The sequence below is a fragment of the Sporosarcina sp. GW1-11 genome, from assembly GCF_033088395.1.
GTDB lineage: Bacteria > Bacillota > Bacilli > Bacillales_A > Planococcaceae > Sporosarcina.
In genome coordinates this window covers 1-57,671 of record NZ_JAPMIW010000018.1, presented here as the reverse complement: position 1 = coordinate 57,671, position 57,671 = coordinate 1, and the positions used below count along the sequence as shown (strand labels likewise).

Genomic DNA, 57,671 nt, shown 5'->3' with positions numbered 1-57,671 from the left:
TTTCATCTTTTTCAAAATCAATAAGGTTGATGATCGGTAAGCCCTTTGCAGTTCGGCTATATTCAGGAACTTCATAGCCCTTCTTACGGAATACGCGGCCACGGCTAGTAAATAGCAAGATCGTGTCATGTGTAGATGTATTCAATAAGTGTTCAACAAAGTCATCTTCGTTCGTACCCATCCCCTGAATACCACGACCGCCACGTTTTTGACTACGGTAAGTGTTTGCAGGTAGGCGCTTAATATAGCCTTGATGAGTTAACGTCACGATGGAATTCTCTACTGGAATCAAGTCTTCATCTTCTAGTGTTTCGGCACCGCCAAGCATAATCTCTGTTCGGCGTTCATCTGCAAAACGTTCTTTGATCTCAGTTAACTCTTCCGTGATGATTTCAATCACTTTCAGTTCATCTGCTAAAATAGCACGTAACTCTGAAATGAGTGCTAAGAGCTCTTGGTATTCAGATTCGATCTTATCGCGTTCCAGACCCGTTAGACGTTGCAAACGCATATCCAAAATGGCCTGTGACTGACGATCAGACAACTCGAATGTTTCCATCAAGTTTGTTTTCGCTTCAGCCGTTGTTTTAGACGCACGAATTAATGCAATGATCCGATCAATATGATCGAGTGCTATACGCAGTCCTTCTAAGATATGTGCACGATCTTCGGCTTTGTTGAGCTCAAACTGCGTACGACGGCGAATCACTACTTTTTGATGCTCCAAGTAATGGAATAGAATTTCTTTCAGCGACAAGACTTTTGGTTGCTTGTCCACTAGTGCTAGCATATTAATCCCGAAACTAGTCTGCAAGGCAGTTTGCTTATACAGATTATTCAACAATACATTGGCATTTGCATCCCGTCGAACTTCAATGACAATTCGCATCCCTGTACGGTCTGATTCATCCGCCAAGTGCGTAATGCCATCAATCTTCTTATCGCGTACGAGTTCCGCAATTTTTTCTATTAACTTTGCCTTATTTACTTGGAATGGTATTTCCGTCACAATAATCGTTTCACGACCATTTGAAGCAGTCTCTATTTCCGCTTTACCACGGATAATAAGAGAACCACGGCCAGTCTCATAAGCACGTCTGATTCCGCTACGTCCAAGAATCATGCCACCCGTTGGAAAGTCTGGCCCCGGAATAATTTCCATCAACTCTTCCGTTGTAATTGCACTGTTCTCTGCCAATGCAAGTACTGCATCTATTGTTTCTCCCAGATGGTGAGGAGGAATATTTGTTGCCATTCCTACTGCAATACCTGATGTACCATTAACTAGTAGGTTAGGATAACGACCTGGCAAAACGGCAGGCTCTTTTTCCTGTTCATCATAGTTTGCTTGGAAGTCTATTGTGTTCTTATTAATATCGCGTAATAATTCCATCGCAATACGCGACATACGTGATTCTGTGTAACGCATCGCTGCAGCACCGTCGCCATCAACAGAACCAAAGTTCCCATGACCGTCAACGAGCATATAACGATAGCTGAAGTCCTGAGCCATGCGAACCATTGTGTCATAAACAGCACTGTCACCGTGTGGATGGTACTTACCAATAACGTCCCCTACGATACGTGCTGACTTTTTATGTGGTTTATCCGCTGTAATACCCAAATCATGCATTGCATATAAAATACGTCGATGTACTGGCTTCAAACCATCTCGAACATCTGGTAGCGCACGAGAAACGATAACGCTCATCGCATAGTTCAGAAAGGATGTTTTCATCTCTGTATTAATATTTATTTCTTGCACTCCGCCTCTTGGCAAATCTGCCATGTTGTCAAGCTCCTTTCACCACTTACATCTATAAATTCAACTTCTGTCAATCAACAAACGATTGACGACTGATTAGGTATCGATATTTTTTACAAAAACAGCGTTTTCTTCAATGAATCTTCTGCGCGGTTCTACTTCATCGCCCATCAATTCTTCAAACGTGTTGTCTGCTTCCATAGCATCTTCGAGACGAACTTGTAGGAATGTACGCTTGTCTGGATCCATCGTTGTTTCCCACAGTTGCTCCGGATTCATCTCACCTAGACCTTTATAGCGTGTAATATCTGGCTTTGGAGAAGCAGGCATACTTCTCAAGATCTCTTGTAATGTTTCTTCGTCATAACAATATTCTTCCCTTTTCCCTGCGCGCACACGATAAAGCGGTGGCTGTGCAATATATACATACCCAGCTTCAATTAGCGGGCGCATGAAACGGAAGAAGAATGTTAATAATAACGTACGGATATGTGCACCATCTACGTCAGCGTCTGTCATGATGACGAGCTTATGGTAACGTGCTTTCTCCAAATTAAATTCTGAGCCGATTCCTGTACCAAGTGCCGTAATAATCATGCGTATCTCTGCATTTCCGAGAATTCGGTCTAAACGTGCTTTTTCTACGTTTAGGATTTTACCACGTAAAGGCAAAATTGCTTGGAAGTGACGATCCCGGCCATTTTTTGCTGAACCGCCAGCCGAGTCACCCTCAACGATATACAATTCACTAATCGCTGGATCTCTAGAAGAACAGTCAGATAGCTTTCCAGGTAAGCTAGATACTTCTAGTGCAGATTTACGTCGCGTCAATTCACGAGCATTCTTTGCAGCCATACGCGCTCTTGCTGCCATTGTACTTTTATCTACAACTTTACGAGCCACCACAGGGTTTTCAATTAAAAACCGTTGCAATGCTTCGGAAAATAGTGAATTTGTAATTGTGCTTACTTCGGAGTTTCCAAGTTTTGTTTTCGTTTGGCCTTCAAACTGGGGGTCTGGATGTTTGATTGAGACAATTGCTGTAAGTCCTTCTCGCACATCATCCCCTAATAGATTGACATCTGCTTCTTTCAATAAGCCATTTTTTCGTGCGTAGTCGTTGATAACGCGTGTCAATGCCATTTTAAAGCCTGACTCGTGCGTACCACCTTCATACGTATGAATATTATTAGCAAATGACAGCAGATTTTCTGCATAACCGCTATTGTATTGCATAGCAATTTCTATTGAAACTCCGTCACGTTCCCCTTCGATGAAGATCGGATCTTCAAAAATCGGTTCTTTATTCGCATTCAAATGCTGTACGTATGATTTAATACCGCCTTCGTAATGGAACAGTTCAGTTTTTGTTTCTTCACCGCGTTCATCTGTAATGGTTATACGTAACCCACGATTCAAGTAAGCTAGTTCACGCAAACGCGTAGCAAGTGTACTGTACTCATAGACAGTTGTTTCAGTGAAGATTTCAGGGTCCGCTTTAAAACGAATAGTCGTTCCAGTCTCATCGGAATCTCCAATCACTTCTAACTCTTTTGAAACAGGTCCTCTGGAAAATTCAATGGCAAATAATTTATTATCCCGTCTAACATAGACCTCTGTCTTTTCAGACAACGCGTTAACAACGGATGAACCAACACCGTGCAAACCACCAGAAACTTTATAACCGCCACCGCCGAATTTCCCGCCGGCGTGGAGAACAGTCATAATGACTTCTACGGCTGGTCTTCCTGTTGATTCTTGAATGCCAACTGGGATCCCACGACCATTGTCTTCTACGCGAATCCAATCGTCTTTTTCAATTGTTACTTCTATGTGATCGCAATAGCCAGCAAGTGCTTCGTCAATACTATTGTCCACTATCTCCCATACGAGGTGATGAAGACCTTTCGCACTTGTCGTTCCAATATACATACCGGGACGTTTACGGACAGCTTCAAGGCCTTCTAATACTTGTATCTGATTCGCATCATAAGCTGGCTGCATATCTTTCTCTTCCATTGCCAAGGTGTTCACCTTTCCTTTCCAAACCTAGCAAACCGTTACTTTCTATCTTTCACGCTTTACAGAACCAGCATGCACTTCAAAAATGGCTGCTTGCTGGATCGTATCATGATCAATTCCAGTAATGTTTGTCGTTGTGACAAATGTTTGAACCTGTCCTTGCATCGAACTCAGTAAGTGTGATTGACGATAATCATCTAATTCAGATAACACATCGTCCAATAATAAAATAGGTGTTTCTCCTACTTCCTGCTTTACTAACTCAATTTCTGCAAGTTTTAAAGAGAGAGCCGTTGTTCGTTGCTGACCTTGTGACCCAAATGTTTGAATATCATATCCATTCACAAAAAACTGCAAATCATCACGATGTGGACCTACTAATGTCAGCCCTCGTTCTAATTCGCGTCTTCTAACATTTTTCAACTGATTCGCAAAAATAGTTTCCATTTCATCAACAGTCTGCCCAGAATGTAGATCTTTTAAAGTTCCATATGAAACTTCAAGTGTCTCTAGGCCACGTGATATACCTTGATGAATAGGATTTGCCCATTTTTGAAGCAACTCCATAAAATAGAAACGCTTGCGAATTATTTGTACCGCCACTTGAATATACTGTTCTGTATAAATGTCGAACATTACATCCTGAAGGTCCAACTTACCACGATTTGCTTTTAGCAAAGCATTGCGTTGTTTCAACACCTTTTGAAAATTAACTAAGTCGTGCAAATACACTCTTGAGATTTGTCCTATTTCCATATCTAAAAAACGTCTGCGTAATTGTGGGCTACCTTTGACAATATGTAAATCTTCAGGTGCGAACATTACAACATTCATTTGTCCCACATACATACTCAAACGATTTTGTTCCAAGTGATTAACTTTTGCTTTCTTACCCTTTTTAGTAATCGTTAACTCTAATGGCATATGTCCAAATTTACGTTCTACGTGCCCTTCTATTTTACCACACTCTCGTTCCCAACGTATGAGTTCACGATCATTTGATGTGCGATGTGATTTTGCCATGGCCAATACATAGATCGCCTCCATGATATTGGTTTTTCCTTGGGCATTTTCACCGATCAATACATTCATAGTTGGTGAGAACTGCAATTCTAGGGAGTCGTAGTTTCGGTAGTCCGTTAACTTTAGCCGATCAATATACATCCGACTGTCCAGATTCATCCGCAGACAGTTTAAATTTTCCTGCATCCGGGATATTCACAACATCACCGTCATATAATTTTTTACCACGACGTTGTTCTGGTTCACCATTTACATAGACTATATTTTCACCTAAATACCATTTTGCCATACCGCCCGAACTAATAATGTTAGTCATCTTTAATAGCTGACCTAGTGTTATATATTCAGCATTAAATTTTACGTTTTCCATGAATTCTCAATCCCTCACCATTTAGTCTGTCCCTTTAGTTTACCTAACTTTTCACGATAAGTAAAAAGGATAGCCAACATATGACTATCCTTTCTCTAGTTATTTACTTTATTCACGAATTAAAACGTACGAACTGGCAAAATTAATTGCAAAATCGCTTCGCTATCAATTGACTTCAAAATGAATGGTCGCATGCTACCTGTGAAATGAATCTTCAGGTCTTGGCCATCGATTGCTTTTAGAGCATCCATCATATACTTAGCACTGAATGAAATTTTTAATGGATCCCCTTCAATGTGCACAGCTTCCACCAATTCTTCAACGTTACCCACATCTGGGGAATTTGAAGAGATTTGCACATGTGGACTACCATCAGTAGAAAAATGGACAATATTATTGCGGTCTTCACGTGCAAGTAATGACGCTCGGTCAATTGCTTGGAGTAAATTCCGTCCATTAATCGTAATGGATGTTTTATATTCACTTGGAATAAGACGAGATGTATCGGGGTAGTTCCCTTCAAGCAATCTTGAATAAAACAATACATTGTGCAATTTAAATAATACTTGTTGGTTTGCAATGAAAATTTCTACTGCAGTAGAATGATCGGGTAAAATTTTGCTTAACTCTTGGAGACTTTTACCTGGAATCACCGCATTGAATGGCGTACTTGCTTGAACTTCTGGAGTAATTATTCGACGAGCTAAGCGATGGCTGTCCGTAGCTATACAATATAGCTCATTTTCTTTCATCATCCACTGAACACCAGTCAATACAGGTCGTGTTTCTTGTTGAGATACAGCAAAAACGGTTTCCCGAATAATAGATTTCATCAAGTCTGCTGGTAGTTCAAAACGATCAGCATCTTGAATGTCCGGCAAAATAGGATATTCGTCTGCACTTTGGGCAATAATATGAAATTCAGACTGTCCAGAGCGAATATGTGTCTTCATACCATCACGTAATTCAATCATTACTTCATTCGTTGGAAGTTTACGAATGATTTCATTGAACACTTTCGCTTGAAGTACTAGTGTACCTGGCTGAATCATTTTAATAATTTGTGTGCCGTCTTCTTCTAACGGAATAAATGTTGAGATTGTAATATCTGAATCACTTCCGGTCATCGTCAATCCCTTTTGTGTAGCTTCTAACTTAATCCCTGTCAAAATCGGTGTAGTCACTTTTGAACTGATTGCTTTGACGACATCGCTTAATCCATCCAACAATCTATCTCGCATAATTTCAAACTGCATCTCGATACCTCGCTTATATAATAATAATTAAGTAATTAAATATAGTAGTAATAGTAGTAGGGCCTGTGGATATGTGGAAAACTGCTAAAAACGTATAAGTTTCTAAGTTTCCCACATGTGCATAAGACGTGGAGTACCTCGCACAACTTGTCCACAGTTATCCACAATTTCTTACGCGCGTCCTAGTGATTTCTTAATTTCTTGTATATCTTGCTGCAAAGATTTGTCTACGTCCAGTTGTTTTGAAATCTTCTCATGGGCATGAATCACAGTAGAATGATCTCGTCCACCAAACTCTGAACCAATTTTCGGTAGTGATGAATCAGTCAATTCTCTCGACAAATACATCGCAATTTGGCGTGGGAATGCAATTGCACGTGTTCGTTTCTTCGCAACAAAGTCTTCCAACCTTATATTGTAGTGTTCCCCAACGGATTTCTGAATATCCAATATGGAAATAATTCGTGGACGGGAGTTCGGAATAATATCTTTCAAAGCTTCCGCTGCTAGATCTGTCGTAATATCTGCATTTACGAGCGAAGAGTATGCAACTACGCGGATCAAAGCCCCTTCAAGCTCGCGAATATTCGAATCAATTTGATTGGCGATATATAACATTACATCATTAGAAATATCAACAAGCCCATCTGCCTTAGCTTTTTTACGTAGGATTGCAATTCGGGTTTCTAAGTCTGGAGGTGCAATATCCGTGATTAATCCCCATTCAAAACGTGAACGTAGCCGATCTTCCAGTGTAGGAATTTCCTTTGGTGGACGGTCGCTTGAAATGATGATTTGCTTGGATTCTTCGTGCAATGTATTAAATGTATGGAAAAACTCTTCTTGCGTTTGTTCTTTTCCTGCTAAAAATTGAATATCATCAATTAATAGTACATCTACATTACGGTATCGATCCCTAAAGTCACCGGCTTTATTATCACGTATTGAATTAATGAATTCATTAGTGAATTTTTCAGATGACAAATAAACGACCTTTAATGATGGGTTTTGCTCCAATACATAATGGCCAATTGCGTGCATTAAGTGTGTTTTTCCTAGTCCTACACCACCATAGATGAAGAGTGGATTATACGCTTTAGCCGGTGCCTCTGCAACAGCAAGTGAAGCAGCATGCGCAAAACGGTTACCTGATCCAATAACAAATGTATCAAACGTATATTTTGGATTCAGCATCCCAGCAGAGTTTGTCGTAGGAACCTTCTCTACTGCTTTTGGTTGTGTTTTCGGCAATTTAATATCGTGTTCAGCCATATCTTGTGGAACAACAAACTCGATAATCCGGTCTTCTCCCGTTAACTCCGATAAAATACCAGTAATTAAATGCACGTAATGTGTTTCCAACCAATCTTTAGCAAATGAATTAGGAACTGAAATTGTTGCACTTTCCGATTCATACGTCAGCAATTTGGTGGATTTTAGCCAGGTTTCAAAACTTGGTTTCGAAACACGCGCTTCAATATTGCTTAATACCTTCTCCCATAAACTCGATAAATTGTCCAATCGTGTGCCTCCTTTACGTTAGAATATAAAAGCCGGAAAACTGTTTATACACAGTATCCAGGCTTGTGGATAAAAGTTATCGAAACATGTTGAAAAAACTATCCACATTGTATTCACATATGTGGATAAGATTTGTTTTGAAATTTGTATGCACAATAAAAGCTTTTTAATTGTAACAGGGAAAATGAATAATGACAAGGAGTCTAATGATTTACCCACAATACCCGTACCTGTGCATAAAGTGGTTATCCACAGGCATGGATATGTGAAAAACTTGTCGACAATTGCCGGAATAAAAAATCCACAATTTCAATCTACCAACATTTCATCCAGAAGGGCGGCAGATGAATCTGTGGATAAGTTTTCGTGTAAGGTGCGGAGATCTTTGGTGTGATAAAACTTGTTCTATAGAAAATCATTGACATTCTTTTACTGGGTAGCTATACTATTCAAGACTGTCACAGTAGTAAAAGAGACAATCAAGCAGGAGGTGTCTTACGAAATGAAACGTACATTCCAACCAAATAAACGTAAACGCAGTAAAGTCCACGGCTTCCGTCAAAGAATGAGTTCGAAAAACGGCCGTAGAATTTTAGCAGCTCGTCGTCGTAAAGGAAGAAAAGTTCTTTCAGCATAAGGCCACTGACTTATCAGTGGTCTTTTTTTTGCTATCGAATAGCTTCTTCACGACAAACCCTACTCGAAAAGCGACTTCCTAATTAGAGGATCAGCAGTAGTGGAAGAAAATTAAAGCAGGTGGAATGATGAAAAAAAGCCAGCGAATTAAGAAAAACCTAGAATTTCAAACAGTTTTTAAAAAAGGAAAGTCTTTTGCGAATCGACAGTTTATCGTCTATACCTATGAGAAAACAGACCAAGAAGAGTTCCGCATCGGGCTATCCGTCAGTAAAAAGGTAGGGAATGCCGTCACGCGTAACCGGATAAAGCGCTATATCCGCCAATCCTTCTTAGAGATGAAAGATGAGATTAAACCTAATTTCGACTATGTTATTATCGCAAGAAATCAAGCTGCCACGCTTGATTTCCATACGGCCAAAAAGAATCTCCAGCACGTTTTAAAGATTGCAAAAGCATTTAAGTAATATCCGTAGAGTAGAATGATAAAAAATACTTTCTACAATTGAAGTAGAACGTTTGGAGTCGTCATGATAAACTGAAAAAAAGTTAAGAAACAATTTTTTGATTGTTTGGGGGAAAAAATGTGAAAAAGAAATTAGTGTTCCTTTCATTGCTCGTCGTGGTTGCTGTCTTTATGGCAGGTTGTTCGGAATTTAACAAGCCAATCACAGCGGAGAGCACGGGAATCTGGAACGAATACATCGTATGGCCACTCGTAACATTAATTATGAAATTTGAGTCGTGGTTAGGTACATACGGATTGGCAATTATCGTCGTAACAGCAATTATCCGTACAGCATTACTGCCACTAATCGTCCAGCAAACAAAAAGTTCAAAACGTATGCAGGAAATTCAGCCACGTCTGAAAGCATTGAAAGAAAAGTACAAATCTAAAGACGCGGTTACACAGAAGAAGTATCAAGAAGAAATGCAACAAATCATGATCAGTGAAAAGATCAATCCAGTTGCAGGATGTTTGCCTGTTCTCATCCAAATGCCAATATTTATTGGTTTCTACCATGCAATCAGTCGAATGAATGCAACTCCGACAATTGAATTAGGCAGTATTCTAGGCGTGGCTCTTGGTACACCAAGTATCATCTTTGCTATTATCGCAGGACTATTCCAATTGTTAGTTCTTCGTACAGGACCAGCGATGGATAATCCGCAGATGAAGACGATGATGTACATCATGCCATTCATGATCATGGTATTCGGTGCATTCTTACCTGCAGCACTTGCTTTGTACTGGATTGTAGGAAATATCATTTCATTACTCCAAAACATTGTGATCTACAAGCCGTTTGACAAACCAAAAGACGTCGAAGTAGGGAAAACAGGAGGGAAAAAGAAATGAAACAAATTACACAAAGGGCTGCAACCGTTGAGCTAGCAATCGAATCGGCTATACAGAACCTAGGTGTAACAAGAGATGAAGTAGAAGTAGAGATTATTGAAAACGGCAGAAAAGGATTTCTTGGTTTCGGTGCAAAAGAAGCAGTAGTGAATGTGACCGTTATTGAACTACCTATCCACTCACAGCCTACTGAAGTAGCAGAACCAATTGTTGTTGCAGAGGAAAAAGTACTGCCTGTTGTCACCGAACCCAAAGTATCAAACATCAAAACTTCAGAGTTGGCAACGAAATCGGCTACTGGTTTGCGGTCAAATGATTTGGAAGATACAAAAGACGATACAGTTATAAAAGTTTCAAAGAACAAAGCGTCTAATGACGTTGAAGCAATCGAAGAAACGAAAACCTATATAATCGATATGGCGAAAGAGATGGGCATTACGGATGTTGTCGTTACCTACGAAACAAAAGGGAAGTATATCAACTTCCAATTAGAAAGCGAAAAGGCTGCCTTTTTAATAGGAAAACGAGGACAAACGTTAAATGCCATTCAGCAATTAGCACAGCTCGTGGCTAATAAGGTCACCAAGCAGTTCAAAATTGTACGTATTGATGTAGCAGATTATCGTGAACGTCGTGAGCAATCACTAGAACAGCTAGCAGATCGCATGGCAGACCGTGCAATCCGAACAAAACGTCAAGTTGCATTAGAACCAATGCCATCGTATGAAAGAAAAGTCATTCATAATGCTTTATCTCGTAGATTGGATGTCGAAACCTTCTCAGAAGGAAAAGACCCGTATCGTCATATTGTCATTAAAAGTTTTGAATAAGGCAACCCCGCAGAAGCTTGATACTGCGGGGTTTTTTGTCGGTTTATAGTACATCATGAAGTATCATATACCGGATTCAATCTTTCTTGAAAATATCCACATATTTTCAATTCACACGCTAGGAGAATGCAGTGATTTATGATAGTATTGATTGTTAGAAAGTTGTATCCGCAAAAGATATTCACATGTGGATAAAGAAGTCGGGAAGGTGAAGAAATTTGCATTTTGATACGATAGCCGCGATTTCAACTCCAATGGATCGCCATCGTTCGAATCAGCGGCGAGTGTGCATGGGAGATTGTAGATCGTATATTCCAATCGCCAGCAGCTAAGTCGTTGTGTGAACAACCCTCCCATACAATTCATTACGGACATTTGCATGATCCTGCCACTGCTGAAGTAGTGGAAGAGGTCATGGTTTCCATTATGAAGGGACCAAAGACATTTACGCGGGAAGATATAGTGGAGATCAACTGCCACGGAGGAATTACTTCGGTCAATCGAGTGTTAGAACTTGTATTGACAGAGGGCGCACGATTAGCGGAACCAGGTGAGTTTACAAAACGGGCATTTCTCAATGGTCGAATTGACTTATCACAAGCCGAAGCTGTCATGGATTTAATCAGAGCAAAAACCGATAAAGCGATGAGTGTCGCACTTAACCAAATGGAAGGTAAGCTATCCCATTTAATTGGTGATTTACGTAAAGCTCTTCTTGAAACTCTCGCACAGGTGGAAGTAAATATTGATTATCCAGAATATGACGATGTAGAAGAAGTAACTATTCCCTTAATGGTTGAAAAAGGAGAATGGGTACGTGATGAAATTGATCAGTTATTACGTACTTCTTCACAAGGTAAAATTTTACGTGAAGGGCTGTCCACTGTTATTGTCGGACGTCCGAACGTTGGAAAGTCGTCATTATTGAATAGTTTAGTGCAGGAAAATAAGGCCATTGTGACTGATATTGCAGGTACTACCCGTGATATTATTGAAGAGTATGTCAATGTTAGGGGAGTTCCTTTACGTCTTGTCGATACGGCTGGAATTCGCGAAACAGAAGATATTGTTGAGCGGATTGGTGTAGAACGTTCAAGACAAGTATTGAAGGAAGCAGACTTAATTTTATTAATGGTCAATAGTTCTGAACCACTGACTGAAGAGGATGAACGTTTATTTGAAGCTGTTGCTGGAATGGACATGCTAGTCATCGTTAATAAGACAGATTTGCCGGCAAAGATTAATCTAGAGCGTGTTTATGAACTGGCGGGGAAAGATCGAGTCATTACAACCTCTATTTTGCAGGAGCAAGGTATTACAGAATTAGAAGAAGCAATTGCTTCACTGTTCTTCGAAGGGTCACTTGAGTCAGGGGATCTATCGTATGTTTCAAACGCTCGACATATTGCTTTATTGAAACAGGCTCGCCATACGATTGAAGACGCTGTGCAAGCAGCAAAAGCAGGTGTACCAATTGATATGATTCAAATAGATGTTACACGTACATGGGAAATCCTCGGAGAAATCATTGGGGATACCGTTCAAGATAGTTTACTTAATGAGTTGTTTTCAAAGTTCTGCCTCGGGAAATAATAAATTTATGATAGGAAGGATGAACGAACATGCCACAATTTGAAGCAGGCACGTTCGATTGTATAGTCATCGGAGCTGGACATGCGGGTGCAGAAGCAGCATATGCCGCTGCGAAGATGGGCACATCGACTTTAGTACTAACGATGAATCTAGATATGATCGCTTTTATGCCATGTAACCCATCCCTAGGAGGTCCTGCAAAAGGGATTGTCGTTCGAGAAATTGACGCACTAGGCGGATTAATGGCCAAGGTAATTGATAAGACACATATTCAAATGCGTATGCTAAATACAGGGAAAGGGCCTGCCGTACGTGCGTTGCGTGCGCAGGCTGATAAAGTCCTGTATCAGCAAGAAATGAAAAGAATTCTTGAAGAACAACCTAATCTGACACTTCGCCAAGCGGTCGTGGAGCGTTTGATTGTAGAAGATGGTGAAGTAAAAGGGGTCGTCACACAAATTGGTGCGATCTTCCGTGCGAAGACTGTCATTATTACGACAGGAACATTTTTACGTGGAGAAGTTATTATTGGAGACTTAAAGTATTCAAGTGGTCCAAATAACCAAATGCCATCCATCAAGCTTGCAGATCATTTGAAAGAATTAGGTTTACAGACTGTTCGATTCAAAACAGGGACACCTCCACGGATCAACAGCAATACAATTGACTATAGTAAAACTGAGATTCAACCAGGTGATGATGTACCACGTTCATTTAGCTATGAAACGACGGAGTTCATCATGGATCAACTACCATGCTGGTTAACATATACAACACCTGAAACACATGAAATCATCAATGAAAACCTTCATCTGTCCCCGATGTATTCGGGTATGATCAAAGGGAAGGGACCAAGCTATTGCCCGTCTATTGAAGATAAAATCGTTCGTTTTGCAGATAAGTCACGCCATCAGATCTTCTTGGAACCAGAAGGCCGTAATACGCGTGAGGTTTACGTACAAGGTTTATCGACAAGTCTTCCTGAACATGTACAACACCGCCTAATTGCGAGTGTACCAGGACTTGAGAAGGCCGAAATGATGCGTGCTGGCTATGCGATTGAATACGATTCCGTGATTGCTACACAACTTTGGCCAACATTGGAAACAAAAAAGATTAAGAACTTGTATACTGCTGGTCAAATTAATGGAACATCTGGTTATGAAGAAGCCGCAGCTCAAGGATTGATGGCAGGTATTAACGCAGCATGTAACGTTCTTGGGAAAGATGAAGTGGTATTAGGTCGAAGTGAAGCGTATATCGGTGTTCTTGTGGATGATTTAGTTACGAAAGGAACAAGCGAACCATATCGTCTATTAACTTCAAGAGCAGAATATCGTTTATTGTTGCGTCATGATAATGCGGATATGCGTTTAACAGAAATCGGTTATCAAAATGGCATGATCAGTGAAGAACGTCATGAGAGTTTTGTAGCGAAGAAGGCGCAAATCGATGCTGAAATCGAACATTTGCGTAAAGTATCTGTTAAGCCTACTGAAGAAATTCAGGCAATCATTGCAGAAGCAGGCGGAACCGCGCTACGTGAGCCGATGAAAGCTGCAGACTTATTGAAACGCCCTGAGATGAAATACAGTGAACTACGCACCGTTGTACCGCCTCTAGAAGAGATTACGGACGAAGTGGCGGAACAAGTAGAAATATTCATCAAGTATGAGGGCTACATTGAAAAGGCTATGCAACAAGTAGAACGAATGAAGAAGATGGAAAATAAGCGGATTCCGGAAAACATCGATTATGATGCGATTTCGGGCATTGCAAAAGAGGCAAAAGCAAATTTAAAAGCCGTACAACCATTGTCTATTGCGCAAGCATCCCGCATTTCCGGTGTGAATCCTTCAGATATTGCAATCTTACTTGTCTATATTGAGCAAGGAAAGATCGCAAAGGTATCTGGTTAAGAATATGACTGGCGCTCAAAGGCGTCAGTCTTTTTGAAAAGGAATGAGAATATGACGGAAGAACAGTTTTATGATTCGTTACGACAAAAAGGCATCGAGTTGTCTGATGTGCAAAAGCAACAGTTTAAACGCTATTTTGAAGTGCTCGTAGAGTGGAATGAAAAGATGAATTTAACAGCAATTACGGATGCACCTTCAGTATATTTAAAGCATTTCTATGATTCCATCACTAGTTCATTCTACGTGGATTTAACAGCAGTTGAATCTATTTGTGATGTAGGAGCAGGTGCAGGCTTCCCGAGCGTACCATTGAAGATTTGCTATCCACATCTTCAAGTAACGATCGTAGATTCATTGAATAAAAGAATCAATTTCTTGAATCATTTAGCGGGCGAATTGGAGTTAGAAAATGTAGCTTTTGTTCACGCAAGGGCTGAAGATTTCGGACGCAATCCAAAGTATCGCGAACAATTCGATTTAGTGACTGCTCGTGCAGTGGCACGCTTGTCGGTATTATCCGAATTATGCTTGCCAATTGCTAAAGTAGGAGGCCTTTTTGTTTCAATGAAAGGTGCAGCTGCTTCAGAAGAACTGCAAGAGGGAGCAAAAGCCGTTAAATTACTTGGGGCTAAATTGCAAGAAGAACATGAATTTTTATTGCCGGAAGAAAATAGTGAACGGCATATATTCATCTTTAAAAAGAGTAAACAAACACCTAAGAAATATCCTCGAAAACCAGGAGTGCCGAATAAGACGCCTATTACAGGTTAAGTACGTAAAGATGTTTCACGTGGAACAGAGAGAAAAGTTGTTAAAGGGACTAGTTTCGAAAAGGTGGTGCAGGGGTTGAAAAATACTTTATCGCGCTTTTTTGGTGGGGGAGAAAAGATGGAATTGGTTGAGGAAGTGGTAGTTCAGCAACTTGAAAAAGTAGATCAAGTTGCGATTGATTCAATTGTGCCGAATCAGTTTCAGCCACGGACAATATTTAGTGAAGAAAAGATTGAAGAACTCGCTAGAACAATCCATACGCATGGTGTAATTCAACCAATTGTGATTCGTCAGATGGATGATGGACAATATGAAATCATTGCAGGGGAACGTAGATATCGTGCTATGCGCAAGCTTGGTTGGACAGAAGTACCAGCAATTGTACGTAATCTAAGTGATAAAGAAACAGCTTCCGTTGCTTTAATTGAAAACTTACAACGCGAAGAACTTACTGCGATTGAAGAAGCATATGCCTACGAAAATCTATTGAAACTTCATGAACTGACACAAGAAGCCTTAGCGCAAAGATTAGGCAAAGGTCAGTCGACAATTGCGAATAAGATGCGATTATTAAAGTTGCCTAAAGAAGTACAAGACGCAATCCTGAAACAAGAGATTTCCGAACGACACGCACGTGCTCTGTTACCGTTGAAAGAGACAGCGCTACAGATTGAAGTAATGGAAGAAGCAAAATTAAATCAATACAACGTCAAGGAAATTGAAAGTCGAATTAAAGAAATTTTGCATCCAATTGAAAAAGCACAACCAGAAAAAAAACGAGCATCCCGTCAAAAGGCTGTTAGTAGAGATGTGAGAATTGCAGTAAATACTTTAAGAGAGTCACTAACTTTGATGACTAAGAGTGGGATCGAAGTGGAATCGCAAGAAATAGACTCTGAAGATTGCTATACAATTACGGTTAAAATACTTAAAAAGTGACATAAAAAAACTCTTGCTGTCCGACTAGCAAGAGTTTTCTTATATATCAATAGAGTTCGTCCTGTGAAGATGATAAAATAGTAGAGACTTAAAGAACGATAAGTGGAATATTGGGTGTCTAAAGAAGTTATACTTAAGCCAAGGCACATAATAGGTAACCAATAATTGAAATTTGAAAGAAAGCGGGTGCGAGAGTGGGTAAGATTATCGCCATAGCAAATCAAAAAGGAGGAGTCGGTAAAACAACGACTTCTGTAAACTTAAGCGCATGCCTTGCCCATATAGGCAAAAAAGTGCTCTTTATCGACTCTGATCCACAAGGGAATGCAACAAGTGGAGTCGGTGTCAACAAAGGAGATGTACACGACTGTATTTACAATATGCTCATCGATGACGTACCAGTACAAGATGTCATCTTACATACGGACATTGAGAACTTAGACATCATTCCTGCTACAATTTCATTGGCAGGAGCTGAGATTGAACTAGTCTCTACAATTTCTCGTGAAGTACGTATGAAACATGCGATTCAAGACATTAAAGGGCAATACGACTATGTCATTATCGACTGTCCGCCATCGCTCGGATTACTGACGTTAAATGCATTGACGGCTTCTGACTCAATTATTATTCCCGTGCAATGTGAATACTACGCATTGGAAGGACTCAGTCAGTTGCTTAGCACCATTCGTCTCGTTCAAAAACACTTAAATGAGTCGTTATACATTGATGGTGTCTTATTGACGATGTTTGATGCGCGTACCAATTTAGGTATTCAAGTCATTGAAGAGGTAAAGAAGTATTTCCAAGACAAAGTGTATAAAACAATTATTCCACGGAATGTCAGATTAAGTGAAGCACCTAGTCATGGAAAGCCGATTATTTTGTATGATTCCAGATCAAAAGGTGCGGAAGTCTATTTAGAGTTGGCAAAGGAAGTGGCGGAGAATGAGTAAAGGTCTAGGTAAAGGGCTAAACGCTTTGTTTCCTCGGGAGTCCTTGGAAAAGGTAGAGTTACTGCGATTAAAAAGCATTCAAGCAAACCCGTTTCAACCACGTACAATATTTGATGATGCATCACTAATCGAGTTAAGCGAATCGATTAAAGAACATGGCGTACTACAACCAATTATCGTAAGAAGCGTAGGCACCGGGTATGAAATTGTTGTAGGTGAAAGACGATACCGTGCTTCAGAGTTGGCAGGTAAAAAAGAGATTCCGGCAGTCGTTCGAGAGTTAACAGATGAACAATCTATGGAAATGGCCATTCTAGAAAATCTACAACGCGAAGATTTAACACCGATAGAAGTAGCAGAGGCTTACCAGCGATTGATGGACAGTTTGCAATTAACACAAGAACAATTAGCATTTCGATTAGGTAAAAGCAGACCTCATATTGCTAACCACATTCGATTGTTGGCATTACCCGAGCAAGTGCTAAAAGATATTTCCCAAGGAATTTTATCGATGGGACATGGACGCACATTATTAGGATTGAGAAATAAGGAACAAATTGTAGCTATTGCTGAAAAAACTAAGAATGAACACTTAAATGTTCGCCAATTAGAAAAGCTTGTACAGCAATTAAATGAAGATGTTCCACGTGAAACGAAGAAAACAAAGAAGAAAGATTTGTTTCTCGCAGAACAAGAATCAACATTACGAGAACAATTCGGAACGAAAGTCACGATTAAGAAGATGAAGAATAAAGGTAAAATCGAAATTGAATTTTTATCTGATGAGGACTTCGAGCGTATCCTAGAGATTTTAAGTAATGAACGATAATACACATACCTATTTTGCTTCTGAAGCAGAATAGGTTTTATTCTTGAAAAGAACATGGACGTGAATGGATGATATTATTTGGTTCGCTGTTTAATGTATTAACAATTGTGATTGGCACATTAATAGGACGGTTTTTGCACGGTATACCAGAGCGAATGAAAGAAACGATTATGTATGGTATTGGTCTTGCAGTTGTAGCCATTGGTTTACAGATGACGTTCCAAACTACACAGATTGTTATTGTGATTATTAGTATTGTGATCGGTGCAATCATTGGTGAATGGATTGACTTAGATCAAAAGGTGAATCTTTTGGGTCAATGGATAGAAAGTAAGTTGCCTTCAAAAAAGGAGAGCCCGGGTATTGCTCAAGGGTTCGTGACTGCTACATTAATATTTTGTGTAGGTTCAATGGCAATCATTGGCGCAATCGATAGCGGACTCCGAAATGACCATAATGTTCTGGTGATGAAAGGAATATTGGATGGTTTTACATCGATTATTTTAAGTTCCACACTAGGAATTGGCGTTGCCTTTTCTGCGATACCTCTACTTATTTACCAAGGGAGTATTACATTCCTTGCTACGTTCATTAGTCGTTTTGTTCCGGATCAGTTGTTGCAGTTCTTTATTTCCGAAATGACAGCAACGGGTGGATTAATGATTGCAGCGATTGGTTTGAATTTAATCGGTTTGACCAAGATCCGGATAGCGAACTTTATTCCAGGGATTGGCGTAGTGGCTATTATTGTAACGATCGTTTACGCATTCTGATTTTTGACGATGGTGCGCAAGTTGTAAAGCACGTCCAATCATTCGACTCATTTCAAACGGTAAATGTAGTCGAGTACTTTGTAACACAGCTTGTTCCATAAATCCTGCAATATTAACGACACCTTTAATGGACACATCACCAACAGGGGGGAGTTCTTTTCCGACGGCTTTCCCTGGCAAGATCGGGCCATTTTGGAATAATAGATGACCGACTGCGTCCCTTTTACTAAGACAGGCATCTATAGCTACAGTAAAAGCGTCAGGATAAAGCGTTTCTGTCTGTTCAATCCGCTGCTCTAGATTAAGCGCATGTAGAGGGTTTTCTAGTGTGCCGATCACCTGGTAGGGAAAGAGACTGAGTTCAGAAAGATAAGAACCGGTAAGTGGGCCTAGAGCATCTCCCGTCGAACGATCTGTGCCGATACAATAGAAAATGATTGGCTGTTGTTTAAAAGGGATATGTTCGATGAAATATGAACTTAATTTCCAGACGACAGCGGATTCTTTATAGGAAATGCGGTATTGATAAGAAGAAGGTTCGGCTATATACATATGGAGACACCATTCCTTTATATTTTCTATACGCTAGATTACTGAAGTAAACCTACGTACGTATTGCTGTGCAGTATAGCCTGGTGTGTAAAGGTTTATACGGAAGGAGGATTTCTTTCAATGACAGTGGCTACAAAAGCAGATGTGAAAGAAAACCTAGGAACTGTGGAAGAGACAATTAAAGAGGCAGTAAAGCAAACGACTGAGCAAGCAAATAATACGATACTTGACTCTACGTTTTGGTTTGGTACGGGACTTTTTGCATTGCGAATCTTTTTAATCATTGTCGTCGCGAGTATTTTGGTGAAAGTAGGTCATATACTCATTCGACGTTCTTTCGCTATTAAATTGAAAAGCCCAATGCGCAAGACGGAAAGACGAGAAAAGACGATCGTTAAGTTGCTTGAAAATGCATTGACGTATGTTGTGTATTTTTCTGCTATATTAGCTATTTTGTCAGAGTTTAAAATTGATGTGAAGGGACTTTTAGCTGGTGCAGGGGTTCTTGGTTTGGCGGTTGGCTTTGGCGCACAGAGCCTAGTAAAAGACGTCATCTCAGGTTTTTTTATCATTTTTGAAGATCAATTTGGGGTGGGGGATTATGTCCGGATCAATACGGCTGAAGGAACGGTAACAGAAATTGGATTGCGAACAACGAAAGTCGCTTTATTCGGTGGCGAACTGTATATCGTACCGAATGGACAAATTGGCGAGGTAATCAATTTCTCCGTGAATAATTCTAAACTTATATTGGATCTTGACTTATCTTATGAAACGGATATTGATCATGCAGCAGAATTAATTAATGGATTTTTGAATAACTTACCAAAGGATCGCTATGCAGAAGTGATTGGTATTCCGGAAGTGATTGGTGTTCAAAGACTTGACGCCTCTAGTGTTGTGCTACGTATTATAGCGGAGACAGAACCAGTTGCAAACTTTGGAGCAGGACGAAAATTACGTCAGGACTTGAAGAAGTTTATGGATGAGAATGGGATTGAGCTACCATATCCGAAAATGGTGTTGTATCAAGAAAAGACGAAAGGAGATTCATAAGATGGCGGAGAAAGAGTTTGATTTGCATGATGTCGTGGAGATGAAAAAACCACATCCTTGTGGTACGAATGCATGGAAAATTATACGTATGGGTGCTGATATTCGGATCAAGTGTGAAGGTTGTGGACATAGCGTTATGATTCCGCGCAATGAGTTTGCTAAGAAGATGAAAAAAGTTTTGCTAAAGAACGAGTCTTGAGAACAAATAGACATTCATAGGTATTGTCCTTATAATGAAATGGTTGACTAGCGAATAATGAAATTTTTGAATAGATGAGAAGGGTGTGGGAAGAATGGCGTTAACAGCAGGAATTGTAGGTCTTCCGAACGTAGGAAAATCAACGTTATTTAATGCAATTACAAAAGCAGGAGCAGAGGCGGCAAACTATCCGTTCTGTACTATTGATCCAAACGTAGGGATTGTTGAAGTACCAGATGAACGATTAGAAAAACTGACAGAACTTGTCACGCCAAAGAAGACTGTACCAACAGCATTCGAATTTACGGATATTGCAGGAATTGTAGAAGGTGCGAGTAAAGGTGAAGGACTCGGAAATAAATTCCTTTCACATATTCGTGAAGTAGATGCGATTTGCCAAGTTGTTCGTTGTTTCGAAGATGAGAACATTACGCACGTAGCAGGGAAAGTAGATCCACTATATGACATCGATATTATCAACTTAGAATTGATTTTGGCTGACATGGAAAGTGTGGAAAAGCGTTTAGCACGTGTCTCTAAAATGGCTAAACAAAAAGAAAAGGCAGCAATGATTGAAGAACCTGTGTTATTGAAGTTGCGAGACGGCTTCGAAAAAGAAATGGCGGCTCGTGCAATTGATTTGACAGATGATGAATTCCAAGTAATTAAGGGTATGAATTTATTGACGATCAAGCCGATGCTATATGTGGCAAACGTTTCAGAAGATGAAATAGTAGATGCAGACAATAACCCATATGTTCAGCAAGTACGTGACTTCGCTGCGAAAGATAATGCAGAAGTTATCGTTGTTTGTGCGAAGATTGAAGAAGAAATGGCAGAGCTTGAAGACGATGAGAAAGCAATGTTCCTTGAAGAACTAGGCATCAAGGAATCGGGACTAGATCAATTGATCAAAGCAACGTACAAATTGCTTGGATACGCTACGTACTTCACGGCAGGCGTACAAGAAGTTCGTGCATGGACGTTCCGTCTAGGGATGAAAGCTCCGCAATGTGCAGGCGTAATCCATACAGATTTCGAACGTGGATTCATTCGTGCGGAAACAGTAGCGTATGATGATTTAGTTGAGCACGGTTCAATGACGGCAGCAAAAGAAGCTGGTAAAGTTCGTTTAGAAGGTAAAGAGTACATCGTTAAAGACGGAGACGTTATGCTGTTCCGTTTCAACGTATAATATAAAAAGCTGTTTCTCCTATTAAAGGGGAAACAGCTTTTTCATTGTAGATAAAGGCATGGCTAATAGAAAGGTCCACCATTACGCTACGTTTCAGGCGAGCGCATTCGGGAGGATCAGCGTCCGCCTTATGACCCTGGATTGAGCATAGCGAGGGGAGCAGCATAAGCTACGCCCTCCGGAAAGCGTCCCTTTCTGTAACAGAAATCCCAGACAAAACGTTAAGTACTCACTTTTGGATCCGACATTTTTTACTCAGCCGAATAAATATACAACTTCGGCAATTCAGGATCATCCTTGACCATTGCATCGTCGGGAAATTTCTTTAGTTCTTTGTACATTGCAAAGTCACCAGCGGCACCGCCGATCAACGTCGCTGCTAACACTAGCAGGACACCGTCGCCAATATAAAGTGCAATAATAGCGGGTAAGATGCCAGTCATCCAAAACGGCCACAATAGCGCTTTGCGGATGCTTTTATTGTCCATTAGCTGATCAGCAGTGGCATAAGCGATACCCATTTTCAAATTGACGCCGTAGTCCATATTCTTCCACGGTACGTTGCAGAAAATACGGAAGCCAAGCAAATGGAAAAACTCATGTATAACAATCAATAGTATGTAACCGATACAAAAATACAAGAAATACCACCATGAAAAGCTTAGGAACAATCCACTCTCTAAAAAGAAACGAATCAACAAAAGTATAAAGAGCGGTAGGAAGGTTAGCCAAATGCTTTGCTTCGCTACTTTTTGTAAATCTAACTCTACAATGACAGGATCTTGTTGTTCCATATGAAATCACTCCTTAAATTATTCAGTATAGTATATTAAGGGTTGATATTAAAGCAGAGTTATGGTAATATCAACTGATGTGAGTAATATCTAAATTACTTACTCCTTGCCCGCTTGAAAAAGCAGGGCCAAGTCCATAAGGAGGTGACTATTGATGAGAAAGTACGAGATTATGTACATTATGCGCCCAACTCTTGAAGATGACGCGAAAAAAGCGTTGATTGAACGTTTTGATAACGTCTTAACTTCAAACGGAGCGGAAATCATCGAGTCGAAAGAGTGGGGCAAGCGTCGTCTTGCATACGAAATCGACGATCTACGTGAAGGTTACTACCAATTAGTAACTGCAAACGCTGGTAACGAAGCAATCGATGAATTTACACGCCTAGCGAACATCAACGAAGATATTCTTCGTCATATGACAGTTCGTGTGGATGCGTAAGCTGATATAAATAATTTATTCCAATGATGAGGGAGGTTTGATTCTGAATGATAAACCGTGTCGTTTTAGTTGGTCGATTAACGAAAGATCCTGAGCTAAAGTATACACAAACTGGTGTTGCTGTGACTCGTTTCACATTGGCAGTGAACCGTGCGTTCACTAACCAGCAAGGAGAGCGAGAAGCAGATTTTATTAGCTGTGTAGCTTGGCGTAAACAGGCTGAAAATATCGCGAATTACTTACGAAAAGGAAGTCTTGCCGGAGTAGATGGCCGTATACAGACGGGCAGCTTTGAAGGACAAGATGGTAAGCGTGTTTACACGACAGAAGTTGTTGCGGACAGTACCCAATTCCTAGAACCGCGTGGAGCTAATACAGAACGGCCGCAGGCACCGTCTTATGGCGGTGGAGTACCTTCGTATAATGCACCTATGCAAGACCAAGGACAAGGATACAACAACCAGCAATCCTACCAACCGAATCAGCAAAATATAACGCGTGTTGACAATGATCCATTCCAATCAGGCGGCGGTCCAATCGAAGTAACTGATGATGACTTGCCATTCTGATAGAACGTTTCACTTAATACGCAAATAGGAAGGAGGACAACAATTATGGCACCACGTCGTGGAGGTCGCAGACGCCGTAAAGTTTGCTATTTCACTTCTAACAACATTACACATATCGACTATAAAGATGTTGACTTGTTGAAGAAGTTTATCTCTGAGCGAGGAAAAATGTTGCCTCGTCGAGTTACTGGTACAAGCGCTAAATACCAACGTAAATTGACGATTGCAATCAAACGTGCACGCATCATGGCACTTCTTCCGTTCGTTTCAGAAGAGCGGTAATATACAAACCGCCACTGACTGAGTTATTCAGTCAGTGGCGGTTTTTTATTTACCTATTTATTGACGTTAGGGTAATAGTAAAGTAAAGATATATCACGGGCATTTGGAGCTGCTATTCATTGTAAAGCCTCCCATATAACTGGAAGATGACACAACGCGTCCTTTTGATTTCAGGTCGAATCATGATACAATTAGAAGGGTGAATGTAGAATAATTATAATCAGTGTTCATACAAATTTGTTTACTTACGCAACTAATGGTAAGCAGAAACAAAAAGTTATGAATGAATTGAGGCGTGAAAGATATGCAAGATCAAACAAGGAGAATTACGTATGGTGCGATGATGGTAGCACTCTTCGCCATACTACTAGCATTTACATTGTATGTGCCATTACTCGGGATGTTGACATTATTGCTAATCCCACTGCCTGTGACATTATACCGTTTACGTTACGATCGACTATCTACGTCGCTCGTAGCTGCGTGTACATGGCTCATTACCTTGTTGATTGGTGGATTGTTATCTATACCTTCTGCAATTGTTTTGAGTATGGTCGGATTCGTTATTGGAGACGCTGTTCGAACGGGCAAGTCAAAACTTTATGTATTCATGGCAACTGGTGTAACACTTCTTCTATCTTTAAGTGCGCTGTATCTTGGATCTGTTTGGTTTTTCAAAATCAATCCAATCGATCAGCTACTGCAACAATTTGAAACTATACAAAAAGAAGCACTTAGCATTTTAAGTGGAATGGGTAATTCAACAAAAGAAGTAGAGCGGATGGTTGCAGAAGCATTTTCGTATTACCAAACCATTATCCCATCGCTATTTATTTTGTCAGTTTTTATAACGGCTTACTTTTTTATTATGCCCATTATGGCAGTGGCCGCACGATTACGTTTTGAGGTCCCTAAATTCGCATCCTTCTTAACTATGCGCTTGCCATTTGCAACCGTTGTTGTTTATCTGGCACTATTAATGATTTCTATACTGTCGCAACCAGAACAAGGAACGACATTTTATCTAATGGAAGCAAATGCTATACTCATCTTCCGATTCTTATTCTTTTTACAAGGTCTGGCATTGATTTACTACGCATTGCAAAAGATGAAGCTACCTGTCATTGTCAACGTACCTGCTACGCTACTCGCAATGTTCCTTAGTCCATTCACCGTAATGCTCGGTGTATTAGATATCGCAATTAATATTCGCGCATGGATAGATCAAGACAGAGAGGGGAGGAGTTAAGACATTGAATTTATTTTATAAAAAACGAGCGATACGAATTCCGCTAGCTGTCTTGTCTTTCCTAGGAGCAATAGGTGCAGTGTTACTAATGCTATTTCAATTTTGGGCTGGACTCATTTTTGCAGTTCTCTATGCTATGGCTTTGGCAATAGCATGGAAGATAGAGAATGAAGGCTATCTGGAAACTGAAAAATATATCGAAACCTTATCCTATCGAATGAAAAAGGTCGGTGAGGAAGCATTACTAGAATTACCTATAGGAATTATCTTGCTTAATGATAAGCAATTAATCGAGTGGGTGAATCCGTTCGTCTCTACTATTTATCCAGATAAGTCATGGGTAGGATCCGCGCTCTATGAAGTGAATGAAGACTTCCGACAAGTTATGAAAGAGGATACAGAGCAGGATATCATCAAACTGAATAACCGCTCGTATAAAGTGTATTATAAGCCGGAAGAAAAATTACTCTATTTATTTGATGTAACAGAGCGCATAAAGATCCAATCCCTTTACTACGCGGATCGGACGACGATAGGGATTTTGCTTGTCGATAACTACGATGAGTTATCTCAGACAATGGATGACCAAACGAGGAGTCAGATGAACTCGCTTGTCACATCATTGGTCAATGAATGGGCAGATGAAAACGGTATTTTCGTAAAACGTATTTCATCTGAACGGTTCTTGGCAGTATTCAATGAAGGTACGTTAGAGCAATTAGAGAAAACGAAATTTACAATATTGGATACAATCCGTGAAAATACATCAAAAAATACAGCACCACTTACACTCAGTATTGGTGTAGGAACGGGCACGACATCACTGACAGAACTAGGTGAATTAGCGCAGTCGAGTTTGGACTTAGTATTAGGTCGTGGTGGTGACCAAGTGGCTATTAAACACCATGATGGTAAGCTGAAGTTTTACGGCGGTAAAACGAACCCCGTGGAGAAGCGTACAAGAGTACGTGCGCGTGTCATCTCGCATGCGTTGCGTGACTTAATTCAAGATAGTGATCGTGTGTTTGTAATGGGGCATAAGATGCCTGACATGGACGCAATTGGTGCATCTATCGGTGTTCGTAAAATGGCTCGCATGAACGGTGTTGAAGGATATGTAGTCGTCAATTTTGATGAGCTCGATGCGAGTGTAAGCCGATTGATGGATGAAGTTGAGAAAGATGAAGACTTATTCAATCATATGCTTATGCCGGATGAAGCATTGGAATTGATGACGGAGCGTTCACTTGTCGTCATTGTCGATACACATAAACCGAGCATGGTCATTGATGAGCGTGTTCTAGACAAGGCACAGAAGGTTGTTTTGATCGACCATCATCGTCGTGGGGAAGAGTTCATCAACAACACCGTACTCGTCTATATGGAGCCGTACGCGTCCTCTACAGCGGAGCTCGTTACGGAATTGCTGGAGTATCAGCCAAAGAATGAAAAGTTAACGATGCTAGAATCAACAGCAATGCTTGCGGGGATCGTTGTTGACACGAAAAGCTTTACATTGCGTACAGGTGCACGTACCTTTGAAGCTGCTTCCTATTTACGGACGAATGCAGCAGATACCGTACTTGTACAACGTTTGTTAAAAGAAGATATTACGACGTATATCGAGCGTTCTAAATTAATTGAAACGGTAGAATTGGTCGGATCCGGTGAAATAGCGATTGCTAAGGGCAATGATGAAGTGATCCATAGCTCCGTACTCATCGCGCAAACGGCGGATATACTTCTAACGATGCAAGGTATTTCTGCATCATTTGTCATAGCTAAACGTGGGGATGGGAAGGTTGGAATTAGCGCCCGTTCTTTAGGTGATTTAAATGTCCAAGTCATCATGGAAGACTTGGGAGGTGGCGGTCATTTGACGAATTCTGCCTGCCAGTTAGAAGTAGAGACAATAGAAGAAGCAGTGAGTAAGTTAAAAGATACAATTAATCAATATGTTGAGAGGGGAAATGAATGATGAAAGTTATTTTCTTGAAGGATGTTAAAGGAAAAGGTAAAAAAGGTGACGTGAAAGAAGTATCGACTGGTTACGCACAAAACTATTTATTGAAAAATAATATAGCAATTGAAGCTACGCCGAGCAACTTAAGCCAACTAGAAGGACAAAAAAATCGTCAAAAGAAAGACGCAGCAGCTGAATTAGCAGAAGCAAAGGAATTGAAAGAAACTATCGAGAAGTTAACAGTTGAACTAAAAGCAAAGTCTGGTGAAGGCGGACGTTTATTCGGCTCCATCACATCGAAACAGATTGGCCAAGCACTTGAAAAACAACATAAAATCAAAGTTGATCGTAGAAAAATGGAATTACCTGATGCAATCCGTGCACTTGGTTTCACAAATGTTCCGATTAAATTACACCCTGATGTAGCAGCAACGCTTAAAGTGCATGTTACAGAAGAATGATAAGGAGATAATAGCTTGAACCAGATGATCGAGCGTACGCCTCCTCATAATAATGAAGCAGAACAGTCGGTCATCGGAGCTGTATTTTTAGAACCACAAGCTTTAATTACCGCATCGGAAATTTTAATGCCTGAAGACTTTTATCGAGTAGCGCATAAGAAGATTTTCGAGACGATGCTTGTGCTAAGTGATAAAGGACAGCCAATCGATCTCGTGACAATCACTGAAGAGTTAAAGGTGAAAAACGAGTTAGAAGATATCGGAGGCATCTCGTACCTAACAGAGCTTGCGAATGCCGTGCCGACTGCTGCAAATATTGTCTATTATGCCAATATCGTAGAAGAGAAGTCGTTGCTACGTAAGTTAATCCGCGTAGCAACCGGGATTGTTGAAGATGGTTATACACGTGAAGATGAGGTCGAAGCTTTACTAGGTGAAGCTGAGAAAAAGATGATGGAAGTGTCCAGTCGAAAAAATGCTGGAGATTTCCGTCACATCAAAGACGTTTTAGTAGAGACCTATGACAATATCGAGTTACTGCATACCCGTAAAGGGGACGTTACAGGCATTCCTACAGGATTCCGTGATTTAGATAAAATTACAGCAGGCTTTCAACGTAATGACTTGATCATTGTAGCAGCGCGTCCATCGGTCGGTAAGACAGCATTCGCTTTGAACGTAGCGCAAAACGTCGCGACAAAAACAGATGAGAATGTCGCGATTTTTAGTCTAGAGATGGGTGCTGAACAGCTAGTCATGCGTATGCTTTGTGCGGAAGGTAATATTGATGCACAAGTGCTTCGTACAGGGAATCTAGAGGCTGATGATTGGCGTAAACTTACGATGGCAATGGGTTCACTATCCAACGCAGGCATTTTCATCGATGACAGTCCAGGTATTCGTATCAACGAAATCCGTTCTAAATGCAGACGTTTGCAGCAAGAACATGGATTGGGCATGATTATGATTGATTACTTGCAGTTGATCATGGGAAGCGGCCGCGGTAGTGATAACCGTCAGCAAGAAGTATCCGAAATTTCACGTTCATTGAAAGCTTTAGCGCGGGAATTGAAAGTTCCTGTCATAGCGCTTTCCCAGCTATCACGTGGGGTAGAGCAACGACAAGATAAGCGACCAATGATGTCTGACTTACGTGAATCAGGAAGTATTGAGCAAGATGCTGATATCGTGTCATTTTTATATCGTGAAGACTATTACGATAAGGAAACTGAAATGCAAAACATGATTGAAATCATTATCGCCAAGCAACGTAACGGCCCAACCGGTACAGTAACTTTAGCGTTTGCGAAAGAATATAATAAGTTTCTTAATATTGACTGGAGTCAGCACGAAGGCCCTCCTCCTAACTAATAGTACAACACTTCCTCTCTAAACTTATAGAATAGGAAGTGTTGTTTTTTATTTGGGACAAGTTATAGGTACCTGAAAAAAGTGCGATTTGACCGTATTCGTGATAGAGTTAAAGGATATGGAAAGAAATTTTACAAGCAGTAAACAGTCTAAAAAACCGATCGCCTTCGTGGCGGGAAAGGAACAGACCATGCAAAACAAAACGATCTTTATAGTAGACGATGAAAAACCCATTGCGGATATTATAGAATTTAACTTAAAAAAGGAGGGATTCAATGTCTTTTGCGCATATGACGGTGAGGATGCCATTAATCGTGTAGAAGAAATTCAACCCGACCTCATGCTGCTCGATATTATGTTACCTAAACGTGATGGCATGGAAGTATGCCGTGAAGTGCGTAAAAAGTATGACTTCCCAATAATTATGTTAACCGCCAAAGATTCAGAAATTGATAAAGTATTAGGACTTGAACTAGGCGCGGATGATTATGTAACTAAACCATTCGGAACACGTGAATTAATTGCACGTGTTAAAGCAAATTTACGACGTCATGCGAGAACGATAGCAGAAGACCAAGAGGAAGCGACGAATGATATTACAGTAGGACATTTGGTTATTCAACCAGATGCATATTTCGTCCAAAAACGTGGCGAAACAATTGAACTGACACATCGTGAATTTGAGTTGCTTTATTATTTAGCAAAGCATATCGGCCAAGTCATGACACGGGAACACTTGCTGCAAACGGTATGGGGCTATGATTACTTTGGAGATGTACGGACAGTAGACGTTACGATTCGTCGTTTGCGTGAGAAGATCGAAGACACACCTAGTCACCCTAGCTGGATTGTTACAAGACGTGGTGTAGGCTATTATTTGCGCGACCCGGAACAGGAGTAAGACACTATGCAGAAAGTAGGTTTTTTCCGTTCGATTCATGTTAAGTTTGTCTTGATTTATGTCCTGCTTATTCTCGTATCGATGCAGATTATCGGGCTTTACTTTGCTCGTGAACTAGAACAAACGCTGAAAGAAAACTTTACTAACTCAATTGTCGATCGGATGAATTTAGTTGAATATAGTGTAAGAGAAGAGATGATGAAAAAGCGTAAAGATGGTGATCCCACTCTTGAGCAAAGCTTGAGAAAAGTCTTAGTAGAGTTCACTTCGGACGACATTATTGAAATACGTGTCATTAACTCAAAGTATCGTATTCTCGCAACTTCATCTTATGAAAGTCAAACGAGGGTTGGTCAGCATTCCACAAATGACAGTGTTAGGCGGTCGATTACGTCTGAGACAATTAAAGATGCCATAACGCTTGATCCCCAGACACAGACACGAGTGCTATCTTTAGCCCAACCTATAGTAGACAGCAATGAAGTAATTGGCTCTCTATACGTTGAGGCGAATATAGAGTCCGTGTTCCAGCAAATTGAAGAAATTAACCGCATACTGGCCGGAGCAGCTGCTGTATCATTAACGATCACAATTGTTGTTGGTATTTTCATCGCTCGAACATTTACGCGTCCAATATCCGACATGCGGCGACAAGCTCGGGCAATGGCGAATGGTAATTTCACACGTAAAGTAAAAGTATACGGGACTGATGAAATGGGGCAATTGGCGATTGCATTCAACCATTTGACCAATCAATTACAGGAATCTCAATCTACAACCGAGAGTGAAAGGCGAAAGCTAGCCTCTGTTCTCGAAAACATGACGGACGGTGTCATATCAACTGATCGTAAAGGACGTATTAGTTTGATCAATGACTCGGCCTTACAAATGCTTGATGTGACAAATGATTTAGTGATCAACCGACCGATTACAAGCATTCTTGGCATCGAGTCTGACTATACATTTGAAGAATTGATTCAGGTCAAAGAGTCGATTCCATTAGATTTCAGTACCGAAGAACAATCCTATATTTTACGTGCAACTTTTTCTGTTACACAGCGCGAGACAGGCTTCGTCAATGGCTTGATCGTCGTACTTCATGATAATACGGAGCAAGAAAAGATTGATATGGAACGTCGCGAATTCGTTTCAAACGTTTCACATGAATTACGGACGCCACTTACTACGATGCGCAGTTATTTAGATGCGCTAGCTGAAGGTGCATGGAGAAATGAAGAGATTGCACCGAATTTCCTACGCGTAACGCAAAACGAAACCGAGCGAATGATTCGACTCGTCAATGACTTGCTAAAACTTTCTCGTATGGATAGTAAGGAATATGAACTGAATAAAGAATGGGTAGAATTCAATCGTTTCTTCAATGCTGTCATTGAACGTTTTGAGTTCTCTAAATCAAAAAATGTTCGATTCACAAGGAATTTGTATTCCAGTAGTTTGTTTGTAGAAATTGACACCGATAAACTGACGCAAGTGCTTGATAATATTATTTCCAATGCCTTGAAATACTCACCGGATGGCGGGGAAGTTCGTTTCGGAGTCACAGTTTCTGGTGACTATATTAAAGTCATGATTTCAGACGACGGTATGGGAATTCCTAAATCCAATGTCACACGAATTTTCGACCGATTCTATCGTGCAGATCGAGCGCGTTCACGTGCACTTGGCGGGACAGGCCTAGGTCTTGCCATTGCCAAAGAAATGATAGTGGCCCATAAAGGAGAGATTTGGGCACAAAGTGAAGAAGGGAAAGGAACAACAATCTTCTTCAACTTGCCATTTGAACAACAAGAGGATGGTGAGTGGGATTGAAATACGTAGAAACTGTCAAATCTATCGTATTACTATTGCTTGTAGTCTTGAGTATCATGTTCACATTTACGGTCTGGAATTTTTCACCGAACTATGAACCGATGGAACAAATGCAAACAGTGGATATTTCCATTGCAGAAAAAAAGACAATCGATGAGATTATCAAACCATATAAAATAATTACAAACTTAAAGGATCAAGTACTCGGCTCCGTAGAAGCAAGTAAGATTAATACGATTCTTTCTGAAATGGGAAATTGGGAGATTAGTGATTTTCACCTTATCAATCAGAAATTAAGTAAGTTGGAGATTGCCCAACTATTACAACGGCCTAGTCAGATGACATTATACTTTCCTGGCGAAGTACCGATTCTTGTATACGATAATGTTCTACTCATGAGTGACACGAACATACCGGAATCGACATTCAATCGATTGATTATCGACTGGAGTCAGTCTACTCAATTGCCGACACTTCACTTTGTCAGTGAAGCAAACGGCTTGCATTACCAAGCGCAAATCACGCTATCTAATAAATCAAGTTTCTTGCGTAATGTGGTAGATGTCGGTCAATCGTTTAATGAATATGCGGAAATTGATCGTGGCAACGCTCCTTTGCTAGCGGTGCCAAAAGATCCTGTTTCGACCACTCGAAATACGTATTATCAGGAAGAAATCAATCCACGTAGTTTTCGAGATGCATTATTCACTGACCCGAATGCCGTGAAGCGTAGTCAAGTGGATTCCAGCCATGAAGAATATGGAGACGACCATGCATTCATGAGCGTCAATATGAAGACTAAAATGCTGAACTATGTCATGCCAGCCGCGGAATCTCAAGAAATAGCTATTCCTTCAGAGCTTCTACTAAATACCATCGATTTCATTAACGAACATGGTGGTTGGACAGATGAATTCCGTTTCACTTATATGAATCCAATCTCGCGTCACGTGGAGTTTCAGTTATATGTAGATGGTTTACCGGTTTATAGCGACCAATCAGAAACAAATAAGATCACCCAGAAATGGGGAGAATCACGTGTTTTTAAATACATCAGACCGTACTATACACTTGACGTCAATGTGGAAAAGGTAGAGGAAGAGCTACCTTCAGGGATAGATGTAGCAGAAGCCTTAAAAAATTCCGATGAACTAAATTTTGATTTGATTGATGAAATCACTGTTGGCTATTATTTGATCCATGATGAAAATCGAAACTTGCTCATTTTGCAACCTTGTTGGTATTACCTAATCAAAGATAACTGGTTCCGCTTCACACCAGCGCAGTATTCTGGGGGAGGTGAACAGTTTGGATTGGAATAAAACCAAAACAATTTTCATCATCGTCTTTTCCATTCTGAATATTTTCTTGTATTGGTTATACTTGGATCGTCAAATGGATGTAGATAATATGCAAGTCATACCAAAGATGTCTTTAGAAGATGCATTAGAGCTAGAAGAGGTCACATACAATCCAGTTCCGTTCATGAAAAAGGAAGTCTCTTACTTATCTGCACATATCGCTAGTTTTTCAGAGGAAGATTTGAAAAGCTTAAGTAGCCAATCCTTCGTTTTAATCGAAAACTCAAGATTGCTTTCTCATATGAAAAAACAAATTTCCATAAAAGATGAAAAAGGCGAATTTGAATTTGACGATTTTCTTTTGAAGTATGTTCTAAAAGGAAATAGTTATGTACTCTGGGAAGTGGATGAAGAGAATCAGCGCGCGACTTTCTTTCAGCGTGTAAAGAATGAAACGATATTCCATAGTCCGAACGCCATGCTAGTCATTCACTGGGATGGTGATGAAAATGTGACTCATTATGAGCAAAGTATGTTGGATGATTTCGTCAGCTTTAATCATAAGAAGGATTTGCTGTCACCAGACGATGCAGTAGGTTCACTCGTGACAAGGGGCTATTTGAAGCAAGGTTCTACTGTTATGCAAGTGAAGTCCGGTTATTCGATATTAGTTCAGCTAACGGAAACTCAAGTATTTGCACCAACGTGGAACATTCAGGTAAAATTAAGAGATGGGACAATCGAAAATTACTTCATCAATGCGATTGAAGGAAAGTTTATCGAGTTCCAACCTAATATGTTAGAAGAACAAACAGAATAGGAGTTTTCCACATGCGCTTTAGCATTTTGGCGAGCGGCAGCACAGGCAACTCGCTATATATAGAGACCGATGAACATGCGTTTCTTGTAGATGCAGGGATGAGCGGCAAGAAAATAGAAGGTTTACTTGCATCAATTGGTCGTTCCATGCAACAAATTGACGGCATTTTCGTCACACATGAACACAGTGATCATATTAAAGGGATTGGCGTTCTCGCAAGAAAGTACAAAACCCCCATTTATGCCAATGCAAAAACATGGCAGGCGATGGACGGACTTGTCGGCGAGATTCCTATTGATCAGCGTTTTCATTTTGATATGGAGACGGTGAAAACATTTGGCTCACTGGATATCCAATCATTTGCTGTATCCCACGACGCTGCGGATCCGATGTTCTACACATTCAATGAAGGCAATCGCAAGCTAGCAATCATTACCGACACAGGCTACGTTAGCGATCGCATGAAGGGGCATATTCAAGGTGCAGATAGTTTTGTATTCGAAAGTAATCATGATGTCAGTATGCTTCAGATGGGACGCTATCCATGGTCCATCAAACGTCGTATATTGAGTGACGTCGGACACGTATCTAACGAAGATGCGGCCGTCGCAATGAGCGAAGTAGTAGCTCAAAAAGACACACAAATTTACTTAGCCCACTTGAGTCTAGATAATAATATGAAGGACTTAGCGCGTATGAGCGTAGCGCAAACACTTGAAGACTGTGGCATTCGTGCAGGAGAATTTGTCCACTTGCATGATACAGACGCCTCAGAATCCACGGAACTTGTGCTAGTCTAACAAAAACGCAAAAAGCCTTACTTAAATTAGTGGGGCTTTTTGCATTTTCATTGGGGCGTTGGGGTACAGTATATGTAGGAAACTTTGGAACTGAAGAGGAGGAGTAGCGGATGGATGAAGAAAGAAGAGAGTCGGAGTGGCAACCTAAATCACAGATAGAACCAACGCGTCAACCGAAACGCAAGGGTGGCTTTTGGCCAGGTTTATTCGGCGCATTACTTGGCGGTTTGATCGTATTTGGGGTCATGATGAATTTTACAGAAGTTCCAGGTAAAGAAAGTGACGTGCAGAAGGATCTCGGGGTAGGCACAACAAACTCCCAGCACATCCAAGTACCAATGGATATTTCCAATGAAGTAACAGACGTAGTAGCAGACGTTGCAACGGCCGTTGTAGGCATCACCAATATCCAGACAGTCCAGGACTTCTGGTCATCCACAACGTCGACACAAGAAGCTGGATCAGGATCTGGCGTCGTGTATAAAAAGGTAGGCGACAAAGCATATATTGTCACGAATCATCATGTCGTAGAAAACTCTGAAGAGCTTGAAGTCACATTTGATGATGGCACAAAAACAAAGGGAAAACTAATCGGTAGCGATCTATGGACTGACCTGGCTGTGGTCGAAATCGACGCGAAACATGTCGATAAGGTAGTTGAATTTGGTGATTCAGATGCACTAAAACGTGGTGAAACGGTCATCGCCATCGGAAATCCACTAGGTCTTGGTTTTGCAGGATCCGTAACAGTCGGTGTCATTTCAGGTAAAGACCGGTCGATTCCAATGGATCTTAATAAAGACGGTATTGTTGATTGGCAAGCAGACGTCTTACAGACAGATGCAGCGATCAATCCAGGGAACTCAGGCGGTGCATTGATCAACATGGCAGGCCAACTGATTGGTATAAACTCCATGAAGATCTCTCAAGAGACGGTAGAAGGTATTGGCTTAGCGATTCCGATCAATATTGCGTTACCGATTATCGAGCACTTAGAAGAAACAGGACAAGTTAATCGTCCGACAATGGGCGTATCATTACTCGATCTTCAACAAATTCCAATCCAGCAACAACAACAGACATTGAATTTACCTGAAGATGTGACAGAAGGCGTTGTTGTCACAGATATAATGGCAAATTCACCAGCTCAAGCAGCAGGTGTAAAGAAGTATGATACAATTGTGCAGCTAGATGAAGAAAAGGTGACAGATATGGTCGCACTTCGTAAATACTTGTACAATAAGAAAGAAATTGGCGATACATTGAAAGTAAAAGTATACCGAGATGGCAAACAGTTGGACTTAGAGATGGTGTTGAAAGACGGAAACACATTCTAAACTATCCACATAGTGAACAACTTTCAATCCACATCAGGTATTGTAGCAAAACTGCGCTACGATGCCTGATTTTTTTATGAAGTTATCCAATTGTGGATAGAATCAAAATAATGTGCATAATATTGTGTAAAATAAAATATGTAAAAAATAGACTAATTAAAATTACTGACAAGTGCTAACACCTTACAGGTCAATAGGTTATGAGGTTTTTATTTTTTTATGAAAGAAACAAAGCACAAATAAAAAAACTAGTCAGGAAAAAGTTATCCACAATTCTGTGGTAAACTAAAGAGAGAGTTTTATATGTAGTAGTGAGCAGGTAGCCAGGCACAAGATATAGATTCGGCTGTGGATATGTGCATAAGTATTGTGTATAACTTTTGGAAAGTGAGTGGATAAGTTGTGAATATAATAATTGTGACCGTGGGTAAGTTAAAAGAGAAGTATTTGAAACAAGGAATAGAAGAGTATACAAAGCGTCTAAATAGCTATGCCAAAATGCAATTAGTCGAAGTAGCTGATGAAAAAGCACCTGAAACACTAAGCGAAGCCGACATGGAAATCGTCAAAAAGAAAGAAGCCGATCGAATCTTAGCTAAAATTGCACCAGACGCGTATGTCATCGCACTAGCAATCGACGGTAAAATGAAAACTTCGGAAGAATTCGCAGCGAGTATTGAATCATTAATGACATACGGTAAGAGCAAAATTGTCTTTGTCATTGGCGGATCACTAGGGTTACATAGTAGTGTATTGCAGCGTGCGAATGAGAAGTTATCATTTTCTAAGATGACGTTTCCTCATCAGTTGATGAAGTTGGTGTTAGTGGAGCAGATTTATCGTGGGTTTCGGATTATTAAGGGGGAACCGTATCATAAGTGAATGGCAAACAGGGAATAGTGTTGAAGCTTACTAAGGAAATTTTAAATCAGTACAATTGACATAAAGACAGCAATGAGAAGTAGGAGTTATTAATCCATTATTAGAAAGTGTTGTAACTGAAATTCATGGTGGTGACTCAGTAAAATATCCATTTCTTCTGCATGGAGGGACTTCTTTTCCATATACCATTACACTGAGATGAGAAGTTAAAATCAGGTTAAAATGAAAAAATAATAACGGTAATTTAAGTGAAAAGGAAAACTTGAAAAGGGAGCGAGGAAATGGAGAATAATACAAACATATTGATGTATCAAACGGAAGATGGTCACACCAAGATCAATGTAAGATTGGAAGATGAAACCGTTTGGATGACGCAGAAGGCTATCGCAGAGCTGTTTCAAAAAAGTGTCAATACAATCAATGAGCATATTAAGAATATTTATAGTGAAGGCGAACTCGATGAACAATCAACTATTCGGCGAAACCGAATAGTTCAAATCGAGGGGAAAAGGGAAGTAGAGCGTGAAGTTTCATTTTATAATCTTGAAATGATTCTCGCTATAGGGTATCGGGTGCGTTCTCATAGAGGTACACAATTTCGTCAATGGGCAACGGAACGACTTAATGAATATCTTGTTAAAGGATTTACAATGGATGACGAACGTCTTAAAGAAGTGAGAAATCTTGGACAGGATTACTTTGATGAATTACTGGAACGGATTCGGGACATCCGCGCTTCCGAAAAAAGATTCTACCTTAAAATTACTGATATCTATGCTACATCAGTTGATTATGATAAAACGGCGAAGGTTACTAAAGACTTCTTTGCAACGGTTCAAAACAAGCTTCACTTTGCTATTCATGGTCAAACGGCCGCCGAACTTATTGCAAGCCGAGCAGATGCTACAAAAGAAAATATGGGATTAACAAGTTGGAAGGGCGATAAAGTCCGTAAGCAGGACATCACTGTCGCCAAGAATTATTTAACAGAAAAAGAAATGAAGTCTCTTAACAGAATTGTAACAATGTATCTCGATTACGCAGAAGATCAAGCCGAGCGAAACCGCCCAATGTATATGAAGGATTGGATAGAAAAGCTAAATGGTTTCTTACAATTCAACGATCGGGATATTCTTGAACATGCTGGAAAAGTATCAAAGGCTGTGGCAGACCAATTGGCATCAGACGAATATGATAAATTCAATCAGTATCGGATACAACAACCTTCGTCCAATGACTTTGAGGAGTTTATTAAGAAAAAGGGTTTGGACAAGTAAAAAGAGCCATCCATAAGGTCAACTTTGAACTTATGGATGGCCATTTTATGAATTTTGCTATCTATTTCTTTCTTCGTCATTATCTCGAACACCATTTTTCAAATCTACACTATAACGAGTCGATAATTTATTTTTTTCACCAGGAATAAACTCGACTTTAATAATTTCGCTCTCATCAAATAATCTAATCTTTTCTTTAATCCTTTCTGGATTCTTTACTTTTATATCTTCTATTGTGTATGACATATTAACATTATTTATTTCCGCCCCGAAAAGATTGATATTTAGTTGATCGGAAGAATCTGCAGTGATCTTAATAGATTTTTCTTCTGCATCATCAATTAACCTTTTTAATCCATCTATACCATTAAAGGTTGCGTTGAAATTCTTAAGACCTGTAACTACTTCCTTTTCCTCCATGATCGCTTTTAAAATTTCAAACTTCCTAAAATCCTCATCTTTCATGTTGTCGGGAAGATGGAATTTTACACAAAAATAATGTTCCATTAATCGTAGATCATTTAATAGTGACAGTCTTTCATCGACGGTTTTAGCGTCGTAATCCGTATCTAAAGTGGAAGGTTGGGCTTCGAAAAAATTTACTCCCTTCTCCAAGTCAGATAAAATCATATTCCCATTGCTAATAGAACACTTCAAGAAGGTTAGGAATATTATTTCCGCCATAACGGTCCTTTCAAAGCTTTCCCTAATCTTAAAATTCATGTCGATGTCAAATCGGTTAATTGTCGGATCACTGTTGGAAAGGTTTTTAAATATAAGGGAGAAAAGCACAGGTGAATCTTTTTGATGTTCGTTGCTGATCACCGCAATACTATCCATTCTATTAATCTTGGTTGTTCTTAATTCCATATAGTCGATAATGACGTTATCTTCAACCCTAGTGGATACTAATTTTGCCCTAATCGGGGGTGGTAAGGGGGCAGGGAGCATGTACCAATCCCCTTCCTTAATAGCATTTTGTTCTAAGGAAAGCGGATCTATTATTTTTTTCTTTCCAATCCATGTCTCAATGTATTTTACATCTATTTGAACCTTTTCTTGTCTAACATGCTTTCGACTTAAAAACTCATTAATGGTTTCTCCTAATTTCATGTCCTTGTCAATAATAGAGAATCTTCCCCTATACTTAATTGGGTATTGTTTTGCTACTTCCGCATTTAGTGGCTGATGTTCAAAAACAATCTTGGATCCCAATTCAGTAGGTTTATAGGTATATAAGGGATGGAGCGGATGTATTTCTTCTATTTGTTTAAATACCTCTGCGAATTCATCGGCTGCCTCCTGCCTTTTCCCGCTTTTAATCAAATATGAAATACGCTCTCTGGCACTGTTGATGATTGTTACTTGATTGTTGTTCGAATTACTAAATGCAATTTGATTAAGCCCATTACTTTAGAGTTTTGTTATAAGAAAAAATTCGAAATAACCTCTCAATAACTTCACACATGTAATGTATTATTTTGCTAATGAGTTTTATGGGGGTGAAAAGTCATTAATAATTGAACGAATAACGAACTAAATATTGTTCGGATAAGTAAAACGCATAGGCTTAAAAAGGTGGTGTTTAGTATTCAAAAAGATTTAATTACAGTGGCATTCTGATTACTATTGATCTTATTTTTTCCTGTTTTTTCAAATGCACAAGAACAATCTATTCAACAGCTTTATTTCAACTATAATTCTCAAAGCAAAAATATATGAATAAATATGGACTAAGAAATGAGGAAAGTATATATGTTTAGAAGATCAGTCTTAAACTTACACTTATATATTGGGTTAATTTTAAGTGTAACAATTTTAATGTTATCGGTTACAGGATTTTATTTAAATCATCAGCATGGGTGGTTTCATAAACAAAATGTCCATTATTTACATCCTGATTACGATGAAATAGCTGAAAATGCTAATAATTTAGCAAAACAAGGTGAAAAAACTGTGCCTGAAGCTGTTGAAATAGCAACAGCTTCGGAATTGTTTTCTATTTCAGACATTATGAGTGTTAACTATGCATCTCATGGTTTAGGCTATTTTTATTATGTACATTTAAATGACGATAGAGGAACAATTGTAGTCGTAACTGAGAAAGGAGAGGTTGCTAAGTCATACAGTGACTCGACTATTAAAAAATGGATGTATGACTTACATGTAGGAATAGTTGATGGTTTTAAGTTTGTATTTATAAATGATATTACTACTTTTGGTATTATCTTCCTAACTATATCTGGTATCATTTTGTCAATTCGGATATTAAAGAGTAAAGTGAAAAGAGCGAGAAAAAAATCTTGAATATTTACGGCAAGTAAAGAATTGCTATGAGGAAAATCAAAAACACTTTATAAATCCATGTAAATTATGTATCGGTATAATAAATTTAAGTAAGAGAAGACACTACCGTCGCAAAATATTCTTTCTACTATTTTTGGCTAGTAAGAAAAAACAAAGACAGCTGAACAGAGACAGCAAACATTCATTTTTTGACTATACCTTTTTAGTCTACCTCAATATTTTTATGCGACGGTAGTGAGCTATTTTAAGGTTAATTAAGCTTTATTTGAAACGATTGTTATATGTTGGTGGAGAACTTTTAAGTCGAGAGGTAGATCTGGTCCTTGTTCACCGTCTATATCACTTTCTTGTGTCTCACCGGCAGAAGTTGTTATCTTGACCTGTCTTGTTTTAAAGTATTGAACGTTTTCTGATTCTTTTAATTTTCCCATCACGATTGAAGGGGTCATCTTCGCAAGCTCGGTTAAGTTAAGGTGTTTAAACGCGAAGATATGAAAGTTGCCGTCTCCATTTTCGACTTCGTTTACAATTGTTTTGATACCGCCTAAAGAGTCTATGAGGGAAATTAGGACAACCGATACGTCACCTTCCCATGTGTTTTCTTCCATCTCAAACTTAATCGGAAAAGGTTGGTCATCTATTATTTCTTTCCCAATTGCTTTCAAGTAAGCAAGTGATCCAATTTTAGATTTTTCTTCACTGTCGACCTGATGAATTGCTTTAGCAGCACTTCCAATACCTAAAATATTTGTAAAATAAATATTGTCGTTAGTCAATCCAATATCAATTTTTGTTTCAGTACCTGAGACCAGCAATTTAATCGCGTCAACAGGTTTTATTGGAATGTTTAATGAACGAGCAAGATCATTCACTGTGCCCATTGGAATGATTCCAAGTTTTGGTGGGTTATTAAATGGAGCGAGTCCATTGACAGTTTCATTTACAGTTCCGTCTCCACCGAGTGAAACAACGAAGTCATAGTTATTTTCTGCAGCTTCTTTTGCAAAGCGTGTCGCGTCACCTTCATCCTCCGTATACTTCACAGTGATTTCACTGTATGTATCTTGGATTGTTTCTCTAATTTGTTCTTCATATTCTGTTGCTTGTTCTTTCCCTGAGGAAGGATTAATAATGACTAATGCTGATTTCTTCAAATTGTTCTCTCCTTTCATTCTGGTAATTAACTATCTATTACCTTTTAGTATCTATTTAAATCATTTTTCATGAAATAATGATCATTAGAAGAATGATGTATATGATTATTGGCATGATATTACTGAATAATCTTCAGTTAATTGTACCTGTTGTGTTTATTTATCGTTTGGTAAAAACGGTGTGAAATCGATGTACTAATGTTAAAGCGGCCTCTCGTTTCACGCGGCTTTGGACGCTTACCTTTTTGACGAAGTACTGTAATAGGCACCTCTAATAAACCGTCATATCCAACGATAAATAGTTTTGAAACTGAGGGCAGCTTGATACAAACGCCCGATAATTTTTTTCAGGCGACCAGGTTTTCTCTAGTTGGTTCTCGATTACTTCCTTTAATTCACGTGAGATGGTTGAAGGCGCACGATGAAGCAGTTTTGCATTTTCACGAATAGAGTAATCAAGCTTTAATAAAGTCTCTATTTTCACTTGATCAGATATAGTAAGGTATGTATAGCTCATAATGATCTCCCTCGTTTAAATGTTGTTGTAGTAACTACATTTTACACGAGATTATTATAGGTTTCTTTTATTTTTCATTAGGTGTAGCACTTAATATTACAATTCGTCCGATATAAAAACCGTATTTAGTTAGGTCACGAGAAAACGTACCATAAATAAGTGAGGTTTATAAAATAGACCACCTAGAACGTTGGTATGACAACGATTTAGGTGGTTAATATTTAATTTAGTCATGAAATTTGTAATGTTTAAATGCTTGAACAGGAGGCTTGCACTTTTCAAAGATATCGGGGTCATGGTAGGGAGGGTCTAATTGACTTAGATCAAAGGAATCATCTGTACATGATATATATAAACTATAACCTTCTTCATCTTCAGGGAAAAACACTTCTTTTTTTTCGCCAAATTGAAGTGCTTGATCAATCGTATTTCTTAACCTTTGTAATGCTGCACGATTGCCAACGATAAAGGCATCACCATGCCAACTTGGCTGTCCATAAATGTGTAAGTATTCATCTTCCTCACTATATTTCATCGCCTTTTCAATTTCCTCAATTATTTTCAATGGCTCCTTCTCTGTAATAAAAATATCAGAATGGAAACCTTGAAATGCTTTTGATTTGAGATTATGTAAAAATACTTCTTTTACATCGCATTCTTGAACGAATAAATACATCTCTTCTTGAATTTCACTTGCATACAAATAGACATGAATTTGTTGATTGTCCTTTTGAAAAAGGAACTGTTTAAAAAATGGAGTTGAACAAATTTCTTCTACTAGTATAAAGCCCTTAGAGATGATTTTTTGGTTAGAAAAGGTTAAATAACTTTTTAGACTATGGCTATACCAATATAAATTACTCATACTTTACCTCCTAAAGTTTACAGTATTTTGGATTTTTGATTTGTCTGCCTTTTATGATAACAATATTAATTTGCTTATACTATAAGCCTTTATAGAAATAACCGCACTTAGATATATAACGATGAACCGTATCACAAGTAGATGAGGTTTTCTGCTTTACTGATGATTAATTGTTAATAAAGTTGAAAATAGCTGTGAAATGACAGTCTAGCTATGAGATTAGTTAGGCTGTTTTTATTGTATAGAGATTTTGGAAAATGTATCATTATTTGCTAATATAGAAGATAACAGAGAGTTCTTCGATGAAGGGATGATGTTATTGGATATTAGACAAATTATTAGGGTAGGAGAAACAAATACTGTTGAATTTAAAAGTTGGATAAAAACACCTAAATATAAGGACATGATTGCGTTATTAGTAAAAGAAGCTGTAGGACTTGCAAATACTAAGGGTGGAATCATACTAGTTGGAGTAGAAGATGATGGAGAAATTACAGGATGTACAAAATTCGATACTCAAAATATCATAGAAGCTATTTATGATAAGACAATACCAAAATTATTTACGGATATTGAAGTTATTGAATTGGGCGATAAAGAAATTTTAAGAATTATAGTTGAAAAGTCTTCAGAAATAACTTCAACTTCAAATGGTATTACATATAGAAGGCTTGGAAAGAATACGAAGCCGTATTATCCTTCAGAATATAGTTCAAATAGAATAGAAGGTTTTAAGGGTGATTATTCAGCAAAAATTATTGAAAATTCTAGTGAAGAAGATGTAGATTTTGTTGAAGTAGAGAATTTAAAACGCAAATTACATTCAAGGGATAAAGACTCAACATTATACAATCTAGATGATTTAAGTTTCCTAAAAGATCTTGAATTGATTAAAGTTATAGATGATGAGATTAAATTGACTGTAGCCGGTGTTTTATTTGTAGGAACAGAAGCTGCAATTGTAAAATATTTACCGCAAGCAGAAATACTAGTTTTAAGTTATAAAGAAGGAAAAACGGAGTATCATAAGAGATTAGATTTAAAAGTACCACTAGTGAGAGCAATAGATAGAATTCACCAAGTATTTGAGGACCGTAATAGTATTGAAAATATTCAAGTTGGTTTATTTAAATTAGAAGTTCAAGACTATCCAATCAATGTTTTCCAAGAAGCTTTATTAAATGCCATAACACATAGAGATTATGAAAATACATCTTCAATTATTATTAAATTTTATCCGACTGAAATTATTATAGAAAACCCTGGATCTTTCCCTGAAGGTATAGATAGTAATAATATTATTAGCCATCCTTCTACACCAAGGAATAAGTTAATAGCTGAGATATTTCAGAAGTTAAAATATGTTCAGAGATCTGGTCAAGGTGTAGATATTATTTTTAAGGATATGCTAGCTTTAGGCAAATCTGCTCCAGATTATACTTTATATAATAATGCTGTAAAATTAATTTTACGCAGTAGTTTAGAGGACGTTGAGTTTCTAAAGTTCATTACTAAGGAAGAAGAACTTTTAGGTGAATTTACAGTTCAGGAAATCTGTATTTTAAAATATATCAAAGAAAATAAAACAATTACACTTTCAAAAGCTGCTGAAGTTGCACAAATTAATAAGCAATCAGTAACTACAGTGCTGAATAACCTATGTCAAAGGAAAAATATACTCCAGAGAGAAAAAAGAAATAGCTATATGTTTACTCATCGTGTGTATGCTGAATTTGAGGATCAAATTGAATATATAAAGGATAAAGATTTTGATGAGATTCAGGCTGAAGTGATGATTGTTGACTATTTAAAGAAAAACGATTATATAACAAGATCTGATGTAGAAATTTTATGTGGTTTTTCATCAACTAGTAGTAAAAGGGTTTTGCAAAAGCTAAGAGCTCAAGAACAAATAGAATTGGTAGGGAAGGGGAAAGCTAGTAAATATATATTAAAGTAATCGATGGACCGAATCCCAAGGTTTGGACCGATTGGTGGACCGAATCTCAAGGTTTGGACCGATTGGTGGACCGAATCCCAAGGTTTGGACTGATTGGTGGACCGAATCCCAAGGTTTGGACCGATTGGTGGACCGAATCCCAAGGTTTGGACCGATTGGTGGACCGAATCCCAAGGTTTGGACCGATTGGTGGACCGAATCTCAAGGTTTGGACCGATTGGTGGACCGAATCGAGAAATAAAAACTGCATTTAGACCAGTTACGATGAACCGTATCATAAGTAATTACAGCTTTCTCAAATATGTATGTGTAACAGTAGACATTTAATAGATTGGAAAACTAGTCTTTTAGAGGATATTAGATATAACCTTTTATAATTAGAAGCTGTAACAGACGAGTATAAAGAATTATACTCGTCTGTTACGGCTTTATTATTGATTGGAGTACGTGTAAGTACTTGAATTTAAGAAAGGATAGACCCCAATCTAAATACGGAATATAGTTTTTGCCGGCTGGCAGGGATAATAAATGATGTAAATCTTTTGCTCTTATTCCCACTTAATATGGCTATTTCCTCTTCCTTTGTTTTAATCCTCTAAAATGGGACCATCCTACAATTTAGTAAGTGGATACATCCAAACAAAAATGTATACGAAAAGTCTGAGTACGTATAGAATAGGACAGTTAGCACTTTGTTATAGAAAGGGTGATATATATGTTAAAAGCATATGCTTGGCTAACTCTTTGTGTAATGGTGTGGGGCAGCAATTTTGTATTTGGAAAGATGTTAGTCCAAGACTTTTCCCCGGCTCTCTTAACCACGCTCAGACTTTTGTTTATTGTACTATTTTTAATTGGATTATCCTCATATAAACTACACTTTAAACGAGTAAATACATCCGATGTACTGGCGGTCTTTTTTCTAGGGGTTATTGGCGTCTTTATAAACCAGTGGTCATTTTTTGCAGGATTAGAAACAGCTGATCCAACAACATCTGCATTAATTTTGGCAACTACCCCTATTTTAACTGGCGTATTAGCTGGCATTTTTTTGAAAGAGAAATTAACAATTCGTATGTTAATGGGGTCTATTGTTGCGATAATAGGTATATATTTTGTTGTAGCAAAAGGCGATTTATCTTCTTTACATATTGATAAAGGTTTATTATGGATTGTTGTAACAATGATTACATTTGCCATTCTGATTATCATGACGAGGCTTCTTTCCAATAGAATGGATCCACTTACCATTACTTTATACTCGAATGTTGTAGGATTAATTGTATCGATTCCTTTTGTCTTTTTACTTGATACTCCCGTACGTGCAAGCTCTAAGGTTTCCGATTGGTTTTTTCTGATTGTAACTGCCGTTGTTGTACACGGTATAGCAATGTTGATTTGGAATAACAATATTAGACATGTGGATGCTTCAAAGGCTTCCATATTATCTAATTTAGAACCTTTTGTAGCAATGATAATGGGCTTGATATTGCTATACAAACCAATAACCGGAGCAGAAATTTTAGGATCGCTATTTATAGTAGGAGGAGTGGTACTATCCACTTACCAGCGAAAAAGGCTAATTAGCCGATTGAATTAGCAAGACATATATCGAGAAAATTTTGAAATACCCTAAATATAAGAATCACTATTGATATGTACTTCTAAAATTAAAATATAATAATTAGATTGATGGAGTTGGCCAGTTACAGGCTAACTCCATTCTTTATTGATGGTTCCGAAATTGAAAATAGTATCTTTTGAATGAAAAATGTTGTTTTTAATTTAAATATGTGTAAATATAGGTGTCAAGACAGTCGTTAACTTTGGGAGGCTTTACATCATGGAATGGAATGACGTTCTTATTATTGGCAGTGGGGTTGCAGCACTACAGCTAGCCACGTTACTTAGTAGTGATAAAAATGTAAGGATTCTCACAAAATCACATATAAAGAATGCAAATTCCTATTTGGCACAAGGCGGGATTGCCGCTGCCATTGGGGTTGGGGACGATCCATCCAAGCATTACGCTGATACTCTTGAGGCAGGTAGATTTCATAATAATGAAGAATCTGTTCGTGAAATATTAAACGAAGCGCCCAAGTTGATTGGCGACCTTTCTAACGAAGCTCCTATTTTCGACCAAGACACAAATGGAAATATATTACTTGGACTAGAAGGAGCCCATAGTGAAAATAGAATTGTTCATTGTGGCGGCGATGCAACAGGGAAAAATGTCATAGAGTACTTGATTAGCAACCTAAAAGAAAATATAAAGGTCGAAGAGAACGTCTTTGCCTACGAATTAATCATCGATCAAATGCAAGAGCGGTGTATTGGTGTAAAAGCTAAAAATCCGGACGGAACAATCTGTACTTTTTATGGCGGTTATGTGATTCTTGCGACAGGTGGTTGTGGGCAAGTATATTCCTTTACTTCAAGTGCCCCAACTGTAACAGGTGATGGGGTTGCTATGGCTTACCTGGCAGGAGCTGAAATTGTAGATATGGAATTTATTCAATTCCATCCAACACTTTTGTATAAGAATGGAGAAACACAAGGCTTAATTTCCGAGGCGGTTCGTGGGGAAGGGGCCATTTTAGTTACTGAAGATGGAACTCCCATCATGGAGGGCGTCCATCCTTTAAAAGATCTAGGTCCTAGACACATTGTATCTCAGACAATATTTAATTATATCGAAAGCGGCCATAAAGTATATTTGGATATTAAAAATATTAAGGACTTTGAAAAGAAGTTCCCATCCATTACAGCGATTTGCCAGAAAAACGGAGTAAGTTTGTCGGAAGGGAGAATTCCGGTTGCACCTGGTAGTCACTTCTTAATGGGGGGTATCAAAACAGATTTAGTTGGCCGTACTTCGATAAATGGACTATTCGCCATAGGGGAGGTAGCGTGTACAGGTCTTCATGGTGCAAATCGCTTAGCTAGTAATTCATTTTTAGAAGGGCTTTATCAAGGAAAAAAACTATCCCATTGGATTAATACTAATTCAAGGAAAGAGCACTTCCCAGAGTCACCCAGTGCTGTTCCTTTCATTCAAGAGAAAAGTATCACTCTTCCGGATGTCCAGGTGTTAAAGGATCGGATGATGAAAGGTGTCGGAATTGTTCGTTCTAAAGAGCTTTTAGAAGAACAGAATAATTGGCTGGAGCAGTTACATGTAAATGATTTAACGGAGTTTGACTGTTATTCTATTCGAGATATTGAAGCAATTTTTATGTATATTACGGCTACTCTGATTACGAAAGCAGCATTATGCAGGACCGAAAGCCGCGGTGGTCACTTTAGAGATGATTTTCCATATGAAGATGATAAGAACTGGTATAAAAAAGTGATTATTCATAAACGCAAAGTGGAAGTTTGAAGTAAAGTTTAAAAGGTCCACTAGCTTCACTATGTAAGTGAAGCTAGTGGACCTTTTTTATATACAATACTGAACCTTATATCTATTAAAGCTGCTTTAGTTCAGGGAATAAGTAATACAATATTTCCATCGTCAGGCGTCTAGATTTCCCTTTATACGGATAGATATGCATATACATCGATGGATTAAAGTTTGCTTCAATAATTCCGTAAGCACCCGGCGTTGCTGCAGGAATATCGATATCCTCAATAATTAAATCGATACCGCTAATTTTAGCTCCAAGTGCGGCAACCGCATCCACAGCTATTTTTTTGTAATCCTCGGAAATTTGATCCGTCACATCAATGGAATCTCCACCAGTACTGACGTTAGAGTTCTCACGTAAATAGACAATTTCACCGTCTTTTGGAATTGAATCTAGCTGATAGCCTTGGCCTTTGAGCATCAGAACCTCCAATTCACCTAGTTGTATAAGTTCCAAAGGTGTACGGTGATCCGTTCCTCGTAACGGATCACGATTCTTTTCCGTGACTAATTCTTTGATGGTGTGCTTGCCGTCACCCGTTATGTTCGCAGGCACGCGTAACATCACTGCTAGGACCTTGTCATGCAACACAAAGAATCTGTATTCTGTACCATTCAGGAACTCTTCTACTAAGATGGAGGAATCTTCATCGAATGCAATTTTGGTAGCCTGTTCATAATCTTCGTAGCTTGCGCCATCTTTAAAAATTGATATCCCTAATCCATAGTTCGTTGTCTTCGGCTTTACTACAAAAGGTGTCTTGGCAAATAGTTTATACGCACGTAAAGCTGCTTCAATACTATTAAATTCATCACCTAGCGGAACGCGGTAACCTTCTTGATGGAGAATTTTCTTCGTGACCGTTTTATTCTCCATAATTAAAGTCGAAACATAGGTGTCCTTACTCGTCATATTACCATTTTTCACAAATTCAACATGATCATGCAATGTCAGTTTCAAAAACTGATCTTGGCGATCCAAAATCTCTATTTGAATCCCTTGTTGAATCGCGTCTTGTAATAAAATCTGCGTTGATAACTCCATATCAGTGAATCCTGTTAACTCATACGGTTTCTTCCACAACTTTGTATAATTTTTCTTGGCAAGTTCTACAGCCACTTGACTTTGACTACTTTTTTGACTCTCTGTATACAGTCTACCGGCTAACGTCTTGCTTGGATCTGCTAGCATATCTCTCAGATTGCTGAATAATGACTCGGAAACAGGTACATCCAATTCTTTTGACAGCTTTTCCATTCCTTCAACTAACTTATAAGCTTCTGCTTCAAATTGTGTATGTGTTAATGGATGCTCAAGCGCTACGATATCATTGTACTCGTTACCCTTATTTCCCCATTCATCACTTTGTGGGTCTTCATCTTTCGACAGCAGATATAGCAAGAACATATGCAAGAACTCTGCTTGTTCATAGCTGATGCCGTTTGTTTCAAAAGGATTTAGGTCAATATTGCGTAATTCTACATAACGGACGCCTTGGTTTACAAAATCCGCCACATGGTTGCTACCACGTAAACGGATAGCTGAGTAAAATTCTTTTTCTTCCACTAGCAAGCCTTTATTCACCATAGAAGTCAAGTCTTCGATATGTTTCTGTATCGTGCTGAATGATACAGAAACATCATCGTGATTCGTATAACCAAATCTACTGCTTCTGATGCTTCTTACTGGCTCATTCGGCTTGTCATTGCACCCGTAAAAGTTCTGTTCACTAGTAGGGGAGGCACCGTAAAAATATGTAACCAGCCAACGATAATGCAAGTAGTTTCGGGTAAGTTTTAAGTAGATTTCTGTTTTAAACTGTCGATAGTCTGTGATCTCCGATTGTAATTCAAACAAAGCCCGAAGTAATTGATCGTCAAATTCAAAGTTGAAATGAATGCCACAAATCATTTGTTTACGACGTCCGTATGAATTCGACAAAGATCGACGATAGAGAACATTTTCAGGATTTTTCAACTTCGCAATGACAATATCTTCTTCTTTTTCTGGTAATGCTGGGGGCATGCTTAACGGCCACAGCATTTCATGTTCACCCATTGAACGATGTGCAACGTCATGAATACCTGATAGGTAATTAAACAGTTCATCTAGTGTATCTAAAACAGGAGTGATTAGTTCCATTTGTGTTTCTGCAAAGTCCCGCTGAATATACGGGTGTTCGTCTTGAATCGATAGGCTTGTCGGATGATCTGTCTTTGCTAAGTTTCCTGATAAATCGACACGTTGACCTTCTTTTTCAATGCCATACCGGGCTTTTAATAAATATGGCTTCACTCGGTCATTGCTTAACATACTTTTCAAATCCATAGTAATTATACCTCCTAATTAACGTGTCTTTTTAGATAGTAGACGGTAGTAAATAAAAATATCCACATTGCAATCAATGTGGATATTTCAACTCTAAACAAAAGTAAGGGAGTGGGAAGTATCCCGTTAGTATGCATTTCAAGCTACGCCTCTTTAAGAAGCGCCCCCTGAAGTGAAAATCCCCTTGTACACATTTCGTTACCTATCTTTTATCTACGCTTCGAATTTTTTATTTTACAAGATGCTTTATATGGAAAGCGAAGTGTTCTTCTAAGAAAGTAGAGATGAAGAAATAGCTATGGTCATAGCCTTCTTCTTGCTTGTACTCGACCGCTTGATCCTTCGCTCGTGCATTTTCTAAGAACATCGTTTCGTCTAACTGGTTCGGATAAAAGTCATCCGCAGTTCCTTGCGTAATAAGAATCGGTGGAATGTTTGCTCCTTTGACTAGCTTCGAAGCATCCCATTCTTTCCATGAATCTTGATCTTCTCCTAGGTAAGCTGTGAATGCTTTGATACCCCAAGGAACACGGCTAGGACTTAAAATAGGGGAGAAGGCAGAAATTGCTTTGTATCTCTCCGCATTTTTCAAGCCGATCATCAATGCACCGTGACCGCCCATAGAATGGCCCATAATACTTTCTAATCCGGAAAAATTAGGTACTAAACTGGACGCGATGTCGCTTAATTCCTCGGTCAGATACGTATACATCTGATAATTTTTAGCCCAAGGTTCTTGCGTTGCATTGATATAGAAACTAGCACCTTTTCCAAGATCCCATGCTTCGTCATCTGCAACTTGTTCTCCACGTGGGGAAGTGTCTGGAATGATCACAGCTACTTGATATTTATTAGCCAAACTTTGAAATCCGCTTTTTTGACTGAAATTATCATCAGTACATGTTAATCCAGATAGCCACCAAATAAGAGGGATTTTTTTATTTTCTTCATTGGACGGTAAGTAGATACTAAATGTCATCTCACATTGTAGGACTTCTGAATAATGGTTGTACTTACACTGTTGTCCGCCAAAAGAGCGTCGTTGCTCTATGCGCTTTAGACTCATGATCTCACTCTCCATATGTTAATATTGAACGAATGGACTCACCTTTATGCAGTAAATCGAATGCTTCATTGATGTCTGTAAAGTTTAGTTGATGGGTAATGAATGAATCTAAATCAATCTTACCATTTTTAAACTCTTCAATCATGCCCGGCAACTCGGTTCTTCCTTTAACGCCGCCAAATGCGGATCCACGCCATACGCGACCTGTGACTAATTGGAATGGACGTGTGCTAATTTCTTTACCAGCACCCGCTACACCAATAATAATACTTTCTCCCCAACCTTTATGACAACATTCAAGTGCTGATCTCATCACTTCAACATTCCCGATACATTCGAAACTATAGTCAACTCCACCATCTGTCATGTCCACGATGACTTCTTGGATTGGCTTATCAAATTTGGAAGGGTTGATACAGTCAGTTGCACCCATCTTTTTAGCTAATTCAAATTTATCTTCATTCAAATCAATGGCAATAATTCGGCTTGCCTTTGCTTGAGTCAGCCCTTGAATAACAGCTAATCCAATCGCTCCTAAACCAAATACAGCTGTTACAGCACCTTCTTCAACTTTCGCTGTGTTGTGTACAGCACCGATCCCTGTAGTCACACCACAACCAAATAGACATACTTTATCAAGTGGTGCATCTTCTTCAACTTTTACTAAAGAGATTTCAGATACCACGGTATATTCGCTAAATGTGCTTGTTCCCATATAGTGATAAATAGGCTCGCCATTGTAAGAGAAACGAGTTGTTCCATCAGGCATTAACCCTTTACCTTGCGTTTCACGGATTGCGCCACATAAATTTGTTTTACCAGAAAGACAGAATTTACACTTACCACATTCAGGTGTATACAGTGGAATGACGTGGTCTCCTGGCTTTACTGAAGTTACACCTTCACCAACAGAGACAACAACGCCTCCACCTTCGTGACCTAGTACGGTAGGAAATACGCCTTCTGGATCAGCGCCTGATAATGTGTAAGCATCTGTATGACAGACTGAAGTGTACAAAATCTTTACTAATACCTCACCTGCTTTTGGTTCCTCAACATCGATCTCTACAATTTTAAGTGGTTCTCCAGGTTTAAATGCAACGGCAGCTCTACTTTTCAAATGAAGCCCTTCTTTCTTTTATGTTTTATATTTACAATTCCATCATTACATACTACAATTTATCATGCAATACTGACTATCTTGTCACTATAGACATGAATAGTAATGGAAAGAGGTGAATAGTAATGGGAATTGAATATAAAGACAAAACGTATTTCACGAGTAAAGATTTAGCTTTATCTGTTATAGGCGGACGCTGGAAAATAGCACTTATCTGGTGCTTACTGCAAAAGTCGCCATTGCGTTTAAGTGAGATAGAGAAAAAACTTCCCGATGCCAACCAACGTATGCTTATTAGGCAACTAAGAGAATTAGAAGAGGATAAAATAATTACTAGATTTGTTTATCCTGTTGTCCCTCCAAAAGTGGAGTATCAACTAAGTGAGATTGGCCTTCTCTTGGAACCTGTTGTTACATCTATTTGTGATTGGGGTGACCAGTTTAGTGCCACGTTAGAAAAAGAAGCTAGTAATACAGAACCTGAACAAATAAACTAATGTTATAGAGGAGCTGAATCATATGTTCAAGCGCAAAGGGCTTTACTTATTACTCACTTTGACGGCACTTACACTCATTCTCGCAAGTTGCGGAACAACTACTGACAAAGAGCAAAAAGAGACGACAAAGGAACCGGCAGAAACTAGTAACTATTCATCTGAAGTAAAAGAAAATCCTATTGTTACAATTACAATGGAAAATGACGAAAAAATTATTATGGAACTAGAGCCTACTGTAGCACCTAACACGGTAGCAAATTTTATTTCACTGGTAGAAGAAGGTTATTATGACGGACTGATTTTCCATCGCGTCATTCCTGATTTCATGATTCAAGGAGGGGATCCTTCTGGAAATGGCTCTGGTGGACCGGGACATTCGATTGATGGAGAGTTTACGACGAATGGCTTTGAAAACAATTTACTGCATGAGCGTGGTGTAGTTTCAATGGCTCGCACGCAGGATCCAAATTCCGCAGGCTCGCAGTTTTTTATAATGGTTGCAGACACTGCCCAGCTTGACGGGGAGTATGCGGCGTTTGGCAAAGTGATTGAGGGGATGGACGTTGTCGATACAATTGTTGCTGCAGAACGTGACCCAATGGACAAGCCTTTAGATGATCAAAAGATGAAGAAGGTAGAAGTGGATACGAAAGGTTTTGACTATCCGGATCCCGTTGTGAATAGCTAATTGCGGGTAATGTAGCATCATAATATAAATACACAAAAAAGGATCCCACGCATATGTTGGGGTCCTTTCTTCGTACGTTATAATTTGATATACTCCACGCGATTTCTACCATTTTCTTTTGCTTTATATAATGCTTTATCACTTCGGGAAATCATTGAATTCAATGAATCACCAGGTACATACGAAGCAACACCGAAGCTAGCTGTCTTCTGACCTACTGTTAAGAAACAGTGGTCTGCCAATTGGAGACGCAATCTCTCTGCGAGTTGTAAAGCTTCTTCTAGTGATGTAGAAGGGCACACGACTAGGAATTCTTCCCCACCCCAACGCCCCAGCATTTAGCTTGAGCCAAATCGTGTCATCTGTATGCCGAAAAGACAAATACTTTTCTGTACTTGGAGCAAATGAAGTATCGAGTTCGACAGATAAAATATCGTCAATTGTAATATTATTCGTAGAGTCACGTAGAATATCATAGTAAGTCCCTAATCTGACTACGTTGATTTGTATTATTATAATATAGAATAAATTAAATTTTAATTAGTCGCTTTATCCTGATCAAGTGAATGATTTAATAGTATTGGTAGGCAATAAAACAATATTTTTTGTGTCTAGCTATGTAGTCATGTGACGATCTTTTTCTTTAATATGTTTTAAGATAGCAACAATTAGGAAACTAACAATGACTAATAGCAACCAAGAACTTAGCTTTCCTACACCAACAAGATGCCAAGTTTCTGCTTGATTTGGATATTTCCAAGCACCGAAGAATGTCGCGACATTTTCGGCAATCCATACGAAAAAACCGATAAGAATTAAGGAAAGTGCAAGGGGCATGCGATATCTAGTTCCGTTTACTGAATAAGTAACCCAGGAACGCCAAAAGATAATAAGTACGAATGCAGATAGCCACCACCGAATATCAATCCAATAATGGTGTGTAAAAAAGTTTAAGTAGATGGCAGATGCGAGTGGAACGACTATCCAAAGTGACGGCCACTTTAATAACGTGACGTCTAGTCTTCTCCATGCTTGGCATAAATAACTTGCGACACTGGCATACATGAATCCGCTGTACAGTGGAACACCTAGAATTTTAAAATAACCTTCCTCTGGGTACATCCAGGAGCCCATATGTACTTTGAATATCTCAAGGGCTAGTCCAATTAAGTGGAACAGTGTAATCACTTTTAATTCATCATGTGTTTCCAAGCCAGAACGTATCATCCACCACTGCGTCATTAGAAATATGATAAGTAACCAATCATAGCGTGGCAAGAAGGGGAGAGGTAAGACTTGTGTAAGAGCCAACGAGCTGAATATAACGACTGGAAACAGGCAAGAAAGTGCTTGTTGCCAGCCGAAGTGGACAAGCTGTTTGAAAGAGTTTAAGGATGTTACCGTTTGCGTGTGTTTGTGGAGTGTGTTTTGCTTCATATGTCACCGCCTATAATTTCATTTGTGGAAATTATTATGACGCTTCTTACCCTACCAAGGTTCATTGCCCGGGTAATAAATAGTTTCACGTGAAACAACGTTATTGTAAACTGATGGGATAAGATGCGAAAAGGGTGTTCCTAATTATATTTGGCATGTCTTTATTTAAGTTTCTATGAGTACATGACGATAATTTGGCTAGGCGCATCTGCATCATAGAAACCTGTTACCCGATCACCTTTTACGTATTACTACATGATCGACAAAATACGTAGTTGGCTTCACTATAAAGTTCACTATATCCCCATAGTCATTATCAACGGTAAGTACTTTGTAGCAACCAACTTCATTTTTTTGACCAATAAAAAAGTCATCAATCATCGTCACTATGCCATTAAAGTTAAAGAAATTCATCACATTACTCCCATCATTCATCTAAAGGGGCGTAACTATTAAAGTAGAACGACTGTTTTGAAATGAAAAACTGTCGGTATAGAAGACCAAATCGTTACACTGTCCACGTGCAACAACTCAGTGAACAGCAAGAATAAAGCTTGGAATTCCAATCGCTAGCGTTAGGAAAGACACTAGTGAATGGAAGTGGAACACATTCGACTAGAATGTAGAGTAACGGTATCTTTCCTACTCGTCTATTCTTTTTTAAGCTGAATTCACTCTATTATTAGGGTGGATTTTTTGCAATCTTTAATATTCAGGCATCTAATGTTACGATAAATACAAAACATTAAGACGGGGGAATTTTCATGGATCTGGATCAACTACAACATACATTATGTGAAAAGAAATCACTATTCATTGGAGAAGATACTGCGTTTCGTTCAGCTGTTATGATTCCTCTAGTTGAAGCAGAAGGGGAGTGGCATGTGCTATTTGAAGTTCGGTCACTTAAGATGAGAAAACAACCAGGAGACATTAGCTTTCCAGGTGGGCGAATCGATGTGACAGATGCTTCTCCTATGGCAGCTGCTTTACGAGAGACGCAAGAGGAACTCGGTATCGATCCGTCAACGGTCAAAATGATCGGTGAGCTAAGTCCGTATATTGCATCACCTTCATTTGTCGTTTATCCATTTGTGGCGGCCATAGATTATAATGAAATCATTCGTAGCTACAATAAAGATGAAGTGGAAGAAGTGTTCGCAATTCCGATGAAATGGTTGCTAGAGCATGAGCCGTATATGCACTTAGTGTCTATTGAAACAGCGCCGCCTGCGAACTTCCCATTCGAAAAGATTATGAATGGAGATCAATATCAGTGGCGTACACATTCGCTTGAAGAATGGTTTTATGAGTATGGAAACTATACCATTTGGGGATTGACTGCTAGAATTTTGAAGCATTTCATTGCGCTTGTGAAGTGAAGAAACGTAACGGATAGAATAGATGAAGTAGCGTTGATAAAAAGCTGACCTTTACTAACTTCAGCATTGGGAAATTTAGTCAGGGTTTCAGTTAGTTTTAGACATTTCAATCCATTTCTGTATGTAGAGAAGTAATTCATCACTGAACGCACTTCGGCGCTGGCGGATGGCTCCCGCGATGAGCCAGAAAGGAAGTGCACCTCTCTGTCTCATCGCTCCGCCTACCGCTTGTAAGGCGCCTTCGTTTAGTGGTGAAAGGTAAGTAGCATAGTACGTTGAAGTCAAAAAGTGAATTTTACTATGTACCAAAGCCTACTACACTGTACTCACCAGCGAAGGCACAACTGCGGGGTCGGCCGAAGCCATGAGACAACTAGCGCCTTTTGCTTGTTGGCTCATGGCGGGAGGCAATCCCCCACGTGCCGAAGCGGTGATAGAAAGCTGACCATCACTAATTTCAGTATCCTAAGAAAGTCGAGCAACGACACATTACATACTAGTAGTAAGTCCAAGACACATCAATACGCTTCTGTATTTAGAAATGTAATTCGTCACTGAACTCACTTCGGCGCTGGCGGATGGCTCCCGCGATGAGCCAGAAAGGAAGTGCACCTCTCTGTCTCATCGCTCCGCCTACCGCTTGTAAGGCGCCTTCGTTTAGTGGTGAAAGGTAAGTAGCATAGTACGTTGAAGTCTAAAAGTGAATTTTACTATGTACCAAAGCCTACTAAAACTACACTGTACTCACCAGCGAAGGCACAACTGCGGGGTCGGCCGAAGCCATGAGACAACTAGCGCCTTTTGCTTGTTGGCTCATGGCGGGAGGCAATCCCCCACGTGCCGAAGCGATGATAGGAAACCAACCTTTACTAACTTTAGTACCGTAAAAAAGTCGCGCTACGACACATTACAAACTAGTAGTAAGTTCAAGCCATATCGATCCGTTTTTGTATGTAGTGAAGTGATTCGTCACTGAACCCACTGCGGCGCTGGCGAATGGCTCCCACAATAAGCCAGATAGGAAGAGCGCCTATCCGTCTTATTGCTCCGCCTACCGCTTGTAAGGCGCCTTCGTTTAGTGTGGAAAAGCAAGTAG

53 protein-coding genes and 2 pseudogenes (1 of these 55 running past the window's edge) are annotated in these 57,671 nt (G+C 39.2%); 36 read left to right on the top strand and 19 right to left on the bottom strand.

Features of this window, described 5'->3' with window-relative positions; genetic code table 11:
* The 6 genes from gyrA to dnaA all read right to left on the bottom strand — a co-directional run.
* A protein-coding gene (gyrA, locus tag ORD22_RS11510; protein ID WP_317646139.1) for a DNA gyrase subunit A crosses the window boundary here: on the bottom strand, nt 1-1,789 show its 5' portion. 716 nt of this gene lie to the left of the window's left edge; the window shows 1,789 of its 2,505 coding nt (coding positions 1-1,789); it begins with the start codon at nt 1,787-1,789; the stop codon falls past the left edge of the window.
* Nucleotides 1,790-1,861: 72 nt separating this feature from the next.
* Nucleotides 1,862-3,784, bottom strand: a complete 1,923-nt coding sequence (gene gyrB / locus ORD22_RS11505) for a DNA topoisomerase (ATP-hydrolyzing) subunit B (protein ID WP_317646146.1) — start codon at nt 3,782-3,784, stop codon at nt 1,862-1,864.
* 48 nt (nt 3,785-3,832) lie between these two features.
* Nucleotides 3,833-4,951, bottom strand: a complete 1,119-nt coding sequence (gene recF / locus ORD22_RS11500; RefSeq protein ID WP_317646138.1) for a DNA replication/repair protein RecF — start codon at nt 4,949-4,951, stop codon at nt 3,833-3,835.
* Nucleotides 4,941-5,180 carry a S4 domain-containing protein YaaA gene (yaaA, locus tag ORD22_RS11495; protein WP_317646137.1) on the bottom strand — a complete coding sequence of 80 codons (240 nt, stop codon included), beginning with the start codon at nt 5,178-5,180 and terminating at the stop codon, nt 4,941-4,943. The genes recF and yaaA overlap by 11 nt, the downstream gene beginning before the upstream one ends.
* 119 nt (nt 5,181-5,299) lie before the next feature.
* On the bottom strand, nt 5,300-6,436 hold the full coding sequence (gene dnaN, locus ORD22_RS11490) for a DNA polymerase III subunit beta (protein ID WP_317646136.1): 1,137 nt from the start codon (nt 6,434-6,436) through the stop codon (nt 5,300-5,302).
* Between the two features lie 171 nt (nt 6,437-6,607).
* Nucleotides 6,608-7,957 (bottom strand): chromosomal replication initiator protein DnaA, encoded by a 1,350-nt coding sequence (dnaA, locus tag ORD22_RS11485; protein WP_317646134.1) that lies wholly within the window; start codon nt 7,955-7,957, stop codon nt 6,608-6,610.
* 502 nt (nt 7,958-8,459) lie between these two features.
* Between dnaA and rpmH the strand changes: the two genes are divergently transcribed.
* The 11 genes and pseudogenes from rpmH (at nt 8,460) to ORD22_RS11430 (ending at nt 18,563) form a co-directional block, all read left to right on the top strand.
* Complete coding sequence (rpmH, locus tag ORD22_RS11480; RefSeq protein WP_114925257.1) at nt 8,460-8,594, top strand: 50S ribosomal protein L34; 135 nt, start codon at nt 8,460-8,462, stop codon at nt 8,592-8,594.
* A 127-nt stretch (nt 8,595-8,721) separates the two neighbouring features.
* On the top strand, nt 8,722-9,060 hold the full coding sequence (gene rnpA, locus ORD22_RS11475; protein WP_317646132.1) for a ribonuclease P protein component: 339 nt from the start codon (nt 8,722-8,724) through the stop codon (nt 9,058-9,060).
* A 119-nt stretch (nt 9,061-9,179) separates the two neighbouring features.
* Nucleotides 9,180-9,953, top strand: a complete 774-nt coding sequence (yidC, locus tag ORD22_RS11470; protein ID WP_317646131.1) for a membrane protein insertase YidC — start codon at nt 9,180-9,182, stop codon at nt 9,951-9,953.
* Complete coding sequence (gene jag / locus ORD22_RS11465; RefSeq protein WP_317646130.1) at nt 9,950-10,783, top strand: RNA-binding cell elongation regulator Jag/EloR; 834 nt, start codon at nt 9,950-9,952, stop codon at nt 10,781-10,783. Before yidC ends, jag begins: the two co-directional genes overlap by 4 nt.
* Nucleotides 10,784-11,001: 218 nt before the next feature.
* Nucleotides 11,002-12,376 (top strand): annotated as a pseudogene (mnmE, locus tag ORD22_RS11460) (tRNA uridine-5-carboxymethylaminomethyl(34) synthesis GTPase MnmE).
* Between the two features lie 29 nt (nt 12,377-12,405).
* Nucleotides 12,406-14,295 carry a tRNA uridine-5-carboxymethylaminomethyl(34) synthesis enzyme MnmG gene (mnmG, locus tag ORD22_RS11455; protein WP_317646129.1) on the top strand — a complete coding sequence of 630 codons (1,890 nt, stop codon included), beginning with the start codon at nt 12,406-12,408 and terminating at the stop codon, nt 14,293-14,295.
* A gap of 51 nt (nt 14,296-14,346) precedes the next feature.
* Nucleotides 14,347-15,066, top strand: a complete 720-nt coding sequence (rsmG, locus tag ORD22_RS11450; RefSeq protein WP_317646145.1) for a 16S rRNA (guanine(527)-N(7))-methyltransferase RsmG — start codon at nt 14,347-14,349, stop codon at nt 15,064-15,066.
* A gap of 75 nt (nt 15,067-15,141) precedes the next feature.
* A complete protein-coding gene (noc, locus tag ORD22_RS11445) occupies nt 15,142-16,005 on the top strand; it encodes a nucleoid occlusion protein (protein ID WP_317646128.1) in 864 nt (287 codons plus the stop codon).
* A 194-nt stretch (nt 16,006-16,199) separates the two neighbouring features.
* Nucleotides 16,200-16,961 carry a ParA family protein gene (locus ORD22_RS11440; RefSeq protein ID WP_317646126.1) on the top strand — a complete coding sequence of 254 codons (762 nt, stop codon included), beginning with the start codon at nt 16,200-16,202 and terminating at the stop codon, nt 16,959-16,961.
* Nucleotides 16,954-17,790: a ParB/RepB/Spo0J family partition protein gene (locus ORD22_RS11435; protein ID WP_317646125.1), complete on the top strand. Its 837-nt coding sequence runs from the start codon at nt 16,954-16,956 to the stop codon at nt 17,788-17,790. The genes ORD22_RS11440 and ORD22_RS11435 overlap by 8 nt, the downstream gene beginning before the upstream one ends.
* A gap of 68 nt (nt 17,791-17,858) precedes the next feature.
* Nucleotides 17,859-18,563 carry a DUF554 domain-containing protein gene (locus ORD22_RS11430; protein WP_317646124.1) on the top strand — a complete coding sequence of 235 codons (705 nt, stop codon included), beginning with the start codon at nt 17,859-17,861 and terminating at the stop codon, nt 18,561-18,563.
* Here the strand turns inward: ORD22_RS11430 and yyaC are convergent.
* Nucleotides 18,474-19,115, bottom strand: coding sequence for a spore protease YyaC (gene yyaC, locus ORD22_RS11425; RefSeq protein WP_317646123.1), 642 nt, complete (start codon nt 19,113-19,115; stop codon nt 18,474-18,476). The genes ORD22_RS11430 and yyaC overlap by 90 nt on opposite strands.
* Nucleotides 19,116-19,235: 120 nt before the next feature.
* Here yyaC and ORD22_RS11420 point away from each other — a divergent pair, with 120 nt between their 5' ends.
* From ORD22_RS11420 to ychF, 3 genes are all read left to right on the top strand, one after another.
* On the top strand, nt 19,236-20,171 hold the full coding sequence (locus ORD22_RS11420; RefSeq protein WP_317646122.1) for a mechanosensitive ion channel family protein: 936 nt from the start codon (nt 19,236-19,238) through the stop codon (nt 20,169-20,171).
* 1 nt (nt 20,172) lies between these two features.
* Nucleotides 20,173-20,370 carry a DUF951 domain-containing protein gene (locus ORD22_RS11415; RefSeq protein WP_317646121.1) on the top strand — a complete coding sequence of 66 codons (198 nt, stop codon included), beginning with the start codon at nt 20,173-20,175 and terminating at the stop codon, nt 20,368-20,370.
* Nucleotides 20,371-20,464: 94 nt separating this feature from the next.
* Nucleotides 20,465-21,565 carry a redox-regulated ATPase YchF gene (gene ychF, locus ORD22_RS11410; protein WP_317646120.1) on the top strand — a complete coding sequence of 367 codons (1,101 nt, stop codon included), beginning with the start codon at nt 20,465-20,467 and terminating at the stop codon, nt 21,563-21,565.
* A gap of 251 nt (nt 21,566-21,816) precedes the next feature.
* Here the strand turns inward: ychF and ORD22_RS11405 are convergent, their stop codons facing one another.
* Nucleotides 21,817-22,359 (bottom strand): DUF3267 domain-containing protein, encoded by a 543-nt coding sequence (locus ORD22_RS11405; protein WP_317646119.1) that lies wholly within the window; start codon nt 22,357-22,359, stop codon nt 21,817-21,819.
* A gap of 154 nt (nt 22,360-22,513) precedes the next feature.
* Between ORD22_RS11405 and rpsF the strand changes: the two genes are divergently transcribed.
* The 15 genes from rpsF to ORD22_RS11330 all read left to right on the top strand — a co-directional run bounded on the left by rpsF (nt 22,514) and on the right by ORD22_RS11330 (nt 37,844).
* Nucleotides 22,514-22,801 (top strand): 30S ribosomal protein S6, encoded by a 288-nt coding sequence (gene rpsF / locus ORD22_RS11400; protein WP_317646118.1) that lies wholly within the window; start codon nt 22,514-22,516, stop codon nt 22,799-22,801.
* 47 nt (nt 22,802-22,848) lie between these two features.
* Nucleotides 22,849-23,370, top strand: a complete 522-nt coding sequence (ssb, locus tag ORD22_RS11395) for a single-stranded DNA-binding protein (protein WP_317646117.1) — start codon at nt 22,849-22,851, stop codon at nt 23,368-23,370.
* Nucleotides 23,371-23,412: 42 nt separating this feature from the next.
* On the top strand, nt 23,413-23,652 hold the full coding sequence (gene rpsR / locus ORD22_RS11390) for a 30S ribosomal protein S18 (RefSeq protein WP_317646144.1): 240 nt from the start codon (nt 23,413-23,415) through the stop codon (nt 23,650-23,652).
* A 304-nt stretch (nt 23,653-23,956) separates the two neighbouring features.
* On the top strand, nt 23,957-24,901 hold the full coding sequence (locus ORD22_RS11385; protein ID WP_317646116.1) for a YybS family protein: 945 nt from the start codon (nt 23,957-23,959) through the stop codon (nt 24,899-24,901).
* Between the two features lie 4 nt (nt 24,902-24,905).
* Nucleotides 24,906-26,879, top strand: coding sequence for a DHH family phosphoesterase (locus ORD22_RS11380; RefSeq protein ID WP_317646114.1), 1,974 nt, complete (start codon nt 24,906-24,908; stop codon nt 26,877-26,879).
* Entirely contained in the window at nt 26,879-27,325 is a 447-nt protein-coding gene (gene rplI, locus ORD22_RS11375) for a 50S ribosomal protein L9 (protein ID WP_317646143.1), read from the top strand. The genes ORD22_RS11380 and rplI overlap by 1 nt, the downstream gene beginning before the upstream one ends.
* Nucleotides 27,326-27,349: 24 nt before the next feature.
* The gene (gene dnaB, locus ORD22_RS11370; protein ID WP_411567647.1) at nt 27,350-28,696 is read left to right on the top strand and encodes a replicative DNA helicase; all 1,347 of its coding nucleotides are present in this window, start codon (nt 27,350-27,352) and stop codon (nt 28,694-28,696) included.
* A gap of 190 nt (nt 28,697-28,886) precedes the next feature.
* Nucleotides 28,887-29,597: a response regulator YycF gene (gene yycF, locus ORD22_RS11365; RefSeq protein WP_317646141.1), complete on the top strand. Its 711-nt coding sequence runs from the start codon at nt 28,887-28,889 to the stop codon at nt 29,595-29,597.
* 6 nt (nt 29,598-29,603) lie between these two features.
* Nucleotides 29,604-31,427 (top strand): cell wall metabolism sensor histidine kinase WalK, encoded by a 1,824-nt coding sequence (walK, locus tag ORD22_RS11360; RefSeq protein WP_317646112.1) that lies wholly within the window; start codon nt 29,604-29,606, stop codon nt 31,425-31,427.
* Nucleotides 31,418-32,749, top strand: coding sequence for a YycH family regulatory protein (locus tag ORD22_RS11355; protein WP_317646111.1), 1,332 nt, complete (start codon nt 31,418-31,420; stop codon nt 32,747-32,749). The genes walK and ORD22_RS11355 overlap by 10 nt, the downstream gene beginning before the upstream one ends.
* Nucleotides 32,736-33,548, top strand: coding sequence for a two-component system regulatory protein YycI (locus ORD22_RS11350; protein ID WP_317646109.1), 813 nt, complete (start codon nt 32,736-32,738; stop codon nt 33,546-33,548). Before ORD22_RS11355 ends, ORD22_RS11350 begins: the two co-directional genes overlap by 14 nt.
* Nucleotides 33,549-33,559: 11 nt before the next feature.
* Nucleotides 33,560-34,348 carry an MBL fold metallo-hydrolase gene (locus ORD22_RS11345; protein WP_317646108.1) on the top strand — a complete coding sequence of 263 codons (789 nt, stop codon included), beginning with the start codon at nt 33,560-33,562 and terminating at the stop codon, nt 34,346-34,348.
* Between the two features lie 110 nt (nt 34,349-34,458).
* Nucleotides 34,459-35,685, top strand: coding sequence for a S1C family serine protease (locus tag ORD22_RS11340; RefSeq protein ID WP_317646107.1), 1,227 nt, complete (start codon nt 34,459-34,461; stop codon nt 35,683-35,685).
* A 402-nt stretch (nt 35,686-36,087) separates the two neighbouring features.
* Complete coding sequence (rlmH, locus tag ORD22_RS11335; protein WP_317646104.1) at nt 36,088-36,567, top strand: 23S rRNA (pseudouridine(1915)-N(3))-methyltransferase RlmH; 480 nt, start codon at nt 36,088-36,090, stop codon at nt 36,565-36,567.
* Between the two features lie 281 nt (nt 36,568-36,848).
* The gene (locus tag ORD22_RS11330) at nt 36,849-37,844 is read left to right on the top strand and encodes a virulence RhuM family protein (RefSeq protein WP_317646103.1); all 996 of its coding nucleotides are present in this window, start codon (nt 36,849-36,851) and stop codon (nt 37,842-37,844) included.
* A 57-nt stretch (nt 37,845-37,901) separates the two neighbouring features.
* Here the strand turns inward: ORD22_RS11330 and ORD22_RS11325 are convergent, their stop codons facing one another.
* Nucleotides 37,902-39,170 carry a hypothetical protein gene (locus ORD22_RS11325; RefSeq protein ID WP_317646102.1) on the bottom strand — a complete coding sequence of 423 codons (1,269 nt, stop codon included), beginning with the start codon at nt 39,168-39,170 and terminating at the stop codon, nt 37,902-37,904.
* A gap of 429 nt (nt 39,171-39,599) precedes the next feature.
* Here ORD22_RS11325 and ORD22_RS11320 point away from each other — a divergent pair, with 429 nt between their 5' ends.
* Complete coding sequence (locus ORD22_RS11320) at nt 39,600-40,151, top strand: PepSY-associated TM helix domain-containing protein (RefSeq protein WP_317646101.1); 552 nt, start codon at nt 39,600-39,602, stop codon at nt 40,149-40,151.
* 254 nt (nt 40,152-40,405) lie between these two features.
* Here the strand turns inward: ORD22_RS11320 and ORD22_RS11315 are convergent, their stop codons facing one another.
* The 3 genes and pseudogenes from ORD22_RS11315 to ORD22_RS11305 all read right to left on the bottom strand — a co-directional run bounded on the left by ORD22_RS11315 (nt 40,406) and on the right by ORD22_RS11305 (nt 42,687).
* Entirely contained in the window at nt 40,406-41,305 is a 900-nt protein-coding gene (locus ORD22_RS11315) for a diacylglycerol/lipid kinase family protein (protein ID WP_317646100.1), read from the bottom strand.
* A gap of 176 nt (nt 41,306-41,481) precedes the next feature.
* Nucleotides 41,482-41,822, bottom strand: a pseudogene (locus tag ORD22_RS11310) (transposase); the annotation flags it as partial.
* A 226-nt stretch (nt 41,823-42,048) separates the two neighbouring features.
* Nucleotides 42,049-42,687: a hypothetical protein gene (locus tag ORD22_RS11305; protein ID WP_317646099.1), complete on the bottom strand. Its 639-nt coding sequence runs from the start codon at nt 42,685-42,687 to the stop codon at nt 42,049-42,051.
* A 250-nt stretch (nt 42,688-42,937) separates the two neighbouring features.
* Between ORD22_RS11305 and ORD22_RS11300 the strand changes: the two genes are divergently transcribed.
* The 3 genes from ORD22_RS11300 (at nt 42,938) to nadB (ending at nt 48,032) form a co-directional block, all read left to right on the top strand.
* Nucleotides 42,938-44,647, top strand: a complete 1,710-nt coding sequence (locus ORD22_RS11300) for an RNA-binding domain-containing protein (RefSeq protein ID WP_317646098.1) — start codon at nt 42,938-42,940, stop codon at nt 44,645-44,647.
* Between the two features lie 715 nt (nt 44,648-45,362).
* Complete coding sequence (locus ORD22_RS11295) at nt 45,363-46,247, top strand: DMT family transporter (RefSeq protein WP_317646097.1); 885 nt, start codon at nt 45,363-45,365, stop codon at nt 46,245-46,247.
* A 243-nt stretch (nt 46,248-46,490) separates the two neighbouring features.
* Nucleotides 46,491-48,032: an L-aspartate oxidase gene (gene nadB, locus ORD22_RS11290; RefSeq protein ID WP_317646096.1), complete on the top strand. Its 1,542-nt coding sequence runs from the start codon at nt 46,491-46,493 to the stop codon at nt 48,030-48,032.
* Between the two features lie 85 nt (nt 48,033-48,117).
* Here nadB and gshAB read toward each other — a convergent pair whose 3' ends face one another.
* The 3 genes from gshAB to ORD22_RS11275 form a co-directional block, all read right to left on the bottom strand.
* Complete coding sequence (gshAB, locus tag ORD22_RS11285; RefSeq protein WP_317646095.1) at nt 48,118-50,385, bottom strand: bifunctional glutamate--cysteine ligase GshA/glutathione synthetase GshB; 2,268 nt, start codon at nt 50,383-50,385, stop codon at nt 48,118-48,120.
* Nucleotides 50,386-50,614: 229 nt separating this feature from the next.
* The gene (fghA, locus tag ORD22_RS11280; protein WP_317646094.1) at nt 50,615-51,451 is read right to left on the bottom strand and encodes an S-formylglutathione hydrolase; all 837 of its coding nucleotides are present in this window, start codon (nt 51,449-51,451) and stop codon (nt 50,615-50,617) included.
* 4 nt (nt 51,452-51,455) lie between these two features.
* Nucleotides 51,456-52,571, bottom strand: coding sequence for an S-(hydroxymethyl)glutathione dehydrogenase/class III alcohol dehydrogenase (locus ORD22_RS11275; RefSeq protein WP_317646093.1), 1,116 nt, complete (start codon nt 52,569-52,571; stop codon nt 51,456-51,458).
* A gap of 125 nt (nt 52,572-52,696) precedes the next feature.
* Between ORD22_RS11275 and ORD22_RS11270 the strand changes: the two genes are divergently transcribed.
* Together ORD22_RS11270 and ORD22_RS11265 are read left to right on the top strand one after the other, a co-directional pair.
* On the top strand, nt 52,697-53,068 hold the full coding sequence (locus ORD22_RS11270) for a winged helix-turn-helix transcriptional regulator (RefSeq protein ID WP_317646092.1): 372 nt from the start codon (nt 52,697-52,699) through the stop codon (nt 53,066-53,068).
* Between the two features lie 22 nt (nt 53,069-53,090).
* Nucleotides 53,091-53,756 carry a peptidylprolyl isomerase gene (locus ORD22_RS11265; protein ID WP_317646091.1) on the top strand — a complete coding sequence of 222 codons (666 nt, stop codon included), beginning with the start codon at nt 53,091-53,093 and terminating at the stop codon, nt 53,754-53,756.
* 77 nt (nt 53,757-53,833) lie between these two features.
* Here the strand turns inward: ORD22_RS11265 and ORD22_RS11260 are convergent, their stop codons facing one another.
* The 3 genes from ORD22_RS11260 to ORD22_RS11250 all read right to left on the bottom strand — a co-directional run bounded on the left by ORD22_RS11260 (nt 53,834) and on the right by ORD22_RS11250 (nt 55,607).
* Nucleotides 53,834-54,094 carry a GGDEF domain-containing protein gene (locus ORD22_RS11260; RefSeq protein WP_317646090.1) on the bottom strand — a complete coding sequence of 87 codons (261 nt, stop codon included), beginning with the start codon at nt 54,092-54,094 and terminating at the stop codon, nt 53,834-53,836.
* Nucleotides 54,095-54,371: 277 nt separating this feature from the next.
* Nucleotides 54,372-55,193: a DUF817 domain-containing protein gene (locus ORD22_RS11255; RefSeq protein WP_317646089.1), complete on the bottom strand. Its 822-nt coding sequence runs from the start codon at nt 55,191-55,193 to the stop codon at nt 54,372-54,374.
* A 234-nt stretch (nt 55,194-55,427) separates the two neighbouring features.
* A complete protein-coding gene (locus ORD22_RS11250) occupies nt 55,428-55,607 on the bottom strand; it encodes a hypothetical protein (protein WP_317646088.1) in 180 nt (59 codons plus the stop codon).
* Nucleotides 55,608-55,957: 350 nt separating this feature from the next.
* On the opposite strand from ORD22_RS11250, the gene ORD22_RS11245 reads away from it, so the two are divergent.
* Nucleotides 55,958-56,575, top strand: a complete 618-nt coding sequence (locus tag ORD22_RS11245) for an NUDIX hydrolase (RefSeq protein ID WP_317646087.1) — start codon at nt 55,958-55,960, stop codon at nt 56,573-56,575.
* Between the two features lie 87 nt (nt 56,576-56,662).
* On the opposite strand, the gene ORD22_RS11240 is transcribed toward ORD22_RS11245, so the two are convergent.
* The gene (locus ORD22_RS11240) at nt 56,663-56,788 is read right to left on the bottom strand and encodes a hypothetical protein (RefSeq protein WP_317646086.1); all 126 of its coding nucleotides are present in this window, start codon (nt 56,786-56,788) and stop codon (nt 56,663-56,665) included.
* Nucleotides 56,789-57,671 lie beyond the last annotated feature (883 nt).

Coding starts and splice junctions, on each gene's coding strand:
- gyrB (WP_317646146.1), bottom strand. CDS start 3,784: ATGGAAGAGAAAGATATGCAGCCAGCTTATGATGCGAATCAGATACAA.
- recF (WP_317646138.1), bottom strand. CDS start 4,951: ATGTATATTGATCGGCTAAAGTTAACGGACTACCGAAACTACGACTCC.
- yaaA (WP_317646137.1), bottom strand. CDS start 5,180: ATGGAAAACGTAAAATTTAATGCTGAATATATAACACTAGGTCAGCTA.
- dnaN (WP_317646136.1), bottom strand. CDS start 6,436: ATGCAGTTTGAAATTATGCGAGATAGATTGTTGGATGGATTAAGCGAT.
- rpmH (WP_114925257.1), top strand. CDS start 8,460: ATGAAACGTACATTCCAACCAAATAAACGTAAACGCAGTAAAGTCCAC.
- rnpA (WP_317646132.1), top strand. CDS start 8,722: ATGAAAAAAAGCCAGCGAATTAAGAAAAACCTAGAATTTCAAACAGTT.
- jag (WP_317646130.1), top strand. CDS start 9,950: ATGAAACAAATTACACAAAGGGCTGCAACCGTTGAGCTAGCAATCGAA.
- mnmG (WP_317646129.1), top strand. CDS start 12,406: ATGCCACAATTTGAAGCAGGCACGTTCGATTGTATAGTCATCGGAGCT.
- rsmG (WP_317646145.1), top strand. CDS start 14,347: ATGACGGAAGAACAGTTTTATGATTCGTTACGACAAAAAGGCATCGAG.
- ORD22_RS11435 (WP_317646125.1), top strand. CDS start 16,954: ATGAGTAAAGGTCTAGGTAAAGGGCTAAACGCTTTGTTTCCTCGGGAG.
- ORD22_RS11430 (WP_317646124.1), top strand. CDS start 17,859: ATGATATTATTTGGTTCGCTGTTTAATGTATTAACAATTGTGATTGGC.
- yyaC (WP_317646123.1), bottom strand. CDS start 19,115: ATGTATATAGCCGAACCTTCTTCTTATCAATACCGCATTTCCTATAAA.
- ORD22_RS11420 (WP_317646122.1), top strand. CDS start 19,236: ATGACAGTGGCTACAAAAGCAGATGTGAAAGAAAACCTAGGAACTGTG.
- ORD22_RS11415 (WP_317646121.1), top strand. CDS start 20,173: ATGGCGGAGAAAGAGTTTGATTTGCATGATGTCGTGGAGATGAAAAAA.
- ychF (WP_317646120.1), top strand. CDS start 20,465: ATGGCGTTAACAGCAGGAATTGTAGGTCTTCCGAACGTAGGAAAATCA.
- ORD22_RS11405 (WP_317646119.1), bottom strand. CDS start 22,359: ATGGAACAACAAGATCCTGTCATTGTAGAGTTAGATTTACAAAAAGTA.
- rpsF (WP_317646118.1), top strand. CDS start 22,514: ATGAGAAAGTACGAGATTATGTACATTATGCGCCCAACTCTTGAAGAT.
- ssb (WP_317646117.1), top strand. CDS start 22,849: ATGATAAACCGTGTCGTTTTAGTTGGTCGATTAACGAAAGATCCTGAG.
- ORD22_RS11385 (WP_317646116.1), top strand. CDS start 23,957: ATGCAAGATCAAACAAGGAGAATTACGTATGGTGCGATGATGGTAGCA.
- rplI (WP_317646143.1), top strand. CDS start 26,879: ATGAAAGTTATTTTCTTGAAGGATGTTAAAGGAAAAGGTAAAAAAGGT.
- dnaB (WP_411567647.1), top strand. CDS start 27,350: ATGATCGAGCGTACGCCTCCTCATAATAATGAAGCAGAACAGTCGGTC.
- yycF (WP_317646141.1), top strand. CDS start 28,887: ATGCAAAACAAAACGATCTTTATAGTAGACGATGAAAAACCCATTGCG.
- walK (WP_317646112.1), top strand. CDS start 29,604: ATGCAGAAAGTAGGTTTTTTCCGTTCGATTCATGTTAAGTTTGTCTTG.
- ORD22_RS11345 (WP_317646108.1), top strand. CDS start 33,560: ATGCGCTTTAGCATTTTGGCGAGCGGCAGCACAGGCAACTCGCTATAT.
- ORD22_RS11340 (WP_317646107.1), top strand. CDS start 34,459: ATGGATGAAGAAAGAAGAGAGTCGGAGTGGCAACCTAAATCACAGATA.
- ORD22_RS11330 (WP_317646103.1), top strand. CDS start 36,849: ATGGAGAATAATACAAACATATTGATGTATCAAACGGAAGATGGTCAC.
- ORD22_RS11320 (WP_317646101.1), top strand. CDS start 39,600: ATGTTTAGAAGATCAGTCTTAAACTTACACTTATATATTGGGTTAATT.
- ORD22_RS11305 (WP_317646099.1), bottom strand. CDS start 42,687: ATGAGTAATTTATATTGGTATAGCCATAGTCTAAAAAGTTATTTAACC.
- ORD22_RS11295 (WP_317646097.1), top strand. CDS start 45,363: ATGTTAAAAGCATATGCTTGGCTAACTCTTTGTGTAATGGTGTGGGGC.
- nadB (WP_317646096.1), top strand. CDS start 46,491: ATGGAATGGAATGACGTTCTTATTATTGGCAGTGGGGTTGCAGCACTA.
- gshAB (WP_317646095.1), bottom strand. CDS start 50,385: ATGGATTTGAAAAGTATGTTAAGCAATGACCGAGTGAAGCCATATTTA.
- fghA (WP_317646094.1), bottom strand. CDS start 51,451: ATGAGTCTAAAGCGCATAGAGCAACGACGCTCTTTTGGCGGACAACAG.
- ORD22_RS11270 (WP_317646092.1), top strand. CDS start 52,697: ATGGGAATTGAATATAAAGACAAAACGTATTTCACGAGTAAAGATTTA.
- ORD22_RS11265 (WP_317646091.1), top strand. CDS start 53,091: ATGTTCAAGCGCAAAGGGCTTTACTTATTACTCACTTTGACGGCACTT.
- ORD22_RS11260 (WP_317646090.1), bottom strand. CDS start 54,094: ATGCTGGGGCGTTGGGGTGGGGAAGAATTCCTAGTCGTGTGCCCTTCT.
- ORD22_RS11255 (WP_317646089.1), bottom strand. CDS start 55,193: ATGAAGCAAAACACACTCCACAAACACACGCAAACGGTAACATCCTTA.
- ORD22_RS11250 (WP_317646088.1), bottom strand. CDS start 55,607: ATGAATTTCTTTAACTTTAATGGCATAGTGACGATGATTGATGACTTT.
- ORD22_RS11245 (WP_317646087.1), top strand. CDS start 55,958: ATGGATCTGGATCAACTACAACATACATTATGTGAAAAGAAATCACTA.
- ORD22_RS11240 (WP_317646086.1), bottom strand. CDS start 56,788: ATGAGACAGAGAGGTGCACTTCCTTTCTGGCTCATCGCGGGAGCCATC.